We start from the raw sequence: 57,671 nt of genomic DNA, 5'->3' as shown, positions 1-57,671 counted from the left end.
AGATGACCGGTGGCCGGTTCACGACAACGCCAGGTGGTTCACCCGCGAAACGCTCGATTTCGACCAGCACGTGCTGCCCCGTGCACCCTTGGGACAGTTGTGACGACGGGACGTCCGCGGTGAGCACGTTGGGGTTGCCGTGCACGCACAGGGATCCCGCCGGATCGAACCACGCGCCGGTCGGCAGCTGTGCCACGCCAGGGCGAAGATCCATGCAGAGCACGGCTCCAGCCAGACAAGCGCCCCGGTCGTTGAATATCCGGACGACGTCTCCGTCGTTGATCCCGCGCGGGCCCGCGTCGTCGGGATGCAGGCGCACGGCCTCGCGGCCGGCGACCTTCGCCGCCTGGCTGACCGCACCGCCGTCGAGCTGACCGTGCAGCCGGGTGTGGGGCTGATTCGCGATGAGAACCAACGGGAAGCGAGCCGCCCGCTCGCCGCCGGACCATTCCACCGGTTCCAGCCAGGCCGGATGACCAGGGCAGTCGTCGTAGCCGAACGAAGCCACTGTCTCGGAGACGATCTCGATCCGGCCGCTCGGGGTTGCGAGCCGGTTGGCTACGGGGTCGGCCCGGAATTCGGCCCAGAGCGTCCGGTCGGTCTCCGTGTTCGGCAACCGGAAGCCGCCCTCCTCCCAGAAATCCTCGAAGGACGGTACGAAGATTCCCTTGCCAGCCAGGCGCTGTCGCCAGGTGCCGTAGAGGTGCTCGAGCCACTCGCGTGCCGTGCGGCCCTCGGTGAACCGCTCCTCGATCCCCAACCGGGCAGCCAGTCCGGCGAGGATCGCGTAGTCGTCCCGGGCCTGTCCCCGGGGTTCGGCGATCCGGTGCATCGCGACGAGGTGGGTGTCACGGCGGCCGGATCCGAAGTCTTCACGCTCCAGTGCTGTGGTGGTGGGCAGAACGATGTCGGCGTGCCGCGCGGTGGCGGTCCAGAAGGGTTCGTGCACGACGACGGTGTCGGGCCGGGCGAACGCTTCTCGCAGGCGGTTCAGGTCCTGGTGGTGGTGGAAGGGGTTGCCACCGGCCCAGTACACGAGGCGGATGTCCGGATAGGTGCGTTCCGCACCGTCGTACTGGTAGCGGGTGCCGGGATTGAGGAGCATGTCCGCGATCCGGGCCACCGGGATGAACTGCTTGACCGGGTTGATCCCCTGGGGCAGGTAGGGCACCTGGAAGTTCGGACCGATGTCGCCGCTGTCTCCCATGGAGCCATACCCATGGCCGAAGCCGCCCCCGGGTAGCCCTATCTGACCGAGCATGGCGGCGAGGGCGATGGCTGCCCACACGGGTTGCTCACCGTGCTCGATGCGCTGGAGGCTCCAGGTGACAGTGATGAAGGTGCGGTGGGCGGCCATGCGTCGGGCGAGGTCGACGATATCCGCGGCCGATATGCCGGTCAGGGCACTGGCCCAGTCGGCGTCCTTGACGGTTCCGTCGTCGGCGCCGAAGAGGTAGCGCTCGAACGCGTCGTAACCGGTGCAATAACGGTCGAGGAAGTGGCGGTCGTGCAAACCTTCTGCGGCGAGGGTATGCGCGAGCGCGAGCATGAGTGCGGTGTCCGTCGCGGGGCGGACGGGGTACCACTGCGCGGCCAGCCGTTGCGGGAGATCAGCGCGGAGTGGGCTGATCAGGGCGACCTCGACGTCCCGGTCGGCGAGCTGGGCGAGGAACCCGGGGGTGTGGTGCCGGGTGACTCCGCCGGGAGTGACGAAGACGTTCTTCTCGGGGACTCCGCCGAACGCCACGAGGAGTTCGGTGTTCGCCACGATCGTCGGCCAGCTCGAACCATTGCGCAGGACATCGTTGGCGGTGCCGACGATGTGTGGCAGCACCACCGAGCTGGTGCCGTTGCTGTAGGTGTTGCGAGAGGAGGTGAAACCACCGAAGACGTTGAGGAACCGGTGCAACTGGCTCTGGGCGTGGTGAAAGCGGCCGGCGCTCGCCCAGCCGTAGGAGCCGCCGTAGATCGCCTCGTTCCCGTGGTCGGCCCGGACCCGTCGGAGCTCGGCCGAGAGCAGATCGAGGGCCTCGTCCCAGCTGACCTCGACGAAGTCCTCGTGACCGCGTTTCGGATCCGGACCCGGCCCGCGCTCCAACCACCCCCGCCGGATCGCGGGCGCAGCGACCCGGTTGGGGTCCGTCAAAGCGCTCGGCAGGTTGCCGAGTAAGGGTGACGGCGCCGGGTCTTCGGGGTGCGCGGCGACCTGGAGGCGCCCGTTCTCGTCGAGTCCGGCTGAGAAGGCTCCCCAGTGCGAGGTGCTCGGCCGCAAGCGCATATGTCTACAACTACCAGGAACGAAGGTGCGCGAAAGTGTGATGGCAAGTGGACATGGCACGCCACGCGCTGCCCGGGCTGGACTTCGTGCGTGAGGCGGCCAACCCGGGCTGCACGTGATCGCTTCGCTACGGGTTCGGGCCGGTCACCGCGGGGCGGTCGGGCTGGTTCGACCACTGCGACCACGAACCGGGGTACAGGGCGGCGTCGATGCCGGCGATGGCGAGAGCCGCGATTTCGTGAGCTGCAGTCACACCGGAGCCGCAATACACCCCGACCGGGCCTTCGGCTGCGCCCAGCTCGCGGAAGCGGGCGGCGAGCTGCTCGGGCGAGTGGAACCGGCCCTCGGCAGTGAGGTTTTCGCCCGTCGGCGCACTGACGGCACCGGGAACGTGGCCGGCGCGCGGGTCGATCGGCTCCTGCTCGCCCCGGTAGCGCTCACCGGCCCGAGCGTCGAACAGCGTGCCCTTGCCGGGCAGCGCGGCTGCCTCGTCAATGGTGAGGACAGGCAAGTGACCCGGCTTGAGGACGATGTCGCCCGGCTCGGGGTTCCGGCCGAAACCGGTTTCCAGAGGCCTGTCGCCCCAAGCGGCAAGTCCGCCGTCGAGGAGCCGGACGTCCGCGACCCCCGCCCAGCGGAGCAGCCACCAGGCGCGAGCGGCGGCCAGATTTCCGCTGTTGTCGTAGGCGACGACGGACGAGCCCTCGCGGATACCCCAGCGGCGGGCGGCGGACTGGAGAGCGTCGAGGTCCGGCAGGGGGTGACGTCCCTCGGCGGGGGACGGCGGTGCGGCCAGTTCGGTGTCGAGGTCCACGTACACCGCGCCCGGCAGATGACCGTCGAGGTAGTGGCGGTGCCCGTTCGGGTCGCCCAGTGCCCAGCGCACGTCCAGCAGGACGGGTGGGGCGGACGAGTCGAGCTGCCGCTGGAGTTCGTCGGCGCTGATCAGGACCGGCGGCCGGGGCAGGTCGAGTTCCAACGGGTCGGCCGAGCCTGGCGCTTCGCCACGGGAGGCGGCCAGCGCGAGGCGGCGCTGCACCGCGGTGTTGAACGGCGTCGGAACGCCGTGCAACCGTCCGAGCAGGACGATCTCACCGTTGAGGTAATCGCCTTCGACGGATCCGGCGCCTCGGGCAAGACTCTGCCGGGTCGAGCTTCCGGCTCGCGGACGTCCAGGGATCTCGGCCGGGTTCGCGGCGGAGGTGTCTATTTCGGACGCTTCGCGTAGATCGACCGGTTCGATCCCCGCCGCGGCCAGCACTCGACGTCCCTCGGCTCGCAGGTCCCGGTTCAACGACGCCGTGCGTTCGTCGTGTCCGAAGAGCGCGTCGACGGCGTTGCCCAGGTTGGCGAGGAGCTTGCCCGTCTTCCAGCGCAGCAGGTCGGGCACGATCTGGACACCGAAGCCGGCCGTGCGCAGGTCAGACGCGATCGTGCTGAGGCGCGGGTCGTCACCGGACGGGAACTGTCCCAGCCACAGGACGCCCGGGAGCTCGGCGCCCTGTGCGCTGACCTCGCCCGGGTCGATGTAGGACGCCGGCATCCACAGCGACGCGCCGAACACGGTGGCGAAACGGCGCAGCGCCGCGCGCTCGTTCTCGAGGCCGTTCTGCAGCATCACAACCGGCAGCTCGGCGGCGAGGCCGGAGCCGGCCGGGCGCCACGACCACTCCTGGAGGACCGCCTCGGTGTCCTGGGTCTTGGTGGCCACGACGAGGACGTCCGACGAGGCGAGTTCGACCTCCTCGGCGTTCCCGGCGACGGGCAGCCGCACGAGCTGCTCGCCGCTGGGCCGGAAGTATCGGAGCCCCTGCTCGCGGATCTTGGCGCCGTGCTCGCCGCGCGCGATGAGCACGACCGGCAGCCCGGCGAGTTGCAGCTGAGCGGCGACGGTCGAGCCGACCGCGCCCGCTCCGATGATGACGTAGCGCATGGGGCCATCGTGCCTGAGCGGAAGGCTAGTGGTCTCGGTGCTTCCGAGGGTTGGGACTCGCGCCGATCGCGTACCGACAGGCGTGGGCGCGAGACGTGAGCCGCGGGGCGCGGGGACGGGGCGCCAGGCGTGATGTGGCGGGTGCGAGGCGCTGGACGCGGGTACCGGGCGCCAGGCGCGAGGCGTGAGGGCCGAGGCGCCGCACGCCACGCATGAGGCACGAGGCGACAGGCACCAGGGCGCGAGACCCGAGGCGCTGGGCGCCAGGGCGTGAGGACCCCGCGCGCCAGGTGGGAGGTACCGGCACTAGATGCGAGGCACGAGGAACCGGTGCGAGGCGTGAGGACCAAGGCGCCGCGCACGGGTGCAAGCCCCTAGGAGCCGGGAGCCAGGGGGCGAGGACCGAGAAGCTAGGCACCAGGGCGCGAGACCCGAGGCCCCGGGCACCCGGCACGAGGCACGCGCCGGGCGCGAGACCCGCGAGCTGGGCACCAAGCATGAGGAACGCGGCGCCGGACACGAGACGTCGAACGGGGCGGAGCGGAGCGGGACGCGGCGGGACGCGGCGGGACGCGGCGGGGCGAGACGGAGCGAGGCGAGGCGAGGCGGAACGGAACAAGGCGGAACGAAGCGAGGCGGGGAGTGCTGGGCACGAGGCCTGAGGGCGACGCGCAAACGCTGGCCCCCTGCCGGGGAGGCGCAGGCCCAGCCGCGGACTCACTCACCCAGAGAAGCGCGGGCCCCACTCATCCGTGTGAACTTCGTCCTTCAAACCTGGTGCAACAAGATCGTGACCTGCGGCGCTCAACCACCACACCGCCGATCACGTCTATCCCCTCGTAGACACCAAAGCGAAAAGCTGGGGGATCGAGTGACCGTCAAGAAGATGGTGCTGGCCGCGGCGGCTGTTGCCGCCGCACTGGTGCTCACGGCCTGTGGGAACGCCGCCGAGCAGGCTGCGGACGTGCAGCAGGTCGCCGCGACCACCCCTGCCCCCACCACGAGCGCGCTGCCCGCGACCACCACTCCGGCCGCACCCGCGCCGGCCACCAGCAGCTCCACCCCTGCGCCGTCGACCAGCTCGAAGACCTCCACCTCGAAGAAGACCACCAGCACGACGACCAAGGCGAAGGCCGCCCCCGCCGGGGTGCCCTGCTCTGCCACCGTCGACGCGTGCGTGGACCTCTCGGCGAAGAAGGCGTGGCTCCTCCGCGATGGCCAGGTCGTCTACGGCCCGGTCCAGATCATGCCCGGCTCGGCCGGCAACCCGACCCCCGTCGGCACCTTCCGCGTCTCCGGGAAGGTCAAGGACTACCACAGCCGCGAGTTCGACGCCCCCATGCCGAACTCGGTCTTCTTCAAGCCCGGCATCGCCTTCCACCAGGGCAGCCTCAGCAAGTACTCGCACGGCTGCATCCACCTGTCACCCAGCGCGTCGCAGAAGTTCTTCGGCACCCTGGCGTCCGGGGACACCGTGCAGGTCGTCCGCTAGGACGCCACCTGCACGATCTCCCGCAGCTCGGCCAGCAGCTCGCCGCGGCTTCCGGCGCCCAGGCGCTGGCGCATCCGCGCCATGTGGTGCTCGACCGTCTTCGCCGAGATGAACAGGCGATCACCGATCTGCTTGTACGTGAGCCCGGCGACCACGAGCTCCGCGACCTGCCGCTCCCGCTCGCTCAGGCGCACCCCGCCCGTGTGCTCCACCGCCTCCCGGCCCGGCCGGCCCTGGAGCACACGGGCACAATCCAGCAGGGTCACCATCGCCTTCCGGTCGGACGTCCGGATCGCCGCCTGCCCGGCCAGCCGCGCGCCATCCCAGCACAGGCCCACCCCGTGCAGGTCACGCGCCGCCGTCTCGACTGCCACGGCGTCGACCTCGCCGCCCAGCACCTCCAGCCAGCACTGCGCCGCGCGGGCGATCGTCGCGAAGTACGGGCCCGCCGACGCGGCCTCCGACAACGCCGCGGCGTGCGCGGCGGCCTCCTCCGGCTGCTCCGCGATCACCGCCGCGTGCAGGCCGCTCCAGTGCAACGCGCTCGCCCACAACGGCGGATTCCCCAGCCCGGCCAGCAACTCCCGCGCCTGCCTCAGGTGGGGCGCCAGCCGGTCCCGCTCCCCCAGCCGCGCAGCCGCCACCTCGAACTCCCCAAACGGCAGGAACGTGAACAGGTCGACCGGGTGCCGGACCACCGCCTCGCGCGCCTGGATCCAGATCCGCCGCAACCCGGCCAGATCGCTCGACCGGCGCGCCAGCCCGACCCGCAACCCCACCGCGAACAACCAATCCCGCGGCGACAACTGCTCCCCCGCCGACCGCAACTGCGCGGTCGCGCCCTCCTCGTCGCCACGCAGCATCGCGATCCACGCCAGCAGCAACCGGTGCCGCGGCACCAGCACCCCCGACGACACCGCCCGCTCCAGCAACGGCTCCGCGATCGCCGCCTCACCCGAGTGCAACGCCACCAGTGCGCCCAGCGCCGCCGGGCTGTCCGGCAGCAGCACCCGGTCCGACACCGGCTCCAGCATCTCAGCCGAACGGATCAAAGTGGACAGTGCCACCGTCGGCTGGTCCGTCACCGACTCCAGGACACCACGAGCCGCCGACGACACCGCGCCCGCGAGCAGCGTCGGCGGACCGTCCACAGCGGACTTGCCGAGCAGCTTCTCCGCCTCCGCCAGCCGCCCGGAGCCGGTCAGGCCGATCACCGCGAAGCAGCGCGCCACGGCCGTGTCGGACCACTGGAACAGCTCCGCGCTGCGCGCCAGCTGGCCCCGGTGCGCCAGCGCCGCGCCCGCGACCTGCGCCCCCTCGGCCCGGTCCACCGCGTCGTCCGCGGCGATCACCTGGTCGGCCAGCTGCAGGGCCGTGTCGAAGTCCCCGGTCCGCGCGACCGCCTCCGCCCATCGGGTGCCCACCGCCGCCGTCGGCCGCCCGGCCCGCACCGCCGCCTCGTACAACCGCGCGGCCAGCGCCGGATCGCCGGCCGCCTCGCCGGCGGCCACCTCGAACGCCGTCGCGACGTCCGCCCCGGTGACGCCCGTCCCGATCAGCGGCCGGACCAGGCTCAGCACCGGCCCGCTGCGGTCGAGCTGCCGCCGGATCAGCCGCAGCCGCAACGCGATCCGCCGGTCCGCGGGCACCAGCTCACGCAGGGCGCGCGCGGCGACCGGCAGCAACCGGCCGTCCGGCCCGAGGTACCCGGTCGCGCGCACCGCTTCGACCGTCGAGGCGGGCAGCTTCAACGCGGCGAGCAGGTCCGGATCGGCCCCGGCCTCGACCGCGAGCAGGTAGCACAGCGAATCCTCACCGGCCTGGTCCAGCTCGTGCCGGAACGCCGCGACCAGCTCACCGTCGCCACCGGCCAGCAGGCGCACGAAGCCCGGCACGCCGCCGGTCTGCGCCAGCACCGTGTCGACCGCCAGCGGCCGCCCGGCCCTCGCCAGGAACGTCTCCGTGCGCAGCCGGTCGAACGGCCGCAGCACGAGCTGCCCGGTCAGACGGCCGAGCACCTGGTTCAGCGCGGACGGCCGCGGGTGCGGGCGGGCCGCGATGACCAGACCGGCCGACTCGTCGTCGAGCTGACGGGCCACTTCGGACAGTTCGGCGTCGGTGAGCAGGTGGGCGTCGTCGACCAGCCGCACGCCGGGGGCGCCGGCGAGGTGGTCGAGCACGGCGGTTTTGCCGTAACCGCCAGGGGCCATGATCGCGAGGCGGACCGGCGCGAGCTGACCGGATTTGATCGCCGCGCAGACCCGCTCGGTGGGTTCGTCCAGCAGGATCACTCGTCGTCCTCGCTTCGGGAGCCGCCGCGGCGGGAGGGCGCGAACCGGCGTCGGGGCGGTTCGAGCGGGGTCAGTACGACGGGCGGCCGCGGCGGAACGGGTTCGTCGTCGTACACGTCTTCGGGTTCCAGGTCGGGGAAGCCGGTCACCTTGGGCACGAGCGCGGTCGACTCGACCGCCGCGCCTTCCACGAGCCGCGCGACCAGCGCCGCCCCGCGTGCGACCGCGGACGCCGGCTCGGGCTCGGCGACCACCCGGCCGCCGGTCAGCCCGGTGACCAGCTCGGTGAGCAGCGGGACCGCCGCCGTGCCGCCGACCAGCAGCACGACGCTCAGCCGCTCGTACCGGCGCAGCGGTTCCAGCGTCGCGAGCAGGCTCGGCCGCGCCAGCCGGTCGAACTCCGCGCGCGTCACCCGTACGGGCCCGATCTCGGTCTCGGGCAGCGCCGACAGCCGCTCCTTCGCCTCCGCGCACACCAGCCGCAACGCCGACGGCGCCACGTCGCCGCAGCGCTCGCGGACGTGCTCGAACAGCAGGTCGTCGAGCGTCTTCCCGGCCGTCGGCTCGGCCGGTTCGGCGTGCGTGACCAGCTCGAACGTCGTGGATCCGCGGCGCAGCACGGCGAAATCGGCGTGCTCGCCGCCGATCCGGCACACCCCGACGAGCGTCTGCGGGTCGATCCGCTCACGCGCGAGGTGCCCCTCCGCTGCGGCGACCGGCGTCGGCAACAGCATCGCGGGCGGCAATCCGGCCGCGGCCAGCGCGTCCAGCAGCAGCTTGCGCCGGTAGGTGCCCCAGGACGGCGGGTGGGTGATCGCGATGCGCTCGGCAGCCTCGCCCTCGTCGGCGGCGACCTGGTCGACGACCCACCCCGCGACCGCGGCCGTGAGCGCCTCGGCCGTGTACAGCTCGTCACCGAGGAGGAACGGAACGTCGTCACCGACCCGGCGCAGGAAACCACGCGCCACCCGATCGGGTTCCACGACCGACCGCCGCACCGCCTCCCCGCCCACCGACACCGTCGCGTCCGGGGCGACGTGCACGACCGACTCGACGGCGGGCACGACCACCGGCTCCGACCAGTGTTCGCCCACGTCCCGGCACACGGCAGCGGCGATGCCGGTGCTGCCGATGTCGATGCCGAGAACGTGACGCATAGGGGTTGAATCCTCACTCACGGGGTCGCCCCTTCGTACCAAAGTCGCCCGTTGGGGTCACATCCCCTAATCCCCTAACCGCTTGCCCCGGCGACCCCGTCGAAGGTTGCGGACCGATCCCCGATGCCGTGGTAACGGAACGGTCACTAACTTCAGCCGAGGCGTCCTGCGGTGCACCCTGGACGCCTTGTCCGTTTTCACCCCCCCGAGATCCGCGGAGATATTCCTTGTCTCTCCCCGCCCAGAACCTGCACGAATTCGTGCTCACCCTGCTGAACGACGAGGCTGCCCGGTCGGCGTTCGCCGCCGACCCGACCAGCGCGCTCGCCGCCGCCGGCTTGAGCGACGTCACGCCGCAGGACATCCAGGAAGTCGCCCCGCTGGTCGCCGACTACGCGCCCGCGCCGCTGGCCGACGCCCTGTCCGCGCTGCCGCTGGACGCCGACGTGACCGACCTGCAGGGCGCCATCGCCCAGCTGCAGGCCGTCGCGGACGCGGCCGACGCGCTGCCGGTCGCGGCCCCCGAGCTGCCCCTGGACGTCCCGGCCCGCGCCGACCTGCCCGTCGACGCCCCGGCCCTGCCGGTCGACACCTCCGCGCTGCCGCTCGGCGAGGAGCTGCTGGGCGGCCCGACCGCCCAGGTGCTGCCCGAGCTGGGCGACCTGCCGGTTGAGCTGCCCGGGCTGGGCGACCTGCCGCTGGACGTCCCCGCCGTCGACAGCCTCCCGCTCGACGTCCCGGCCCGCCAGGACCTGCCGGTCAACGCGCTGCCGGTGGACCAGCTGCCGCTGGACGCGCTGCCCACGGACAGCCTGCCCACCGGCGCGCTGCCGGTGGAGCTGCCCGAGCTGGGTGACATCCCGGTCGAGCTCCCCGCGCTGAGCGACCTGCCGCTCCAGCCGCCCGCGGTCGACGGCCTCCCGCTGGACGCCCGCAACGACCTGCCGACCGAGGCGCTCACCGGCGCGGCCCCCGAGCTGGGCGAGCTGCCGGTGGGGCTGCCCGAGGTCGAGGGCCTGCAGGGCTCGCTGCCCGGGCTCCCGGTCCAGCTGCCCGCCCTGGGTGAGCTGCCCTCCCTGCCGACCGTGGGCGCCGAGCGCGCCGACGTGCCGAGCGAGCTGACCGCCCTGCCGGTCGACGGGAGCGGCCTGCCCCTCGACACGAACGCGCTGCCCCTCGACGCCGGCTCCCTGCCGGTGGGTGCCGAGGACGTCGCCGCCCTCGGCGAGGCCGTCGGCCTGACCGAGCTGCCGGAGACCGGCGACCTGCCCGTCGACCTCGACACGCTGGGCTCGCTGCCGGTGGCCGCGCCGTCGCTGGGCGACGAGCCGTTCACCGCTCCCGACCTCGACATCCCGGCGGTCGGCCGCGTCGACACCGCCAGCGCGGGTTCCGAGGACGGCTACGCCACCACCGTGTCCTACGAGGGCGAGCTGGCCGAGGGCGCCGCCGCGGCCGCCGCCGCCCAGGAGGGCGCCGGTGTCGCCGGCACCGCGGGCACCCCGGCGGGCGCCTTCATCGGCAGCGCCGCGGGCAGCACCGAGGGCTTCACCGGCGGCTTCGCCGTCGAGAACAACGAGGGTGAACTGCAGGGCGGCCTGACCGCCGGTGAGGACGCCGTCCTCGCGGGCGGCCGCACCGACTCGGCCCTCGGCACCTACACCCTCGGTGTGGACGGCACCCCCGCCGACCTGCCCGCCGACGTCCCGAGCTTCGACCAGGCGGGCGACCTCGCCGGCTCGCTCGACTCGGACGTCCTCGGCCGCGCCGAGCCGGCCGCCGGCACGATCGCCGACTACATCTCGATCGGTGGTGACCTGGTCGGTGGCGGCGTCGCGCAGAACTCGGCCACCCTCGGCGAGTACCTGACGCTGGGTGGCGCGCAGACCGGTGACCTGGTCGCCAACGCCGGTGCCCAGGCAGGCACCGCGATCTCCGACGGTGGCCACCAGGCCGCGGACCTCGCCTCCGACCTGCCCGCCGCCCCCGGCGTGCCGACCGTGCTGCCCGCCGCCGTCCCGGCCGAGATCCCGGCCGAGGCGCCCGGCGACCTGCCGGTCCACTTCGGCGCCGAGCTGCCGCAGGGCCTGCCGCACCTGCCGGTCGCGAACCCGCTGCCGGAGGTCACCGGCAACGTCGAGCACGCGCTGACCACGGACCCGGTCAAGGAGGTCGTCTCCGTGACCGACAGCCCGCTGGTCGACACGCTCGGCCCGGTCAACCACGCGCCGCTGCCCGAGGCCGCCGACCTCGACAACCTGCACGGCGACCTGCCCCTGGGGCACTGACCGGTAGCCGCAACGGCGCGGCTACCACTCACCGATGAAGCGGCGGGGTTCGTCTCAGAACGGACCCCGCCGCTTCACGTTTTGGTCACGACACGGCACACTCCTCCGCGTGCTCGCACCACCCTGGCTCGACGTACTGGACGACACCGCCCACGTCTGCGCCACCCAACGGCGCCCGGACCTGGCCGATCGCATCCGCAGACGCAGAGCCCAGCTGCTCGACGAGAAGTTGCGGGTGGTCGTGATCGGCGAGACCGGCCAGGGCAAGAGCCAGCTGGTGAACGCGCTGGTCAACGCGCCGGTGTGCGCGGTCGGCGAGGACGCCACGACCACGGTCCCGGCCGTCGTGACGCACGCCGAGAAGCCGACAGCGGCCGTCGTCACGGCCGGTCCGCGGGCCATCGAAGGCCCGGCGCGGCAGCCGGTGCCGGTGGAGGCGGTGACCGGCCAGGCGAATCGGGAAGCGGTCGCTGTGAGCGGTCCACCGGTCGTCCGGGCCGAGGTGGGCCTGCCCCGCGCGCTGCTGGCCGGCGGGCTGGCGCTGGTCGACACGCCGCCGCGAGCGGCGATCGAGACGGTCGACTCGGCGGACGCCGTGCTGATGGCCACCGACGCGACGAGCGAGCTGTCGGCGTCGGAGATCCAGCTGCTCGAGCAGGTCGTCCGGCTGTGCCCGACGGTGCTCGTGGTGCTCACCAAGATCGACCTGGTGCCCGGTTGGCGGACGGTCGCGCAGCGCAACCGCAACCGGCTGGACCAGCGCGGGCTGATGGCGTCGCTGATCCCGGTTTCCGCCGCGCTGCGGCTGGCCGCGGCCCGCACCGGCGACCAGGCCCTGAACGCCGAGTCCGGGTTCGGCGAGCTGGTCAAGTGCCTGCACCAGGACCTGCCCGGCCAGGCGGACCTGCTGGCCCGGCGCTCGGTCGCCGCCCTGAGCACGACCACCGTCGAGGCGCTGCAGAACGAACTGACCGACGAGTTCGCCGCGACGCAGCAGCCGGACAACGGCGACGCGGTCGCGCGGTGGCACGCCGCCGGGCGGCGGCTGGAGAAGCTGCAACGGGACGCGAACCGCTGGCAGACGCTGCTGTCCGACGAGGTGTCCGACCTGATCTCGGACGTCGAGTTCGACCTGCGTGACCGGACGCGCAAGATCCTGGTCGAGGTCGACGAGTACTTCGAAACCGCCGACCCGGCGAAGACGTGGCCCGAGTTCGAGGAGTGGCTGCGGGAGAACCTGACCACGGTCGCGGAGACGAACTCGGAGTGGCTGCTCGACCGGTTCGAGTGGATCGCCCGCAAGATCGCGCGGCAGGTCGCGCCGCACCGCGAGGACGCGCTGCCCGACTCGCTGCCGCGCGAGGTGCCCGGTGACGCGGTCGGCGACCTGCGGATGCCGCGGGTCGAGCGGTTCAGCGTGGGGCAGAAGCTGTTCGTCGGGATGCGCGGGTCCTACAGCGGTCTGCTGATGTTCGGCCTCGCGACCACGATCGCGGGCCTGCCGCTGATCAACCCGATTTCGCTCGGCGCGGGTGCGGCCTTCGGCGCGAAGAGCGTCTTCGAGGAGCGCGGCAACCGGCTCAAGCGGCGCCAGCACGCCGCGAAGACCGCCGCGCACCGGTACGTCGACGACTTCTTCCTGCGCTACGGCAAGCACAGCAAGGACACCGCGCGGCAGATCCACCGCGCGCTGCGCGACCGGCTGAACGGCGTCGCCGACGAGCTGCGCGGCGAGATCACCGCGACCGCGAAGACGTTCAAGCAGGCCATCGACGACGACACGACCCGCCGCACGGTCCGGGCGAACGAGATCCGCCGGATGATGGAGGAGCTGAACGTGCTGCGCCGCCGCGCCCAGGCCCTGGCCACCCCGGCGCAGCTGCCCGCCCAGCGGGGGATCACCGCGTGAGCCTGGCCGCGAGGACGCACGCGGTCCTGCAGGAGGCCCTCGACGTCTACCAGGACAGCCCGCGGGCGACGAGCTGGCTGCAGCGCCAGCTCACCCGGTTCGACGACCCGCTGCGGCTGGCGGTGGTCGGGCCGCGTGGATCGGGCCGGTCGACGCTGCTCGCCGCGCTGGCCGGGGAGCAGCCGCAGGGCGAGATGACCTGGTTCCGCACCTCGCCGGGGCGGTCGCAGGACGAGCTGATGCTGATGGACACGCCGGCGATCGACGGCGGCGCGGCGCCCAGCACGATCGAGGGAATCTGCATGGACGCCGACGCGGTCCTCTACCTCGTGCGGCGCCCGTCCGGAGCCGATCTGTCCTTTCTGCACACGCTGCAGGACCACCCGGTCGCACGAGCGGCGGCCGTCAACGCGCTGATCGTGTTGTCGCGGGCGGACGAACTCGGCGGCGGCCGGGTGGACGCCGTGATCTCGGCCCGGCAGGTCGCGCGCCGGTACCGGGTCGCGCCGGAGGTCGCCGGGCTGTGCCAGGACGTCGTGCCGGTGGCCGGCTTGCCCGCGCTGGCGGCGCGCACGTTGACCGAGCCGGAGTTCGCGGTACTGCGCACGCTCGCCACCGTGCCGCGGGAGGAGCTGGAGCCGCGGCTGCTGTCGGCGGACCGGTTCGCGGCCGCGGAGTTCCCGGCGCCGGTGGCCGCGTCCGACCGCGCCGCGCTGCTCGCGCGGTTCGGGATCTTCGGCGTGCGGCTGGCGATGACGTTGATCCGCCGTGGCGCGGACACGTTGCCTGCGCTGGCCGGTCAGCTCGTGCCGCGCAGCGGCCTGGCCGACCTGCGTGAGGCGATCGACGGGTACTTCGTGGCGCGGCGGGACGTGCTCAAGGCGCGGTCGGCGTTGATCGGGCTGGAAGTGGTGCTGCGCATAGAACCGCGCCCCGCCACGGCCGGGCTGGCCGCCGAACTGGAGCGGTTGCTGGCGGGCGCCCACGATTTCCGGGAGCTGCGGCTGGTGGCCGCGCTGCAAACCGGACGGACGTCTTTTTCGGCGGAGCTGAAAGCGGAAGCCCTGCGATTGCTCGGCGCCGGCGGAACTTCACGAGCCGCGCGGCTCGGGCCGGACCAGGTGTTGCCCGCGGTGCGCCGGTGGCGGGACCAGGCGGAGAACCCGGAGCTGAGCGCCGGGGAGCGTCGCGCCGCGGCAGTCGTGTTGCGCAGCTGCGAAGCGATGGCGAACGGGACGATCTGAGGCCGTTCGTCACGAGGCTGTGGGCTCGCCTGGTTGACGAGCCCGGCCGGTTCAGTCGTCGTTGGAGTCGGCGGGCTTGAGGTAGGCGGTTCCGCCGGTGGGCATGCGGCGGAAGAAATCCACTCGCGTGATCGGCTGACCGTAAGGCTGACGGCCGAGGCCCGGATTCGGGGAAACAACCCCACTTTCCGGTCGAGGGGCCATTGTTTCGCCGGGCCGGTTTTCGTGTCTCCGGCGAGGGTCCCACTGGACTGACATCAGTTTCCTTCCGACGCAAATGTTCCGTCCGAAGAGGACAGTACTCCTCCGCGCGGAGCGGCACGAACCAAGGTCGCTTCCACCAGCGCGCCGAGCACGGTCGCACGTTCGGCACCGATTTCCGACAGGGACTTCCCCGCCGGGGCCTGGCTAAGCTCGACGGCAAGATCAGCCGCTTCCCCGTCGAGCCAATGCAATTCCGGTGGGTCGCCGGGACGGCCGGCGAGCACCCGGCCGGTGGCCTCCATCCGGGCGAGCCGCAGCAGCGGATCCAGCGCGTAGTGGCCGGACAGCACCGGACGGGTGACCGGAGACAGTTGTCCGGGTCCAGTCTCATCACACATCAAGGTGCGCAGGAGCCACCTGGCGTCGAATTCCAGCGCGTCGTCCTCGCCGAGCAGCCAGCGGCCGATTTCGGTGGCGCGCTCACGAGCGCGGGACAGCAGGGAATCCGGGCCGAGCCGGGACATTTCCCCTTGCCGCTCCACGTCCTGGGCGAACTGGGCGAGGCAGGTGTAGGCGTGGAACGCGGCGAGGACCTGCTCCACCGGCCACGCGGCCGACGACCAGGAGGGCCGGAAGACCCGGCCCTCCGCCGCATCGGCGCCGAGGAAGTTCCGCGTGATGGCGAAGTCGAACAGCTTGACGTGCGCGCCCTCGTGGATGATCGCCTCGGCGACCTCGTAGGGCGACGACGGCCGGTCGATCAGGACCAGCCCGGGGAAGAGCCGCGACGACGCGGAGATCAGGCCGCCGGAGGTCGCCGGATCGAGGACCACCAGCAGGCCGACGTGCGCGAGCAGGTCGTCGGCCAGCGCCGGGCTGACCTCGCGGACCTTGCGCAGACCGGCCGCGACCGTGGCCAGTGCCTCGTCGTCGCCGGTCAGCAGCCGCGGCGGGCGGCGACCGGGCAGGCTTTGCGTCTGGATCACCCGCATCGCCTCGGCGAGGCGGTCGTTCGCATCAGCGCCGGTGGCCACCCGGATCGAGACCGGGCCGGCGGGCAGTTCGGTCGTGATCGGACCGAGGTCGTCGTCGGCGTCCACGTAGGGCAGACGACCGGCCAGAGCCTCCCCGATCCGGAAGCGGAACAGGGGGTTGTCGAGTTGGGCGTCCGGAACCGGCTCGTGGCCGGGAGCCAGCAGATCGAGCCCCAGCCGGTACAGCGCGCGGCGCTCCTCGATCACCGCGTGGGCGGGCGCCAGCGCCGCGTGCACGGTGGTGGCATCCGGCCAGGCAGGTCTGGAGTACATCCGAGCGCCGGCTTCTTCCGCTAGGAGGGAACAGCCATGGACCGCGCGAGAGTACAACCAGGCGGTCTGGCCCCCACACACCGGGGGCGGCTGTCAGACAACAGACGGAGCCACCCCCTTGTCGTCCGCGCTTACGCGCCTGTTCCGAGGAACGACACGAGCTGCGCGAACCCCAGCACAGCCAGAACGAAACCCGCCGTCAGGGTCATCACGATGACAGTCCGCCATCCGATGATGGTCACCCCGAGAGCTACCAAGAAAATCACAGCGAACAGAGATTCCGAGTTCACAGCGAACACCTCCTCACTGGCCAGGTGGCGGCGCGGCTGGTGGCCTGCCCGCTCACCTTCGACGGCAGTTGTATGATCGCCGCGCTGTCGGTTGTCTGTCAAGTGACGACGCTTGACAGACAACTTGCGTCTGGCATCAGTTTGGCCTTATGGTCTTCGGAAGCTCGGGAACCCAAGAGCTCGCGAGAGGTTGACGATGGATGACGAGAGCTGGGCTCTCTCACCGAACACGCGCAAGCCGCTGCCCGAACTGATCGAGGACAAGATCAGGTCGCTGATCCGCAGCGGCAAGTTCAAGGCGGGCGACCGGCTGCCCACCGAACCGGAACTGGCGCAGCGGATGGCGGTGGCCCGCAGCTCGCTGCGCACCGCGCTGCAGCGGCTCCAGCTCCAGGGCGTGGTCGAGGTCATGCGGGGCCGTGGCTGGTACGTCCGGTCAACCGACGTATCCGAGCACGACGAGCCGCTGGTGTTCGACCGGCGCGTCAGCGACGCGGACCTGATGGAGGTCCGGATCGCGCTGGAGGCGACCGCGGCGAGCCTGGCCGCGACCCGCGCGACGCAGGGCGAGCTGGACGACATCGCGAAGCTGGCGAAGCTGCACCAGTCCGCGTCCATCGACGACAAGGACGAACTGCTGCAGACCGACGAGGACTTCCACTCGGCGGTGGTGCGGGCCAGCCACAACGAACTGCTGGACCAGCTGTACCGGTCGCTGGTACCGCAGCTCCGGGGTTACCGCCGCAACAGCTACGGCAGCTCCGAGGTGCACGTCCGCTCGGCGAACGACCACAACCAGGTCACGTGGTTCCTCAAGCGCCGCGACGAGGGCGGCGCCCGCGCGGCGATGGCCACGCACCTGCTCGGCCTGTACAGCGATCTGGTCGCGCAGACCGGCACCCCGCCCGGCGAGCGGGCCACGCTCACGACGTACGCGCTGGAGGACGAGCCACGCTGGCACCGGGAGTGAATTAAGCCTATCGGCCGCTTTCGCCGTCACGGCCTCTCCGTCGATCATGGTTACTTCGAACCGGGCGGAGAGGCTGTGACAGCTGGGGAGAAACAGCGGCCTGGTGCTGATACGCGCCCGAAACCACGCCCGCCCGTCCTTCGTCTCGCGTTCGTCCTGGTCCTCGCCGGCGTCGCCGCGCTGCTCACGGTCGTGTCCTGGCATGCGGCGCCCGGGTGGCCGACGGCCCTGCACGACGTCTTGGAGGCGGTGTTCCCGCTGATCGTCGTGGCGGGCGCGGCGATCGGCGGGTACGAGCTGTTCGTGCACCCGTGGCTGGTGACCGAGATGGCGCGGATCTCCGGCCCGCGGATCGTCGAGGCGCTGCTCCCCCAGCAGGTCATGGAGACCTTCCTGCACTCGATCTACGGCGACAACGAGGCCAACCGCGACGTCGTCACGGGCGTGCTGGGCGGCGAGGGGCTGCGCCCGCTCGGCGGGGACCTGACGATCAGCACCCACACCGGCGTGACGTTCGAGCTGAGCGCGGTGGACCATGAGATCTACCACCTGACGACCGCGGTGACCTACAGCTTCAAGAAGAACGTGCACGTCGACCGGTTCATCATCTTCGCGACGTGCAACGCGCTGCTGCGGGACTCCATCAGCGCCGGCTGCCAGCTGCCGCTGTTCGAGCTGTGGTTCGTGCCGGACAGCTCGCTGTTCGAAAGTTCGGTGGACGACATGCTGCCGTCCGTACGACTGCGGATCGAGTACCTCGACGGCGAGGGCAGGCACCACGTGGCGTCGTCGAGCAAGCTGGAACTGCGCGAGGTGAAGTACCAGCAGTGGGCCGACTACCTGACGTTCTTCCGCACCAACATGGGCCCGCTCCCCCGCCAGAACACCCTCGACCACCTCGCCGACCTGCGCATCTTCGAGTGCGACCTGTCCGACATCGCCGGCGACGACCACACGGTGGCCGCGATCGAGCGCCTGTCGATGCGGGCGACCGCACTGCAACGCATCGACGACGGCTACTGCTACTGGCAGGCGCCGTACCCGTGCTACGTCGAGCGGATCTCCATGTCCGCCAAGGAGCTGGACATCGAGGGCGGGGACGCGTTCGAATTCCGGGTGGTGCCGTTCACGTTCCGCTCGAACACGGCGTCGGCGCGGTGGCTGAAGCCGGAGGAGCTGAGCGATCTGGACGTGCGGTCCTGGCTGCTGCCCGGGCACGGAGTGGCGCTGCTCTGGCGACCGGCGAAATGAGACCAGGGCGCATGCCGCGGCACCGGTCGAACATGCCCGCCGCGGCAAACGCCCTGGTCACAGACGCGGAAGCGGAGGGATTTGAACCCCCGGTCGGTTGCCCGACGCTCGCTTTCAAGGCGAGTGCATTCGGCCGCTCTGCCACGCTTCCCTTGGGCTCAGGGTAGCGGCTCAGCTGCCCAGGCCTTCGAGGTGTTCGTCGACCCGGGAGAAGACCCTGGCGAGCACCGACTGCTCCTCCGGGGTCATCAAATCGATCAGGTGGGCCCGCACGCCCTCCACGTGCGTTGGCGCCGCCTCCTTCAGCAGCGCCTCGCCGCCGGGGGTCAGTTCCGCCACCACGCCCCGCTTGTCTTCCGGGTCCGGGGCGCGGCGCGCCAGGCCAGCGACCTCCATGCGGGCTATCTGGTGCGACAGCCGGCTCTTCGTGGACCCCATCGTGGTCGCCAGCTCGGACATCCGCATCCGCCGATCCGGCGCCATCTCCAGGCACACCAGCACCTCGTAGTCGGTCAGGGACACGTCGTGCGCGGCGGCCAGCTCCCGGTGCAACCGCTGGCGGAGCCGCAGCGTGGCGACGATGTACGCGCGCCACGCCGACATCTCCGGCTCGCTCAGCCAGCGGACTTCACCCATGCCCGGAACATTAGCGCCGGACCGCGATTACCAACCAACGAGGGACGGCGCGCCGGTTGAGGATTCGCGCGCACAGGCGCATGCTTGGGGACAACGGTGGATCGGTCACCGGACCGGGGACGCACTACCCGGGTGTGGCCCGTCGGGCCGTCCACCGGGAGAGGGTCAGGTGGTTCAATGACGAGAAGTTCCTCGCGGTTGACTACCGGATGCAGCTGTGGACCCACAGCCGGGATGCGGTGAACCCAGTCCGGCTGTGACTGTGAGCAGCACGGGTTTCCATCTCGATGCGCCTCGACCATCGCTTGCGCACAACGGCGAACTCGAGCCTGCTTCAGTGCGGTCTCCGTGTCCGCACAGCAGAGTTCCTCGCCGGCCCGCGACGTGGTCAGCCGCTGATTACAATTGACAACCTCGGTAATCCTGGGTGCGGACTCGCGAGTCCGCACCCAGGCTTTTGTGAGGGAGTACGCGGTGAGGTTTGACGAAGGCGCCGGGCTGGACACGTCCGAGGTCGACGACCTCCGCGGCGGCGGTGGGGGCATCGGGAGCCGGGTGGCGCTCGGCGGCGGCGGGCTCGGCATCGTCGGCGTGATCATCTACTTCGTGCTCTCCCAGATCGGCGGGGTCAGCCCGAGCGGCGCGGGCAGCCTCGGCGAACTCGGCGCCGGTCAGCAGGTCAGCAACGGCTCGCTGGCGCAGGAGTGCCGCACCGGCGCGGACGCCAACGCCAACCACGACTGCGCGATCGTCGCCATCGTCAACTCCATCCAGGACTACTGGAGCGACCAGTTCGCCCGCTCCGGCCGCACCTACCGCACCGCGCAGACGAACTTCTTCAGCGGCGGCGTGCGCACCGGCTGCGGCAGCGCCACCTCCGACGTCGGGCCGTTCTACTGCCCCGCCGACTCCGAGGTCTACATCGACCTGTCCTTCTACCAGGAGCTGCGCACCCGCTTCGGCGCGGAGGGCGGCACGTTCGCCGAGGCATACGTGCTCGCGCACGAGTACGGCCACCACGTGCAGAACCTGCTCGGCACGTCCCGGCGCGTCGGCAACGAGACGGGGCCGACCTCGGGTTCCGTGCGGCTCGAACTGCAGGCCGACTGCTACGCCGGCGTGTGGGCCAACCACGCGACGACCACGCCGTCGTCGACCGGGCGGCCGCTGATCACCGAGGTCACCCAGGACGACATCGACCGCGCACTGGACACCGCGTCCCGCATCGGCGACGACTACATCCAGTCCAACCTCGGCGGCGGCCACGTCGACGAGTCCCAGTACACGCACGGCACGTCCGCCCAGCGGGAACGGTGGTTCACCACCGGCTTCCAGACCGGGAACCCCGCCCGGTGCGACACCTTCGGGACCAACAACCTGGGCTAACGCGCCACGGCCGCTGCGCTCCGCCCAGCGAACGGCCGGGCGGAGCGCACTCGTCAGGCCGCGGCCAGCGCCCTCGCCTGAGCGGCGGGAGCGCGATGCGGCTTCACCGCCGCCTTGCCGGGCGCGACCCCGTTGACCGACTCCGTGCTCAGCGCGAACGTGCCCAGCGTCCAGGCGATCGCGTCCGCGTTGCGGTCCAGCGCCACCCGGTCGACGTTGCCGAGGTTGTCGCACGCCTGGTGGTAGCACGGGTCGAACGCGACGCCGGCCTGGCCGCCCCACTTCGCGGCCTGCTCCGGGGTTTTCGCGTCCTCCGCGCCCGTGAACAGCCCGCCCGCGGGGATGCCCACCGCGATGAACTCGCCGTAGTCCGAGCGGCCGTCGAAGTCCGTGCCCTCCGTCGGCACACCGCGCGCGTTCAGGTACCCGGTCAGCTCGGCCTCGATCTGCGCCGAGCCGTACGGGCCGGGGCCCGCGCCCTCCCCGTCGGAATCGTCGCCGTCGTAAGCGAAGTACGCCGCGTTCGGCGAGCCGATCATGTCGAAGTTCAGGTACAGCGCGATGTCCAGCTGCTGCTCGAAACTCAGCGAATCCACGTAGTGCGTCGAGCCGACCAGGCCGAACTCCTCGGCGCTCCACCACGCGAACCGCACCGCGTTCTCCACCTTCGGCTTTCCGCCCAGCTGCAACGCGATCTCCAGCAGCGCCGCCGAACCCGTGCCGTTGTCGTTGATGCCCGGGCCCTCCGGCACGCTGTCCAGGTGCGCGCCTGCCATCACGACGTTGTCCTTGCGGCCGGTCTTCGTTTCGGCGATCACGTTGAAGGACGTGCGCGGCTCCTGGAACTCACGCAGGTCCAGCGTGACCGTGGCGCCGTTCTGGCCGGACAGCGCCTGCCCGTCGGCCTGCGAGATGCCGCCCGTCGGGATCCGCGCGGCCGCCGGGTCGCCCAGGGTGCCGTTGAGCGGGCCGGCCTCGTTGTTGTAGATGATCGCCGCGACCGCGCCCGCATCCGCGGCGGCCGCCTGCTTCTGCGCGAACGTGCACCCGCCGCGCGAGACCAGGACGATGCGGCCGGCCACTCCGGTGTAGTCCGTGACCTCGCAACCGGGCGTGGCGTCGACCAGCACCACGGCCAGCGGGGCGGTGATCCCGCCCGCCGGCGTGGACGCCGTGTACGTCATGACGGTGATCGGCACGTCGGCGCCGCCGACCGTCAGCTTCTCCTCGATCGTCTCGGTGAAGATGAACGGGAACTCCTGCCGCGTCACCGAATACCCGGCGGCTTCGAGCTTGCCCGCTATGTACTCGGCGGAGGCGGCGTGCCCGTCGGTGCCTGCGGCACGGTTGCCGTCGTTGCGGTCGGCGATGCGCTGCAACGCGATCAGGTGCCGGTTGATGGAGCCCACATCGGTCTTCTTGACGAGCTGGCCGGGTAACTGGGTGGGGGCTGCGATCGCGGCCGGGGTGACGGCCGTCGCGAGCGCGGCGGTCAGCACCAGGGCGGCAAAGGATCTCTTTGGCCGAAGTGACATGGGCAGTCACTTTTGTCCCGATTCGCGTGGAGGTCAATCGTGCATTCGGCGTACCCCGGCAATAGGGTCGGGCACATGCATGCGATCAAGCTCCGTGAACCCGGCGGCCCGGACAACCTGGAGTGGGTCGAGGTTCCCGACCCGCGGCCGGGCCCCGGCGAGGTCCTGCTCGACGTCGCGGCGAGCGCGGTGAACCGGGCCGATCTGCTGCAGCGCCAGGGCAACTACCCGCCGCCGCCCGGGGCGAGCGACATCCTCGGGCTCGAGTGCTCGGGCACGGTCGCCGAGCTCGGCGAGGGCGTCGAGGGCTGGCAGGTCGGCGACGAGGTGTGCGCGCTGCTGGCCGGCGGCGGTTACGCCGAACGCGTCGTCGTGCCCGCCGGGCAGCTGCTGCCCGTGCCCGGCGAGGTCGACCTCATCACCAGCGCCGGCCTGCCCGAGGTCGCCTGCACCGTGTGGTCGAACGTGGTGATGCACGCGAACCTGGCCGAGGGCCAGGTGCTGCTCGTGCACGGCGGCGCCGGCGGCATCGGCACGCACGCGATCCAGGTCGGCAAGGCCCTCGGCGCGACGGTCGCGGTCACCGCCGGCTCGGCCGACCGGCTGGACCGCTGCCGCCAGCTCGGCGCCGACATCGCGATCAACTACAAGGAGCAGGACTTCGTCGAGGTCCTCCGCGACGAGACCGGCGGCGCCGACGTCATCCTCGACAACATGGGCGCGAAGTACCTGGACCGCAACGTCAGCGCGCTGAAGACGAACGGCCGCCTGGTGATCATCGGGATGCAGGGCGGCGTCAAGGGCGAGCTGAACATCGGCAAGCTGATGGCCAAGCGCGCCAGCGTCGCCGGGACCACCCTGCGGGCGCGGCCGGTCGACGACAAGGCCCGGATTGTCGCGGACGTGCGGGAACGGCTGTGGCCGCTGGTCGCGGAGGGCGCGGTTCGGCCGGTGATCGGTCAGGTCGTGCCGATGTCCGAGGCGGGCAAGGCGCACCAGGCCCTGGAGGAGGGCGGCGTGTTCGGCAAGGTGCTGCTCTCGGTCCGCGGTTAACGCAGTTCTTCCAGCACCCGCACCAGCTGGTTGACCTCGAAGACGTTGGAGTAGTGGGCGAGCGCTATCCGCACCGCGCCGCCCACCTCTCCGACGCCGAGCGCGGCGAACACGCCGCTGGTGCCGAGGTCGGCGAACGCGCACAGGCCCTGCGAGGCCAGGTACTCCGCGATCTCCGGCGCCTTCTTGCCGGTGACGGTGAACGCCAGCGCCGGGATGCGGCGCATCGCATCGCCGATGACCATGACGTGCCGCAGCGCACGCAGCTCGGTGCTGAGCTGGGCGAGCAGCCCGGCGTGGTACGACTTCGCCGAGCCGAGCGAGGTCACCAGCCGCTCGCGGCGGGAGCCGGTGGCCGCGTCGTCCAGGCCGGCGAGGTAGTCGATCGACGCGACGAGCCCGGCGAGCAGCGGGTACGCGTGCGGGCCCAGCTCCAGCCGGGCGGGGCCGCGGGCGCCGGGGTCGAGCGACGCGGACGGGAGCCGTTCCAGCAGGTCGGGGTCGCGGAAGACGAGGGCGCCGACAGCCGGGCCGCCCCAGGCCTGCGCGGACACCACGAGCACGTCCGCGCCCAGCGCGTTCATGTCGAGCGGCAGGAACGGCGCCGCCGCCGTGGCGTCGACGACCACCAGCGCGCCGACGCGCTTGGCGAACTCGGCGATCGTGGGCACGTCGGGCCGCGTGCCGACGGCGCCCGACGCGGCGGTGACGGCCACCGCCTTCGTGCGGGCGTTGACCAGGTTCTCGTACTGCCAGGCGGGCAGCTCGCAGTTCTCGATGTCGATCTCGGCCCAGCGCACGACCGCGCCGACGCGTTTCGCGCCGTGCGTCCACGGCGCGATGTTGGTCTGCTCGTCGAGGCGCGAGACCACCACCTCGTCGCCCAGCGTCCAGCGCTCGGACAGGGCGTCGACGAGCCGGCGCAACAGCACCGCCGCGCTCGAACCGAGCACGACACCAGCCGGATCGGCACCGACGAGATCGGCCACCGCCCGCCTGGCCGCGGTCACGATGCTCTCCGCACGCTGGGACGCCGGGAACGCGCCGCCCGGGCCGGAGACCGGGGCACGCATCGCCGTCGACACGGCCGAGGCCACCTGTTCGGGTACCAGCATTCCGGCAGGGCCGTCGAAGTGGATCCAGCCGTCACCCAGCGCGGGGAACAACCCACGAATTCGAGCGACGTCGAACGCCATGGACAACACCGTACGGACGAGTAGTTTCGCAGTGCGTCCGGGGTTGGGCTGTCGGCGACCGCGGACCTCCGCGAACGCTAGGCTCGAACCCAGCGCGTCGACGAACCAGCCAGGATGGAGCAATGACAGAGCCAAAGTTTTCCGAGTCGCCCTCGCCCGACGAGCAGCCCCACCGCGTGGTCGTGGTGGGCCCGGACGGTTCGCCGGTGGGCACGGCCCGGATCCCGCGGGAGGACGACGAGCACCAGGAGTCGGTCGGTGACCTAGTCGAAGAGCCGGCGAAGGTCATGCGGATCGGCACCATGATCAAGCAGCTGCTGGAGGAGGTGCGGGCCGCGCCGCTGGACGACGCGAGCCGTGACCGGCTGCGTGAGATCCACCAGACCTCGATCAAAGAGCTGGAGCAGGCGCTCGCGCCGGAGCTGCAGAGCGAGCTGGAGCGGCTGGTGAAGCCGTTCACCGACGACACCACGCCGTCCGACGCCGAGCTGCGGATCGCGCAGGCCCAGCTGGTCGGCTGGCTGGAGGGCCTGTTCCACGGCATCCAGACGGCGCTGTTCGCGCAGCAGATGGCGGCGCGGGTGCAGCTGGAGCAGATGCGCCGCGGGCTGCCAGCCGGGCGCGGCGGCCAGGAGGGCCAGGCGCCGGGGATCAGCGGGACCGGTCAGTACCTGTGAGGTCCGGCGCGCGAATGCAGAACTCGCGCGCCGGAACGCAGAACTCGCGGCGCTGAACGTGGAACTCGCCGTTAGTTGTCGGCGCGTGGGCAGACCACGACGTCGTCGTTGACGATCGCTTGTGTGCAGTCGAACCGGCCCTCGACCAGGCCGGCGGCGTCGATCCAGAGCGGCTGGACGACGACGTACCGGACGGACGGGTCGGACAGGCAGGCGAGGTTCTCCGCGTAGCTCGCCGTGTCCCGCACCGACGGTAGGTCCATGCCCCGCCGCAGGTGGGCCGGCGACGGGTAGCGGCACGGCGTCGGGTTGCGCGTGAAGTAGGCGATGTCGCCGAACGCGAGGTAGGTCACCGGGGTGTCCGCGCCGATGCGGTCGCGGACGGCCAGCATCTCCTCGGTGAACTTGTGCTCGATGTCGACGCGGCCGGCGTTGGTGTAGTCGGCGTGCACGCCGTCGAACGAGTACGGCGTGGTCGGCAGGATGGGCACCGTCAGGGCGAGCACCCCGACCAGCACCGGCACCGACAGCACCTGCCGTCCGCCGCGGCCGGGTTCGAACGCGCAGGCCAGCGTGGCCGCGACGACCAGGCCGGCGAGCAGCCCGTACGCGAGCGCGCCGTGGCCGGAGCGCCACGCGTAGGACGCGCCCAGGCACACACGTGCGGCGAACAGCACCACGACCGTCGCCCCGACCAGCGCCCACGGCGGGCGCCCGTGCACGAGCGTCCAGCGCGCGACGGCGAGCGCCCACAGCCCCGCGGCCAGCGGGACCCAGGCGGCCAGGTGGTACTGGAACCACTGGCCCTGCACCACCGCCGCACCCAGCACGAGCGCCAGCGCGAGCACCGTCAGCACCGGCCAGGCCCAGCGTCGCCGGGACACGCGCACCAGCACCACCAGGCTCGCCGGCAGCACCGCGACCAGCGGCACGAGCATGGCCTCGTTGGCCATGAACCGCGCGATCGAGCCGAGGTCGCGGGCCATCCCGTCGTTGAGCAGCCACGCCTCCCGCAGCCACCGCCACTCCCGCGGCGCGAGCAGGCTCAACCCGAACAGCGCGAGCCCGGACACCACGGCGGTGATCCCGGCGAGCGCCGTACGCCGCCGGTCCAGCACGGCGATCACGCCGAGCGCGATCAACGCCACCGGCAGGGTGGCGTACCCGACCAGCACCGCCAGCGCCAGCAGCAGCCCGGCGAGCAGGCTCGACGTCCGCAGCGCGGCCCCGATCGCGGCGGTACCCGACACGGCCGCGACCCACTCGGGCTGCAGGAAGTCCCAGTTCGGGGCCAGCGCCAGAGCCAGCCCGACGGCCGCGGCCACCGCCGACGCCTCCCCGGACGGCAGCCGCTGACGCAGCCCGGCGCGCAACCACCACGCCGCGCCCGCCGTGAGGGCCAGGGCGACCAGCCGGACCAGGCCCTCGCCGACGCCGACCGAACCGACGTCGAAGACGCTCAGCCCCTCGGCCAGCCAGCGGTAGGCCAGCGGCCGGTGCACGAACGTGCCGGTGGCGCCGAACGGGCTGACGTCCAGACCGCCCAGCACGTACCGGACGTCGTGGCCGAGCCCGATCCACGCGGCCGTCAACGCGACCGGCAACGCCGCGACCGCCGCCCACACCCAGCCGCGGATCGGAGTGCGGCGCCGCGGCGCCTCGACAGTGGTCATTCAGCCGCCCTTCCCCACGCCGGCCGTTCCGGTGCGCACCCCCGCCTGGTCAACGCGGTCCGCGGCGGCGAGCGACCGGATCACGGGCGTGAGCGTACGCGCCGATCCGCGCACGCTCCCGTCATGCACGGTGGCACAGCGTGATTTCGCCCGACGATCAGCCAAATCGGGCGTCTCCGCCCTGCCCGGAGTGCGCGTGTCCCGCTCGCTACGCTAGGTCCCGTGCAAGCCACCAGCACGGTCGATCAGACCAGCGAAGATCTCGCCCGCGCGGCTGAGCTTCCGCCCTTGTCGGACAGTCGCACCTTCGGGCGCGCGTTCGGCGACATCAAGGAAGGACTCCGCCAGCGCGAACTGTGGAGCCACCTCGGCTGGCAGGACATCAAGCAGCGCTACCGCCGGTCGGTGATCGGCCCGTTCTGGATCACCATCAGCCAGGGCGTGATCGCGCTCGGCCTGGGGCTGCTGTACTCGCAGCTGTTCAACATGCACATCCAGACGTTCCTGCCCTACATCAGCGCGGGGTTCATCGTCTGGGCCTTCATCAGCGGCTGCCTCACCGAGGGCATGGAGACGTTCATCGCGAACGAGGGTCTGATCAAGCAGATCCGCGCGCCGTTGACCGTTTACGCGCTGCGCACGGTGTGGCGGCAGACGCTGATGTTCGCGCACAACCTGATCGTCATCGTGGTCGTGGTCGGCGTCTTCTTCGGCAGCCTGAACGACGACTACGCGCTGTCGCAGAGCGGGATGTGCACGCCGGACAACATCTGCCACCCCGGGCTGGGCTGGTACACGCTCTCCGCGATCCCGGCGTTTCTGCTGCTCGCGTTCAACGGCGTCTGGGTGACGCTGCTGCTGGGCATCATCTCGACGCGGTACCGGGACATCCCGCAGGTGATCAACTCGCTGATCCAGCTGCTGTTCTACCTGACCCCGATCGTCTGGCCGATCGACCAGCTCAAGTCCGGTCAGCGCGGTGGCGCTGCCAGCTGGGCGGAGCCGATCATCCACCTGAACCCCATCTACCACTTCGTCCAGATCCTGCGCGCGCCGCTGATCGGCCAGGCCGTCAGCATCTGGAGCTGGGTCGCCGTGGGTGGCATCACGGTCGTGGGCTGGCTGCTCGCGCTCGTCGCCATGCGCAACTACCGGGCCCGCGTCTCCTACTGGGTGTGAGAACAGACCATGGTCAGCATTGATGTGCAGAACGCGTACGTCGACTTCCCGATCTTCGACGCCAAGACGCGGTCGCTGAAGAAGAAGGTCCTCGGCAAAGTCGGCGGCAAGATCGGCACCGAGTCGAAGGTGCCGATCATCGAGGCGCTGCAGGACATCACCCTGTCGCTGCGCGAAGGTGACCGGGTCGGGCTGGTCGGCCACAACGGGGCGGGCAAGTCGACCCTGCTGCGGCTGCTGTCCGGCATCTACGAGCCCACCCGCGGCCTGGCCCGCGTGCAGGGCAAGGTCGCGCCGGTGTTCGACCTCGGCGTCGGCATGGACCCGGAGATCTCCGGCTACGAGAACATCATGATCCGCGGCCTGTTCCTCGGCATGACGCGCAAGCAGATGGAGAAGCGGGTCGACGACATCGCGGAGTTCACCGAGCTCGGCGACTACCTGCAGATGCCGCTGCGCACCTACTCGACCGGTATGCGGGTGCGGCTCGCACTGGGCGTGGTCACGACGATCGACCCGGAGATCCTGATCCTCGACGAGGGCATCGGCGCGGTCGACGCGGCGTTCCTCAACAAGGCGCGGGACCGGCTCGTGGATCTGGTGAACCGCTCCGGCATGTTGGTCTTCGCCTCGCACGCCGACGACCTACTCTTGGAGCTGTGCACGACGGCCATCTGGATGGACGAGGGCCGGATGAAGATGCGGGGCGGCCTGCGCGAGGTGCTCACCGCGTACAAGGGCCGGGACCCGTTCGAGAACATCAGCGCGGAAGCCGCGCAGCGGATCGACGCCGCGCCGGCGGTACAGGGCGGGGAGTGACATGAGCGGTCCGGAGCAGGCTCCGATGCGACCGGGCGGTGTGGCGGCGGTGGTCGTCACGCGGCACCGCCGTGAGCTGCTCGCGGACTCGCTGAAGATCATCGCCGCACAGACCCGGCCGGTGGACCACCTGGTGGTCGTGGACAACGGTCCAGACCAGCCCGCGCGGGACGTCGTCGAGTCGTTCCCCGGGCGGTACACGTACCTGCCGTCACACCACAACCTGGGCGGCGCGGGCGGGTTCGCGCTCGGGATCCTGCACGCGCTCGCGCTGGGCGCGGAGTGGGTGTGGCTGGCCGACGACGACGGCCGCCCGGCCGACGAGACGGTGCTGGCGGTGCTGCTGGAGGAGGCCGAGAAGCGCGGTCTGGCCGAGATCTCGCCGATGGTCACCAACATCAACGCGCCGGACAAGCTGGCGTTCCCGCTGCGCCGGGGCCTGACCTGGAAGCGGTCCTCGGCGGAGCTGGGCACCGACTTCCTGCCCGGCATCGCGTCGCTGTTCAACGGCGCGTTGTTCCGGTCGTCCACCCTGGACGTGGTCGGCGTGCCGGACCTGCGGCTGTTCGTGCGCGGCGACGAGGTCGAGGTGCACCGGCGGCTGGTCCGTTCCGGACTGCCGTTCGGCACGTCGCTGCGGGTGTCCTACCTGCACCCGGACGGCTCGGACGAGTTCAAGCCGATGCTCGGCGGGCGGTTCCACGCGCAGGACCCGGAGAACGAGGTCAAGCGCTACTACACCTACCGCAACCGCGGCTACCTGCTGTCCCAGCCCGGGATGCGCAAGATCGGTGCGCTGGAGATCCTGCGGTTCGGCCTGTACTTCGTGGGCGTGAAACGGGACCCGGGCGCGTTCGTGCAGTGGCTCAAGCTGGTGCGGCAGGGGCAGCGGGAACGCTTCTTCCGCTACTGACGAGAACGCGGCCGGCGGGAATAGCACGGCGGCTCACCGCCTTGTGCTGGACATGAGTGATCCCTCCGGGGGGAGAGCCCGGCGGAGGCCCGATCATCGTGATCACGACCGCCGGCACCAAGACCGGCAAAATCCGCAAGTCGCCGATCATGCGGATCGAGAAGGACGGGAAGTACCTCGCGGTCGCGTCCAACGGCGGCGGCCGCGCGAATCCGGGCTGGGTCAGCAACATCCGCGCGCATCCGGTGGTGGAGCTGCAGGACGGCCCGGTCAAGAAACCCTGTGTCGCCCGCGAGCTAGACGGCGAGGAGCGGCGCGAGTGGTGGGAGTACGGCGTCGCGGTCTGGCCGACGTATCTGGAGTGGCAGCGGAAGACCGACCGCCGGATCCCGCTCTTGTTGCTGGAGCCGCTGGACTGAAGCGGCTTCCGACCTGCCAGACGTGAAAAAGGCCCCGGGCACCTCGAGTGCCCGGGGCCTTTCGCGTGGAACGATCAGATCGGCAGTTTGCGGAAGATCGGCCGCGGCACGTGCCGCAGCACCGACATGACCGCGCGGAACGCGCCGGGCGCCCACACCAGGTCCTTGCCCTTGCGCGCCGCGTCGACGGCGATTTCGGCGACCTGCTCGGCCGTCTGCTCCAGCGGCGCCTTGCCGAGGCCCTCGGTCATCTTCGTCTTGACCTGGCCCGGCCGCACGACCGTGACCTTGACGCCGAACGGCGCCAGCGCCTCGCCGAGGCCGAGGTAGAACCCGTCGAAGCCGGCCTTGGTCGAGCCGTACACGAAGTTCGACCGCCGCACGCGCTCACCGGCCACAGAGGACAGCGCGATCACCGAACCGTGGCCCTGCTTCTTGAGCTTGTCCGCCAGCGCCACGCCGACCGACACCGCCGCGGTGTAGTTCACCGTGGCCAGCTCGACCGCGGTGGCGTGGTTCTGCCACGCCTCCTCGTTGTCGCCGAGCAGGCCGAACGCCACCACGGCCACGTCGATGTCACCCTGCGCGAACGCCTGGTCCAGCACCGCGGGGTGGGACGCGGTGTCCTTCGCGTCGAAGTCCACTTCGGACACCGAGGCGCCTGCCGCGCGCAGCTTCTCCGCGGCCAGCTTGCGGCGCTCGGACGCCCGTGCCGCCAGCACGACGCGCAGCTCGGGCGCGTCCGCGAGGTACTTCTGCGCGATGGCCAGCGCGATGTCCGACGTGCCGCCGAGCAGCAGCAGCGACTGGGGGTTGCCAACAGCGTCGATCACAGTTCAAGCCTCCGGCTCATGTCGGACGCGAACACGCCCTCGGGGTCGACCGACTGGCGGATCTTGCGCCACTCCTCCAGCCGGGGGTACATCTTCGCGAAGGTCTCCGGCGTGGTGCGCGAGTCCTTCGCGGTGTACAGCCGCCCACCGGCGGCCAGGACGTCTTCGTCGAGTTCGGTGCAGAAGCGGCCGAGGCCGTCCTTGATCGGGAAGTCCACCGACAGCATCCAACCCGGCGACGGCCAGGACAGCGGCGCGCGGTTGCCTTCGCCCATCCGCTTGAACACGTTCAGGAACGAGTAGTGGCCCGACGTCGCGATCTTGCGGCACAGGTCCTTCAACGCGTCCTCGCGACCGAACGGCACGGAGAACTGGTACTGCAGGAAACCCTTGGAACCGTATGCGCGGTTCCACTCGCTGAGCATGTCCAGCGGGTGGTAGAACTGCGTCAGGTTCTGGATCTTGCCGCGTGCGCCCTTCTTCGGCACCGTGCGCTGCCAGATGTTGTTCAGCATCCCGAACGTCAGCTTGTTGCCGAGGCCGTTGGGGAACACGTCGGGCAGCGTCATCAGCTGCGGCGCGTCGAACTTCAGCGGATCGGCCTGCAGCTTCGGCGGCAGCTGGTCCAGCTTGGCCAGCGAGCCGCGGGAGAACGTGGCCCGGCCGAGGCGGCTGTCGGAGTTGATGAGGTCCGGCACCGACATCGAGTAGTCGTAGTTCAGGTCGGACCCGTTGCTGAACAGCTCCAGGGTCTCGTCCAGGCTCGACGTGCGGTCCGCGTCCACGATGAAGTAGGCGCTCTCGGTCTTCTTCATGCGGATCTTCGCGCGCACGATGATGCCGGTCAGGCCGATGCCCGCGACCGTCGCCCAGAACAGCTCCGACTCGGGGCCCTCCGGGGTCAGCGTGCGGATCTGGCCGTCCGCCGTCACCAGGTCCATCGACAGCACGTGGTTGCCGAAGCTGCCCGCGCTGTGGTGGTTCTTGCCGTGGATGTCGTTGGCGATCGCGCCACCGATGGTCACCTGGCGCGTTCCGGGCAGCACCGGGACCCACAGACCGTAGGGCAGCGCGGCCTTCATCAGCTGGTCGAGGCTCACCCCGGCGTCCAGGTCGACCTCTCCGGTGTCCGGGTTGATCGAGTGGATCGTGTTCAGGGCGGTCATGTCGATGACGAGACCACCGGCGTTCTGCGCCGGGTCCCCGTAGGAGCGGCCGAGCCCACGGGCGATCACGCCGCGCTCGCCGGCCTGCGCCACCGCGCGGGCGATCGTCTCCACGTCCGGCGTGGTCAGCACGTCTGCGACGGTCGGGGCGGTGCGACCCCACCCGGTGAGTGTCCGCCGCTCGGTATGCGGTGTCGTGTTCACCCGGACCAGGGTAACCATCCCCGGGGGGCGGCTTTGACCGAGGCGCTTCTACACTTTTCCAGTCCTGGAAATCGCACGCTGGCGAGGTAGTGCAGTGGTGTCTACGGAACCGCAGGAGCAGGCAGTGACGGCGAAGGCGAGCCCGGGCCTGCTCGGCCAGTTGGTGCGATTCGCGCTGATCGGCGGATTTTGCGCGTTGCTCGATCTCGGTACCTACACGGTGTTACGAGCGATCGGACTTGATTACGCTCCGTGGGACACGGTGGCGCGTGCGATCAGTTTCATCGTCGGCACCACGACCGCCTTTTTCCTTAACCGGAAGTTCACGTTCTCCGGTGGCCGCAAAGACGGCAAGGGTCAGATCGGCGGCTTCGTCCTGCTGTACGGCGTCACTTTCTTCGTGGCCGTCGGCGTGAACGCGCTGATGTTGCACGTGCTCGGCGAGTTCGCGTTCAAGCCGACCGTCGCGTGGGTGATCTCGCAGGGCACGGCGACCGCCATCAACTTCGTGATGCTCAAGTGGGTTGTCTTCCGCGAACAAGGTGTGACCGATGTTTCGCCGGAGTCCGGCTCGTGATTCGTTCACAGGTGACCCGTGTAACTTGGCTGGCGCTAATCGGATTCCCCTGGAGGACTGAGAACTGATGGCCGGCAAGACTGCCGCGGGAAAGCCTGCCCCCGCGAAGGCGAAGACCAACGGAGCCCAGGCGAAAGAGGACCAGACCACGTTCGCCGAACACGTTCCCCACGGCCGCCTGACCGCGCAGCGCGGGCTGTACGCCGGGCCGTCGCCCATCGTTTCCAAGGACCTCTACTCCGAGGTGCTCGAGGGTGTCGTGAACCGCGGCCGTGACGGCGCGACGCTGGAGCCGTCGGCGCGCGTGTCCGGCAACACCTACTTCGGCCGGTTCCCGGCCAGCTACTGGCAGCGCTGGACGAAGGTGCGCCAGGTCCGGGTCGAGGCCGTCGTGAGCGGGGCCGGCCAGCTCGCGGTGCGCGCGTCCGACTTCGAAGGCGAGCCGCGCACGATCGAAGCGCGCGAGGTCGAGGGCGCCGACGGCGTGGTGGTGGCGTTCGACATCAAGATCGACAAGTTCTACGACGGCGGCGCGCTGTGGCTGGACCTGGAGACCCAGGCCGGGCAGCGGCTGACCGTGGAGCGGGTGCGGTGGACCGTCGAGCCGCCGGAGAAGATCCGGCCGACCGCGGTGACCATCTGCACGATGAACCGCGCCGACGACTGCCTGAAGAACCTGCAGGCGCTGGCCGGTGACCTCCAGTCGCTGGACACCCTGGACGCCATCTACGTCGCCGACCAGGGCACCGACCGGGTCGACTCGCGCGACGGGTTCGCGCAGGTCGCGGCAGACCTCGGCGACAAGCTGAAGTACATCACCCAGCCGAACCTGGGTGGTGCGGGCGGTTTCACCCGCGGCCTGTACGAGGTGGCCGGGCACACCGAGACCGAGCACGCGAACGTCCTGTTCATGGACGACGACGTGCTGCTCGAGCCGGACCTGGTCGTGCGGATGACGGCGTTTTCGAACATGGCCGCGAACCCGGTCATCGTCGGTGGGCAGATGCTGAACCTGCTGCACCCGCACCAGCTGCACGTGGGTGCCGAGTACGCGCGGCTGGAGACGCTGGAGCCGGGGGTGCCGGTCGAGCACAGCCTGCACACGGCCGACCTGCTGGGTGTCGACGAGGAGACCGGCGAGCCGAACCGCCAGGAGAAGCGGCTCGACGCCGGCTACAACGGCTGGTGGTCGTGCCTGATCCCGTACGAGGTGGTCAAGGCCATCGGATACCCGATGCCGTTCTTCTTCCAGTGGGACGACGCCGAGTACAGCTACCGGGCGCGGGCGCACGGCTTCCCGACGGTCACGCTGCCCGGCGCGGGTGTCTGGCACGCCGACTTCCACTGGAAGGACTGGGACGAGTGGCACCGGTACTTCAACCTGCGCAACTCGATCATCACCGCGGCGCTGCACAGTGACTTCAACCTGAACGTGGTATGCCGGACGCTGATGGCCCAGGTGGTCCGGTACCTGCTCGGGATGCAGTACGGGTTGACGCACACGCTGATCAAGGCGGTCGAGGACTTCCTGGAGGGCCCGTCGATCCTGGAGGACGGCGGTGTCGCCGCGATGCAGGAAATTCGAGCCATCCGGGCCCAGTACCCGGAGACGAAGCGCCACGACGCGACCGAGGTGCCCGGGATCGCGTCCAACGACATCGGGATCATCAACGCCGCGCCGCGTCCCGCGCTGCAGCGGCTGATCCTGGTGAAGCGGGTGTTCGACCGGCTGCGCGGCCGGTCCCGCTTCGCGCTGGGCGCCGTGCCGAATGACGAGGCCCACTGGTGGCACGTGGCGCTCTTCGACACGGCCGTGGTGACCGACGCGTCCCAGGAGGGCGTGCGGGTGCGCAAGTACGACCGGGAACGCATGTTCGAACTGGGCAAGCGCGCGCTGAAGACCCTGAACCGGCTGCGCAAGGAGGGGCACGCGGTGCAGGCGCAGTACAAGCGGGCCCTGCCGCAGCTCACGAGCCGCGAGAACTGGAAGCGGTTGTACCGGCTCTGAGGTTGTTGTGGGTTTTGGCCGGCCCTGCTGCTGTGCGGCAGGGCCGGTTTTGTTTGGCGGGGTGTTTGTGGGTGGGGTTGGTGGTGGGGCGGGGTTGGCTCGTGGCGGCACGGTTGGGCTTCTCGCGGCGCGGCTGGTCCTCAGGTGCGTGGCTGGCCCTCAGGTGCGTGGCTGGCCTCTCTCAGGTGCGTGGCTGGACTTCTCGGGGGACGGGCACGGTTGTGCCCCTCGCGGACGCGGTGGGCCCCTCGCGGACGCGGTTGGGCCTCTCGCGGGCACATCGCTGGCCCGCTCACGCGGGCACGACCGGCTCCCCGGGCGCCCACGTCAGCCTCACTCATGCCGGCGAACGGCCTCTGAAGCACCGCCAGTGGGCCACTCGTGCCGACGACTGAACCCTCTCGCGCGACCACCGCTGCGCCTCTCGGGGGTGCACGAGCGGTCCCTTCGTGGTACCGCCGCTGGGCCACCCGTGCTGGCACGAACGGCCACCTCGTGCGGTCCTGACTGGCCCACTCGTGCCTCTACCGCTGGGCCGCTCGTGCGGACAGCGCCAACGGCCCACTCCTGGGGCCACCGTTGGTCCGTTCGTGCAGGCACCGCTGGTCCCTGGTCCACTCGTGCCGGCACCGCTGGTCCACTCGTGCGGCCACGACCGGTCCTTTCGTGGCGCCAAACGCCCCTCTGGGCCCCCTCGTGCAGGCACCGCCGGTCCACTCGTGCAGGCCACCACTGGTCCACCCGTGCGGCCACGACCGGTCCTCCCGTGGCGCCAAACGCCCCTCTGGGCCCCCCTCGTGCAGGCACCGCCGGGCCAGCCGTGCGGGGTCGCTCGTGCAGGCGGCGGGCCGCCATTGGGCCACTCGTGCCGTCACCGCTGGCCGCTCGTGCAGGGGCGGCCGGCGCCCACGTGGCACCGCCGCTGGGCCACCCATGCAGGCGTGGCTTAGCGCCCCTGCTGCGCCACGTGGGCGGGTCAACGCAGGCCGAAGACCCTGTTCTTCCGCTGCAGGTCGTCGATGTACGCGACGGCCACGCGGCTGAAGTTCACGCTCACCTTCGCTCCCTCTTTGGTCTTCACGGTCTGCACCGAGCCGTGCTCGAGCAGCAGGTGCAGCTCCTTCTCCAGCTCTTCGACGTCCTCCGGCGGCAGCGCGAACAGCAGCGGCTCGCCGCCGGTGGCCAGGTGCAGGACCAGTGCGGGCCTCTCGTCAGTCATACGTCCAGCACACCAGCCGCCGATCTTGTCCGGCAACCAAGTTCGCGCACAGCAGAGGCCGGGGGCGCAGCAGAGGCCGATCACACGGCGCAGGAGGCGCCAGGCGCTCCGGGCAGCCAGCCAGCCGGGCGGCCGGACAGCGTGGCCTACTGGCTCAGCCAGTAGCCGTACGAGGTGTAGTCCGGGTACGGGTTCAACAGCGGGCGCGGCTGCCGGATCTCGACCTCCACCGAAGGTGCCGTCACGAGTTCGGCCGACACCGTGAAGCTGTACGTGGACCACGTGCCCTGCTGGGAATCGCGCGTCCACACGCCCGCCTCCACGCCGTTGACCAGCACCCGCATGTCGAAGACCGTGCCGTGCATCGCCGTACGGGATGTCAGCGTCAGGGGGCGGCCGGGCACCAGGTTGTGCGCCATGAACTTCTCCCCGCCGACGATGGGCCGCGCGCTGTCGATCACGTCGCCCACCCGGCCCAGCGACGTCCACGGCTGCGTGCCGACCTGGGCCAGCACCGGCTCGTACCCGTGCTCCCCCTCGCTGCGCAGGTCACCCACGTTCACGTAGTCCCGCAGCTCACCGGGCACCGCCTGCTCGTCACCACTCCCCGCCAGTGACCAGTCGGCCTCGTACACGTTCAGCCGCCGGAACGGGACGATCAACCGGCCACCCAGATCCGGCTGCGCCTGCACCTCGAAACTCATCTCCGACGGCGTCCGCAACACCCCGACGTCCTTCAGCGGCTCCATCGACGGCCCCGGCCACGGGTCGTACACCGCGAAGTACCCCGGCCGCTCCGCCGCGGGCAGGTGCTTCAGCGCCTCGTACAACGAACCCGTGCCGTTGTTCGCCGGCGCCGCGAAACCGTTGGTGCCCAAGCCGATCAGGTCCAGCACCCGGTGCCCGCCGAAGTACGCGACCGCGCCGACGTCCTTCACCGCCACCACCGAACCCGGCGGCAGGTTCCCCCGCACCCACTGCGCCACCGACACGTCCGTGTCCCGAATGGCCGCCGTCGCCCGGCCGAACCGCACCGACCAGCTCGGCAGCGTCGCCAGCGACAACACCAGCACCACCACCAGCGCGCCGTGCAGCGAGATCCGCCGCGCCCGCTCCCGCGTCGCGATCCGGCTCAGCCCGTACACGCCGATCACCACGAACAGGATGAACACCGGCATGAACGGCTGCACGTACCGCAGCTCGTGCACCAGCGCGGTGTTCAAAGTGGACACCGAAACCAGGATCAGCAACAACCCGGCCGCCAGCGCGTACAGCATCGGCCGCCATGTCGGCCGCGTCAGGAACACGTAGACCATCCCCGCCGCGAACACCAGCAACGCGCCCGGGAACGCGTAGTCCTGCCCGTCGAAACCCAGGAAGATGCTCACGAACGCCCGCGCGTTCGCCATCGTGCGGTCCGCGAACTCGCTCAGCCAGAACACCGGCCGGTCGTGCAGGAACGACTTCGACTGGATGCCGTTCGCCGACACCGTTCCCGTCGCGATCTTGTAGAACAGCAGCTGGGCCACACCGACCGCGATCGGAAGCAGTGTCCACAGTGCTCGCAGCACCGTCCGCCGCGCACGGGTCATGCGCCGGTGCGCCCACACCGTCCACAACGCCGCGAACGCGAGCGTCACCGCCAGGATCAGGCCCTCGGTCCGCACCAGCGCCAGCACACCGCCCAGGACCGGCGTCCACCGGAACCGCGCCCACGGCTGCTCGGTCACGAACGCCAGCAGCATCGCGACCACCAGCAGCATGACCAGGCCGACCTCCATGCCACTGGCCGAACCCCACGCCAGCGGCCCGCTCAACGCGACCAGGACACCCGACCACACACCGACCGAACGCGACACCAGCTTCGTGCCCAGCACCGTGACCAGCCCGCTCGCCAGCGCGAAGCACAGGATGCCGAACCCCATCGCGAAGACCAGGAAGAACGTGCCGTGGAACCCCACCAGGTACGCCGCACCCAGCACCAGCGCGTACAACAGGCTGCTCGCCCCGGCGCTGATCTCGTCGCCGGTGTTGAACTGAAAGAAGCGCCCCAGTCCCAGCTGCCGCCCGTACTGCAGGTGGATGTAGACGTCGTCGAGCGGCGCGATCAGCTTGCCCTGGTTCCACGCCATGCCGCTGGCCACGAACACCACGCCGACGAGCGCGGCCAGCGCCCCGGTGAGCCAGAACGCCGGATTTCCCGGCAGCGCGCGGCGCGGCCGGCGAGCGGTGCGGTCGACCTCGTCTGATGCGTCCAGAACCTGTGTCACTTCACGCACACGCCCGAGCCTGGTTCCGTGGTTGCCTCATCGGGCCAGGCTATCCCTCGACTCACGCCACTGGTCGAACAGCAGGTCCCGGTGGACCTCGTGGTAGCGCGCGAGATCGAAGATGTGCACTGTCTTGGACCAGCGGCCGTCCGCATCCTGGCGGAACCCGTCGGCCTCGGCGCGCTCGAAATCGCTGCCCAGGTAGCGCACCCCGACCGAACCGTCCAAAGTGATCCCCGCTACCTCGCACGACGAACCGAGGTACTCCGCGCGCGTGCTCACCTCGGCGACCCGGCCGCCTTCGGTCTCCAGCACACCGGACCGCGGGCGGCCGCTGACCACCGCGGCCTGACCGTTGGGCCAGCCGCCGTGCGGCGTGATGCCCTCGACCGGCCGCGCGAACCGCGCCGCGCGCCACCGCGTGAACAACAGGTCGTTCTGCCGTTCCGCGTAGTCACGCAGATCCCGCATGTCGACGGTCTTGTAGTACTCGTAGGAGTTCTCCTGGACGAAACCGTTGATGGTGGCCCACTCGTGGTCCCATTCGGCTTCCAGCACGCGTGCGGTGCCGTTGTCGTACGCCGCGTCGACCATCACGCGGTGGTCCCGGTAGGCGGCGTAGACCTGCACCGAGAAAACGCGTTCACACATCTCCACCGGAACCGGGCCAGCGAGTTCCTGGCGCGGGAACGGCGCGGGTCGCGCGTCCCGCACCTGCGGGAAGTGCACGTAGTTGTCGCCCACCGCATACGAAACCCGGTGCGCGACGCCGTCCACGACGGCGATCGTGCCGGTGCGGTACAGGGGGTAGGTCACGCCGGTGCCCCCTCTGCGTTTCCGATCAACGAGTGTTGTGCGAAGCAGTTTACGAGAAACTCACACATTCAGCTAATCGGTGGTGCCGACGAGTCCACGATCACCGTGAACGGACCGACGTCGCGCCGCTCGAACTCCGGTGCCGAGAACAGTTCCGGCGCGAATTCGACCTCGTCGACCCGGATCGGCACGGCACGCGGGAAGGTGTCGGACACGACCGGCGCCAGCAGTTTCCCGTCGTCGGCGCGCCGCAGCACGAAGACGTTGGGCGCCTCGTGCGGGTTCGACCGCAGCCGCGCGAGGAGGTCGGCCGAGTCCCGGGCGGTCGCCCAGGACCGGATCTCGTCGTTGCGCTGCGTGTAGCCGGCCAGCGGGTTCGCGTAGTGCGGCGTGGTCTGCTGGAAACCCCAGTACGGCTCGAACGACAGCAGCCGGTCGTGCGCCGAGAACACGATGTTGCCGGTCGGCGGCCGCCCGGTCAGCTCGGCGATCGTGCTGATCAGCTCCGGTGTCCAGTACCCGTCCTGCTCCGGGTCGTGCCCGAAGCTCGCGGTCCAGCCGTCCGGGTAGTAGTCGGACTCGGCGGTGTCCACCGAGTCCTTCATGGTCGTGCCCACGATCGTCTGGGACACCGACACCGCGCCGAGCACGGCCAGCGCGAACGCGACCGTCCGCACCGGGCGGACCCGGCCGATCAGCCGCGGCAGCACCCGCACCAGCTCGACGAGCGCGAACACGCCGGCCACCGCGAGCACCACATCGACGGTCACGATGAACCGGAACGACAGCAGCGTGGTACGGACCAACAGCGCGAGGTTCGACAACGCGAACCAGGCGTAGGACAGTGCGGTCAGCACCAGCATCACCAGCGCGACCGGGTCGCGGCGGGCGCGCAGCACCAGCCACACCAGCCCGGCCAGGCACAGCACGCCGAACGCGTTCGCCGAGGTGAACGGCATCGGGAAGTAGGCGCTGATCTCGGGCAGGAAGTGCGCGGCGACGTTCGGCTTGCCCAGCCCGCCCGCCAGGATGAACGGGCCCCACGTGATCAGGGCCAGTGCCGCGGTGACCACGCCGATGACCACCAAGCGCAACAGCAACCGCCGCACCACGGGCCACGGCTGCTGCCCGGCGCGGACGTCCAGCGCGAGCGCGACCAGCGCCAGCACCACCACGGCAGCCACGCCGTACGCGACGTGCAGCGTGTAGGTGACCGCGGAGAAGCCCAGGTAGATGCCGATCAGCAGCAGCGTCCAGGCCGGCACCCGCTCACGCGAGCGCAGCGCGTGCCAGGCCAGCAGCATGACCGGCGGCAGCCAAGCGGTGGTCGGCCACGCGTACGGCTCCTCGGGCGCGAGAGCGACGAACCCAGCCAGCACCGTGGCGACCGAGGCCAGCAGCGCCATCCGGCGCCGCACGACCAGGCTCCACAACACGAACGCGACCACCCCGGACACCGCGGCCCAGGTGATCGAGTACGGCTTGTAGGCGGCCCAGCCCTCCAGGCCGAGCAGGTTCGCGAACCGGCCGCCCAGCCAGAACCAGCCACCCGGGTAGTAGGCGGCCAGCCCGTGGTAGTTCACGTCGCCCAGCCCGGCCGTCTCGGTCAGGCGTTCCAGGTACTGCAGGCGGAACGTGTTGTCCACGCTGGAGCCGCCGAGGAAGAACCGGGTGCCCTGCAGCGGGATCGCCAGCAGCAGGGTGGACAGCGCGGTCAGCGCCGCCCAGCTGCCGCCGAGGCGCACCCACAACGGCCAGCGCGCCGCGCCGCTGTAGGCCAGCGACCCGAACAACACGACGACGATCACCGCGACGGCCAGGTTGACCAGCGCGTCCGGCACGTACGTGCCCGGGTCCACGCCCAGCTTGTTCGAGCCGAACTGCAGGACCAGGCTGAACACGACCGCCGCGACCGTGCCCAGCACGAGCTCGGCCAGCGTGCGGCCGGGTCCGAGGCGGGTCAGCGCGGGGCGCGGAGCGGGTTCGGTCGACGTGCCGCCGCCGGGCCGGGCCAAGGTGGTCGTCACAGGTAGAAGGTGATCCCGAGGGTGGCGACCCACAGCACGCCGAGGACCTGCAGGATCCGGTCCTTGAGCACGATCTCGTCGGGCGCGCCCGCGGTGCCGCCGTCCACGTCGACCGCGTAGCGCAGCACGGCGATCACGAAGGGCACCATCGAGATGACCGGCCACACCGACTGGTCGGCGCCCTCACGCAGCTCGAACGCCCACAGCGAGTACGACATGATCAGGATCGCCGCCGCGGTCGCCCACACGAAGCGCAGGTAGCTGGCCGAGTACTTCTTCAGCGACGAGCGGATCTTCGCCCCGGTGCGCTCGAAGAGCATGATCTCGGCGTAGCGCTTGCCCGCCACCATGAACAGCGAACCGAACGCCGTGACCAGCAGGAACCACTGCGACAGCGCGATGCCGGCGGCGACACCACCCGCGATCGAGCGCATCAGGAAGCCGGACCCGACGATCGCCAGGTCGATCACCGGCTGGTGCTTGAGGCCGAAGCAGTAGCCCAGCTGGACCGCCTCGTAGACGCCCAGCACGATGGCCAGTTCCGGGCTCGCAAGGAACGACAGCCCCAGGCCGACGCCGAAGAACAGCACCGCGGCCGCGTACGCGACCGGCACCGGCACGATCCCGGCCGCGATCGGCCGGTTCCGCTTGGTCGGGTGCGCCTTGTCGGCCTCCACGTCGACCGCGTCGTTGATCAGGTACACCGACGACGCGACCAGGCTGAACGCCACGAACGCGATGACCGCGTCGAGCAGCACCGAACCGTTGGTGATCTGGGCCGCGGTGAACGGCGCGACGAAGACCAGGACGTTCTTCGCCCACTGCTTCGGCCGTGCGGTCTTGGCGACGCCGAGGACCATGCCCACCGGGCCGCGCTTGGCCGCCGGAGCCGGTTCGGTCGCCGTCTCGGCAGGCTCCGCCGACTGCGCGGTCTTCGCCTCGGCCGTTTCGCTGGTTTCGTCCACGATCTCGGCTTCCGCGGCGTTGTTCACTGATTTGGTCACGGGTGGTTCCCTACCCCTTTTTGCGGATTTTCCTGCGCAGCAGACCTCCGACCACACCGCCGAGCGCGGCGCCGGCGAGCACATCGGTCGGGTAGTGCACCCCCAACACGAGCCGGGACGCCAACATCGGCGGGACGAGCGCGGGAACCAGGTTACGCCCGGTCAATCCCGAGTACAGCACCGCCGCCGCCGTAGTGGACGTGGCGTGCGAGGACGGGAAGCTCAGCCGGCTCGGCGTGCCGACCAGGACCTCGACGCTCGGGTCCTGCGGGCGGGGCCGCCGGACCACCCGTTTCACGGCGATCGACGCGCCGTGCGCGCCGACCACGCCCGCGGCCGCGACCAGCCAGTCCTTGCGGCGCTTGCGGTCGACCGCGGCGCCGACGAGACCGGCGGCGAACCACCCGATCGCGTGCTCACCGAAGTGGGACAGGCCGCGGGCGGCCTTCACGGTGGCCGGGCGCTTCAGTGCGCCCTGGACCTTGGAGAGCACCTCGATCTCAGCGGCGCGCTCCGGCTTCTTCTCAAGCATCGATGCTCCCGTCCAGGGGGGCGCCCTCGGTCAGGTGCGGGGCGATCTTGTTGTCGAAGACCGACAGCGCCGAACCGATGGCCATGTGCATGTCCAGGTACTTGTAGGTGCCGAGGCGGCCGCCGAAGAGCACGTTGCGCTCGCGCGCCTCGGCCTTCGCCAGCTCTCGGTACCGCTCAAGCTTCGCCCGGTCGTCCGGGGTGTTGATCGGGTAGTACGGCTCGTCGTCGTCGTTCGCGAAGCGCGAGTACTCGCGGACGATGACCGTCTTGTCCTTCGGGTAGTCCCGCTCCGGGTGGAAGTGGCGGAACTCGTGGATCCGGGTGAACGGGACGTCCTCGTCGTTGTAGTTCATGACGGAGGTGCCCTGGTAGTCGCCGGTCGGGACGACTTCCTGCTCGAAGTCGAGCGTGCGCCAGCCCAAGCGGCCCTCGGAGTAGCCGAAGTAGAGGTCCAGCGGGCCGGTGTAAACGGTCGGCGTGCCTGCCGGGATGCGGTCGCGGACGTCGAAGTAGTCGGTGTTCAGGCGGACCTCGATGAGCTCGTGGTCGGCCATCCGCTCCAGCCAGGCCGTGTAGCCGTCGACCGGCAGGCCCTCGTAGGTGTCGTTGAAGTACCGGTTGTCGAAGGTGTAGCGCACCGGCAGGCGGGTGATGTTGCCCGCGGGCAGCTCCTTGGGATCGGTCTGCCACTGCTTCGCGGTGTAGCCGCGGAAGAACGCCTCGTACAGCGGGCGGCCGATGAGCGAAATGGCCTTCTCTTCGAAGTTCTGCGCGTCCGCGGTGTTGATCTCGCTGGCCTGCTCGGCGATCAGCGCGCGGGCCTCGTCCGGCGTGTGCGACTTGCCGAAGAACTGGTTGATCAGCGCCAGGTTCATCGGCAGCGGGTAGACCTGCCCCTTGTACTTGCCGAACACGCGGTGCTGGTAGTTCGTGAACTCGGTGAACTGGTTGACGTAGTCCCAGACCCGCTTGTTCGACGTGTGGAACAGGTGCGCGCCGTAGCGGTGCACCTCGATGCCGGTCTCCGGCTCGGCCTCGGAGTAGGCGTTGCCCCCCAGGTGGGAACGCCGTTCCAGCACGAGCACGCGCTTGCCGAGCTGGCTGGCCGCGCGCTCGGCGACCGTCAGCCCGAAGAAGCCGGAGCCGACGACGATCAGGTCGTACCCGGCGAATTCGGCGTCGGTGACGTCAGTGTTGCTCGTGTGCTCGCTCACGGGAAGCGAGGGTACCGACGCTACCGAGGGCAATCGCACCCACATTCACTATTGCGCTTCACGCAGGCCCGGCAGCACGTCTGCCACCACTTCTTCGAGCACGGCCTCACGGCCGGCGTACGGGCCGGACGAACGCGGCCAGTGCACGACCACGTCGGTGAAGCCGAGCTCCGCGGCGCGACCGGCCGCGTCAGTGAACGCCTGGGCGCTGACCAGGGAAAACACCGGAGAGGAGTCGAGGCTGAGGTACCGGTGGACCTCTTCGCCCGGACGGCCGTTCTCGGCCAGCACCTGGTCGAAGCGCCGGGACAGCTCGGCGACGCCCTGCCACCACTCGTCGAGCGTTTCCGCCTGCGGTCCGGTGGTCACCCAGCCGCCACCATATGTTGCGGCAACTTTCATCGCGCGCGGCCCGTTGGCGGCGATCAGGAACGGAATTCGCGGCCGCTGCACGCAACCGGGCAGATTGCGGGCGCCGCGGGCCGTGTAATACGTGCCCTCGTAGTCGAAACCGTCGGTGATAAGCAGGCCGTCCAGCGCCTCGACGAACTCGGCGAACCGGTCCGACCGCCGGCGCGGGGTGAGCTCCTCGCCGCCCAGCACGCCCGCGTCGTAACCGAGGCCGCCCGCGCCGACGCCCAGGATGAGGCGGCCGTCGGCCACGTCGTCGAGGGTGATCAGCTCGCGCGTGAACGGCACCGGGTGGCGGAAGTTGGGCGAGGCGACGAACGTGCCGAGCCGGATGGTGGAGGTCACCATTGCCGCGGCGGTCAGCGTGGGCACCGCGGCGAACCACGGGCCGTCGACCAGCGTTCTCCAGCCGAGGTGGTCGTAGGTCCAGGCGTGGTCGAAGCCGTACTCCTCGGCGGCCCGCCACTTCGGCTCGGCCGCCCACCACCTGTCCTCGGGGAGAATCACGATGCCAACGCGCACCGGCCCACGCTATCGGTCAGCACCGACAATCTGTCGGCCCGCACCCCAAGGGACAATGGGGGTGTGGAGAAACCCCTGCTGATCGCGTCGGATGTGGACGGCACCCTGCTCGACCCCATGGAACGGATGTCCCCCCGCACCGCCGCCGTGCTGCGGCGCGCCACCGACGCGGGGATCCCGGTCGTGCTCGCCACGGGCCGCCCGCCGCGCTGGATCCCGTCCGTCGCGCAGGCCGGGGGCCTGACCGGTTACGCGGTGTGCGCGAACGGCGCCGTGCTGTACGACATCGGCGCGGACGAGGTGGTCGGGGTGCACGGCGCGCTGGAGCCGATGATGCTCAACGACGCCGTGCACGAGCTGACGAAGGCGCTGCCCGGCGCCGGGTTCGCCGCTGAACGGGTCGGCCGCCGCGCGCTCGACCCCGACGTCGAGCACCTGGTGGTCGAGCACGGCTACCACAACCCGTGGGGCGACGGCGAGGGCGTGCCGGTGTCCCGGGCCGAGATCGTCGGACGGCCTGCGGTGAAACTGCTGGTCAGCCACCCGGACATGACGTCGGACGAGATGGCGCGGGCGGCGCGCGCGGTGCTCGACGAGTCCGTGGACATCACGTTCTCCGCGAGCGGCGGGCTGATCGAGATCGCGGCGCACGGCATCACGAAGGCCACCGGGCTGGCCGAGGTGGCCGAGCGGTTCGGCGTGCCGGTCGAACGGATCATCGCGTTCGGCGACATGCCCAACGATCTGGAGATGCTCAAGTGGGCCGGGCACGGTGTGGCGATGGCCAACGCCCACCCCGACGTGCTGGCGATCGCGGACGAGGTGACGAGCCCGAACAGCGAGGACGGCGTCGCGCAGGTGCTCGAACGCTGGTTCTAGGGGCAGGGCACGTACGTCAGCCGCTGGTCGGCGGCGAGCTGGGACAACAGGCGGGACTCGCTGTCGGCGCGCAGGTACAGCGTCAGCCAGCCCAGTCCGGTGCGCTGGAAGGTGGCGACCTCGTAGCGCTGCGCGTACTTGTCCGCGATCCCGCAGTCCTGCGCCGGTGAGTACCAGGCCAGCGGCGCGGCGAGCACCGGCAGGCCGAAGAGCGCGACCGGCGCGTACTCGTCTTCGGGGGCGGGCCCGGTGACGCCGGTGATCATCATCCGAGGGCCTGCGCGGTAGGCCAGCGCGGCGTTGCCGAACGTGTCGATGTTCGAGCCGGACGGCAGGCGGTCACGCAGCCAGTGACCGATCTCCGTGGTCTGCGCCATCCGCTGGCGGTCGACGTGCACGACATGCTGGGCGGCGAACGCGGCCGGCACGCTGACCGCGCACAGCACGAGCGCGACCACGGCCACGACACGCCGCTCGGCCAGCCGCCGCCGGGGCCGCGGCGACGGGCGGCCGCCGTGGGCGCTCGTCCTGCCGCACACGACGGCCGCGCCCACCGCGGCCAGTGCGCACAGCAGGAAACCGTACGGCAGGTGGGACGACGCAGGCCAGCCGCTCCGGGCGTGCCCGTAGTAGGTCGCCTCCCAGGCCCACCACGGCACGAGGAACACCAGCGCGCCCAGCAGGTAGCCGGCGGGACCCCACCAGCTCGACCGGCGCCGCACCGCCGCCGTCAGCAGCCACACCTCGCCGAGCAGCGCGAACACCACGCCGTCGGAGCGGGTCATCACGGCCAGCGCGGCGAGCACGCCGGCGACCAGCGGGTGGCCGGTGACCAGGGCCAGGCACCCGGCCAGCACCAGCAGGACGAACAGCGGTGTCTCGGTGCCGGCCAGCCCGTGCGCGGCGAGCAGGCTCGCGCCCGCGGTGAGCAGCGCCGCGACGATCCCGGCGTTGTTCGTGACCCGCTTAGCCAGCAGGTACGCCACGACGACGCAGCCGAGCGCGCACGCGATGCCCAGCATGACCGCACCGGCAACGACGTCCGCGCCGAACAACGCCCGCGGCAGCGTGACCAGCACCAGCCACAGGAAGTTCGGCAGGCCCTGGGTGCGCTCGCCGATCGTGTAGACGGCGCCGTACCCCTCGGCCATGTTGCGGGCGTAGCGGAACGTGACGAACGCGTCGTCCGGCACTGTGGCCACGACGAGCTGCAGGACCAGGGCGAACACCAGAGCGAGGAACAGGATCCAGCCCCGGCGAGCACGCTCCGTCGCGACGCGCGGCCATGCCGCGGTCACCACCCCCGCCAGCGCCAGCCACACGGCGACCAGGGCACCAGGCACCTCTCACCCTCCGTGACGCCGCTCCACCCTTGCCGTAGGTATCGCTCCCGGGGCCGGATTGTTTCGTCGCTGAGACATTTCGGGGGAATGGGCGCGGCCCGGGCGGGGTGAGGTGGGCGGCGGGGGGTGCCTGCTCGGGCTGGGGTCACGTGGGTGGGGGCGGGCCGCCGCTGTGGTGACGACGGGTGGCCCGCTCGCGAGGCGAGCGCCTGCCCGGCCGATGCCGCGCCGGTCGGGGGACCCTCGGCGGGCGAGCCGCAGCGGCGGGGCCAGGCGCCGGGAGCCGGCGGGCGCGCCGATGCAGGGTGCGGCCCGCCCACGCGGATCAGGCCAGGCCGGCCGAAGCGGCACCGGCGCGCGGGGCCGGGGTAGGACCCGAGGCGGGCGAGCCGCAGCGGCGGGGCCAGGCGCCGGGAGCCGGTGGGCGCCCCGGTGCCTGGCCTGGCCCGCCCACGCGGATGGGGCCAGGCACCAGGAGGCGGGGCGAGCGGGCGCCCCTGTACAGGGCACGGCCCACCCACGCGGACCGGGCCAGGCCGGCCGAAGCCGCACCGGCGCGCGGGCCGGGGTAGGACCCGAGGCGGGCGAGCCGCAGCCACGATGGTGGGGCCAAGTGCCGCGGCCGGGCTGGCCGCGCGCCGGTGCAGGTCAGCCCCCGCTCGCGCCGATCGGCCCTGCTCGGCGGGCAAATCCCGCCGCAGCGGTGGGGCCGCGTGGCGCGCCCGATCCTCGCGCCCCGCGCGGCTCAGACCTGGTCTTCCAGCGCCTGGTAGTCGATCTTGCCGCTGGCCAGCAGCGGGATCGTGTCGATCGGGCGGACGTCGAAGCCCGATGCGTGCAGGTGCAGCCGGTCGGAGAGCGCGTGTGACGCCGACTTGCAGGTGTCGGCCTCGGCGCCCTCCGCGAAGAGCACCACCTTGTCGTCGGCCGCGACGGCGGCCACGATGTCGATCCCCAGGCCCGTCGCGCGCGTCGCGGCCTCCAGGTCGTCCAGGCTGATCCGGTTGCCGAAGACCTTGCCGATCCGCTTGAGCCGCCCGGTGACGAACAGGAAACCCTCCTCGTCGAGGTACCCGAGGTCGCCGGTGGGCAGCACGCCGCCGCATTCGTCGCCCAGCGCCAGCTCCTCCGCCGTCGAGGCGTAGCCCATCATCACGTTCGGCCCGCGGTAGACGATCTCACCGGTGATCTTGGGGTGCGTGGTGTCGCCGCCGTCCGGGCGGCGGATCGCGAACTGCCCGCCGGGCAGCGCGGGCCCCACCGAGCCGATCTTCTCCGCCAGCCGCTCCGACGGCATGATCGCCATGCGCGGAGCCGCCTCGGTCTGGCCGTACATCACGAACATCCGCCCGCCCGCCGACCGCATCAACTTGTCGAACTCGGCGATCAGCTCCGGCCGCATCCGGCCGCCGGCCTGGGTGAGCGTGTGCACACCGGGGTTCGCGGCCGGGTCGAACCGCAACCGCCGCAACATCTCGTAGTGGTAGGGCACCCCGGCGACCGACGTGCAGTCGTGCGCGGCGACCGTGTCCCAGAACCCGCGCCCGAGGATGCCCTCCCGCTCGACCACCACCGTCGCGCCGCTGACCAGGTGCGAGTTGAGCACCGACAGGCCGTACGCGTAGTGCAGCGGCAGTGTGGTCGGCGCGACCTCGCGCTCGTCGATGCCCAGCACGTCGGCGATCGCGTGCGCGTTGGTGAGGATCGCCTTGCGGGACAACCGCACCAGCTTCGGGTTGCCGGTCGAGCCGCTGGTCGGCAGCAACACGGCGAGGTCGCCGTGCGGGCGCACCCCGTCCGGGTCGAGGCGCAGCCACTTCCCCCCGGCGGCCCGGTACCCGGGCGGCGGCTCGGCAGCGGGCGCGTCGAGCACGGCCGACGGGCGGAACCGCTCGATCAGGCGGGCCAGCACCGGGACGTCGAGCGCCGGGTCGAACAGCGCCACCGCGCGCCCGGCCTGCACCGCCGCGACGTAGGTGAGCACCCCGCTCAGGTCGACGCCGGTGCGGGCGAACAACACGCCGTCCGGCAGGGCCGCGAGTTCGTCGGCCCGCCGTTCGACCTCGATGATCAGCGCCGGACCGTCGAGGACGGCGCCGGTTTCGGCGTCGACGAGCCGGGCGCCGGGAGCCAGCAGGGTCACCGGACCACGCCTTCCGGTCGGGCCGGACCTGCACCGGTCGGGTGGATGCGGTTTACCACGCGGGATCCATTCGTACAGTCTTACGGACGCCTGAGCCGAACACAGTAAAGGAAGCGCCGAGCCGATGATCCCCGTCACCGCGGTCGACGTCCGCGATGCCGAATCCCCGTGGTGGAGGTGCTGCGGTCGGGAACGCTCACGCAGGGCCCGGTGGTCGCCCGCTTCGAGGACGCCTTCGCCCGCGCCGCCGGCACCGCGCACGCGGTCGCCGTGAGCAGCGGGACCGCCGCCGTCACCACCGCACTGGAGGCGCTCGGGCTGGGCCCCGGTGACGAAGTGATCACGTCGCCGTTCACCTCCGCCGCGACGCTCGCCGCGATCCTCCGGACCGGCGCGACCGTCCGGTTCGCCGACATCACCCGCGACGACTTCGCGGTCGACCCGGACGCGGTCGCGTCCGAGATCACGCCGGAGACCCGCGTGGTCCTCCCGGTCCACCCCCACGGCCAGACCGCCGACATGGGCAAGCTCGCCCCGCTCGCCGAGGAACACGGGCTGCACCTGGTGGAGGACGCGGCCCAGGCGCTCGGTGCGACCTTCGCCGGGCGGGCGGCCGGGTCGTTCGGCGTCGGCTGCTTCTCGTTGTCCGCCAACAAGATCGTGACCACCGGCGAGGGCGGCGTGGTCACCACGGACGACGCCGCGCTGGCCGATCGCCTGCGCCTGCTGCACGACCACCGCATGTCCGAACTGCACGCCGCCGTCGGCATCCCGAAGCTGGACCGGCTGGACGAGCTGCTCGCGGCGCGGCGGCGCAACGCGCGGCAGCTGTCCGTCGGCCTGGCCGGCACGCCCGGGCTCACGGTGCCCGCCGAGCTGCCCGGCCGCGAGCACGCGTGGCACCGGTACAGCGTGCTGATCGGCCCGCACGCGATGCTCGCCCGCGACGAACTGGTCGCCGAACTGGCCGAGCGCGGGGTCGAAACCGAGGTGCACCACCCGAAGCTGGTGTTCGACCACGACCGCTTCCGCGAGCACCCGCAGATCCCGGCGGTGTCCCGGCGGGACTTCCCGGTCGCGTTGAAGGTCACCGAGGAGGTCCTGTCGCTGCCGGTGCATCCCGCGCTCTCCGAGGCGGACGTGGACACCGTCGTGCGCGAGGTGCGCGAGGCGCTCGGCGCGTGACGCCCGCTGTCCGATGTGGACGGCCACGGCGTGGCGCGGGGTTTTCTCAGGCAGTTCTTGGGTACCACCGATTAGCATGGGGGTTGCTCTGTAATGCGGACAGGGCCCCTGGGATCCAGCGGGCGGGCGGAACGCCCGCTGGATCCCCTTCGCCTCCCGCACCGGGAGGAGTCTATTCGTCCGTTCGGCGCAAAATCCAGGTCCGGCCGAGCTGGATTCCGACGAGTGCGATGAGCAGCGCGGCGAGGATCGCCGGGCTCTCCCACGGCAGCGGATCGTCCGCGGGCAGCGCCTCGACCGTCGCTGCCGCGCGGGATCGTCCCAGCGCCACCGTGTCGAACTGCGCCTGCGGGACCGTGCTCTGCACGTCGTAGTGCGACCCGGGCGCGGGGGCCGCGGCGGGCGTGCCGGCCGGGCCGTCGCCCTGGTACGGCGACGGCTCGGGCGGTGCCCCTCCCCCGGCCGGGCCGCCCGCGGGCAGCGAGAACTCCGGCGGGGCGAGCGTGGGCGGTGGTGGCGTTGTTGGCGGTGGAGGCAACGGCGGCGGGTCCGCGCGCGGCGCTTCGGCCGGCACCGCGGTGATGCGGCAGGTGCCGGCCAGCAGGCCGTGCACCGGGCCGACGAGCACGTCGAGCACCGGGCCGACCACCGAGATGCCGGTGAGCCGCGCGAGCACCGCGTCCGCGATGACGTCCCCGGCGATCCCGGCCGGACCGGCCGCGGGCAGCACGATCGGCGTGGTCGCGCGCCACGCCGTCTCGAACGCGGGCACCAGGACGTTCAGCGGGTCCAGCGGCGCCAGCACAGACACCACCGGGTCGAGCACGGCGAGCGGGCTCAGCGCGAGCTCGTCGCCTTCGGTGGCGGTGGCGACGCAGCTGTCCAGGACCCGCGTCTCGGCCCACGCGGCGGGTGCGGCCAGCAGGCCGACCGCCAGCGCGCCGGCCACGATCGCGGCGCGGGCCCTCACGGCCGGATCACCGAGGAACAGGAGACGGAGGTCCAGCCGTCCGCGGCCTCCGCCGTGTGCACGACGACGCCGTCCACGGACACGGTGCAGCCGACCGGGCTGGCCGCCGTCACCTGGGCCACGCCGAGCGCGGGGCCGACTTCGAGGTCGAGTTCCAGACGCCACGGCAGGGGCACGTCGCGCAGCGTCTCGGTGCGGTTGACGCCGTCGGTGACGTACCGGATCTCCGGCGCGGAACCGGAACCGGTGACCTCGTAGACGACCCGGTGCGCGCTGCGCGGCAGCTCGAAGGACGTGCGGCTGAGCGGCTGGCCGGTGCTCAGCGCCTGCAGCGCCGTGGCCGCGCCGACTGGCACGACGGCGGCGCCGATCAGCCACGGCAGCCACCACGTCCGCCGGGCGATCCGCGTGGCCGTGTCCCTCATCGTGCTCGCCTTCTTGGACGCTTCTCAGGTTCGATCCGGACTGATGTGGAAACCTGGGGAGCGTCATCCTGGCACGCGCGTCGGCAGGCTGACCAGGCTCGCCGATCGGCCCGGGAAGCATTTCCGGAAATACGCGTTCACGTCCGGGAAACATTTCCGCCGGGCACATTCGCGCAGGCTGCGGGCACGTTCCCCGCGGCGGGGACCGAACGGGCACGCGGACCCGAACCGGACCGGCCCGCCGCCACTCCGGCCCTGGTGAGACAAATACCTACCAGTCCACTCGCGACCGCCGCTGGGCGCGGGACGACCGGGTGGCACCCATATGCCTCACCCGCGCAGGGCCATCACTTTCCCGGAAAAATTTCCGGCACCTCTTGTGATCGGCACTTAACGATGAGGCCATCCGGCCGACACACCCGGCGTCGTAATGTCCGTTGTGCCCGTGATCCTTCCGCCATCACGGGCATCGAATTGCAGAAAGGGAGACGATGCGCGCACCGCATTTGCCGCGCACGTGGTGCCCGTGGCCACCCGCAGGGGCACGACCATGACGACACGTGACGCCCGCAGCCTGTCCCCCGACGCACTGGAGGCCCTGCGCCGCCGTGCGGTGGCCGCCGTCGAGGCCGGGGTGTCCCGGTCGGAGGTGGCGCGCCTGTTCGGCGTGTCCCGCAAGACCGTCGGCGCCTGGGTGCTCGCCTACCGGCGCGAGGGCGAGGACGCCTTCCGCCCCAAGACCCGCGGCCGCCGCCCCGGTGAGCAGCTCGCGCTCTCGCCGGCGCAACAGGCGTGGACCATCAAGACGATCATCAGCGGGACGCCCGACCAGTACGGTCTCCGGCCCCGGCTGTGGAGCCGCCCTGCCGTGGTGGAACTCGTCAACCGCGAGTTCCGGATCCTGCTGAGCCCGGCGACCGTCGGGCACTACCTGGTGCGGTGGGGCCTGATCGACGAGCCGTACCTGCAGGAGATGATGCGCAGCCGCGTCACCGCGACGGTGCCAAGGCCGCGCGGCGCCCCGGCGACCGCCGAGGAGTGGATCCCGGAGGCGGAGGTGCTGTGGGTGGCGTGGACGCGGCCGCACGCGCCCGCCGACCGCCGCGCGGTGTCGCGGCAGAACCTGATGTCTGGGTTCCGCAACTACTTCGGCGACGTCAACGTGCTGATCGCGATGTCCAACCGGGGCGTGGTGCACTTCCGCGCCGGGCTCGGCCCGTTCGACACCCCGCACGCGGAGGACTTCCTGCACCGGTTGATGCGCCAGCTGGGGCGGCCGCTGAACGTCGTGGTGTGCCGGTGGCCGCTGCAGCAGTACGAGATGCTGCAGGCCTGGCCGCGGCGGCACTCGGGGCGCATCTCGGTGCGTTTCAGCCTCTGACCGGCTCGTCCACTGTGGACATCAGGATCAGGCCGAGCGCGGGCAGCGCGATCAGCGGCGCGAGGTGGTCGGCCGCCCCTCCATTTTGGGGACAACGCCGCGAACCCGGAGTCGTTGAACGCGTGGATCACCTCCCGCACATACCCCTCGCTCGCGGCGAACATCACCGCGATCTCCCCCGCGGACCGGCCTTGGGTCGAGGCCAGCACGATCCCGGACCGCCGCAGCCGCACCCGATCCCGGGCCGACCTCGTGATCTTGACCAGCCGCTGGGCCTCCTCCGGCTCCAGCGACCGCACGAACACCTCCGGCTGACGCGCCATGCCTCACCTCCAACGGGCAGGCTCGCCGTCACCGGCCGGGATGTCCACACGACACGGTTACCACCTCAACGTTCCTTGACGAGGCACTAGTTCTGTTTTCCAAGCGGCGGAGCCGCGTCACCGCCTGAGCAACCGGCACCGCCGCGGGTTCTGAGGTGGTTCCTGGCGATCCCGCAGCCAGGGGCCGCCTCAGGTTCCGCTGCCCGCACCGCCATGCAAGCCGCGCCCGAAAATGTCCTAATCCAGGCAGAATTCGTTGCCCTCGATGTCTTGCATGACGATGCAGGACTCGTTGAACTCGTCGGCTTCCAGCACCTGCACGCAGGTCGCCCCGAGGGCTTCCAGCCGTTCGCGCTCGGCCTGGAGCGTGGCGAGCCGCTCGGCGCCGGCGAGTCCGGTGCCGACCCGGACGTCGAGGTGCACCCGGTTCTTGACGACCTTGCCCTCCGGCACCCGCTGGAAGAACAGCCGCGGCCCGGCGCCCGTCGGGTCGGCGCAGGCGAACGCGGCTCCCCGCTGCTCCGGCGGCAGCGAGCGGTCGTAGTCCGCCCACGAGTCGAACCCCTCCGGCGGCGGTGGCACGACGTACCCGAGCACCTCGCACCAAAACCGGGCGACGCGCTCGGGTTCCGCGCAGTCGAAGGTGATCTGGACCTGCCTGACCGAACCCATCGGACCACCATAGCCAGCCGCTACGAGGCCCGCGGCACCGGCTTCTTCCGGCCCTGCCGCGCGGAAATCGCCGCGTCCACCGCCAGGAACACCAGCAGGCTCGCCCCGAACACCGGGAGCACCCACGTGAGCGCGACGATCACGAGGAACCCCAGCGCCGCCATCGGCAGCGACAGCTGCTTCCAGGCCGCCGTCGGCAGGGCCTTCCACTTGCCCTGGTACGGGCTGCGCACCCACCACATCCGGTAGCCGAGTCCGATCAGGACCAGCAGTCCGGTCACCAGCACCGTCAGCACGATCTGGTTGGCCAGCCCGAACAGCGTCCCGGTGTGGAACTCCGCCGCGACCGACGTCAGCTTCGCCAGGAACGAGTAGTCGTCCCAGCCGATGTGCTCGGTCACCTCGCCGGTGAACGGGTCGATGCTGATGTTGTCGCGCTGCAGGGGGATCCCGGCCGCGCGCTCCATCACGGTGTAGACCGCCCCCGCCCGCGACGGCGCCGTCACCAGCAGTTCCCCGTGCAGCCCCTGGGACTTGGCGATCTCCAGCACCCGGTCGACGCCGATCGGTTCGACGCCCTCCGGCACGACGACCGGCGCGGCCGCCAGCGTGGGCGCGCGCAGGCGCATCGGGTCGTTCTCCTGGCTGTCGCGGCCGCCGGTGAACTGCGAGATGAGCAGTCCGCTGATCGCGATCACCACCAGGCCCGCCGACAGCCACAACCCGAGCGGACCGTGCAGCCCGCGCAGCCGCAGCCAGCCGCCCTTCGCCTTGCGGGGCGGGACGAACAGCTCACGGGTGCGCCTGCGCCGCCGCGACTGCGCGAGCCACAGCACCAGTCCACCGAGGACGATCACCGGCAGCCAGCTCGCGCACAGTTCCGCGTACCACCGCCCAGGCTCGCCGAGGTGCAGGTTGCTGTGCAGGTCCCGCAACCACGTGTTGGCAGGCATCCGGTTGCCTGCGGTGGTCAGCTCGCCGTTGATGTAGCCGGTGTACGGGTCGACGAACACGGTGCGCGCCTGCCCGTCGTCGCCGCCGGGCAGCCCGGGCACGGACAGCACCACGCGGGTGGTGCGGTCCGGCGCCGGTGACGTGATCACCTGCCGCAGCGCGGCTTCCGGGTGCGCGGTCATCGCCGCGCGGACCTGTTCCGACGCCGGTTTCGGCGTCGCGCCGACCGCGTTGACGTACAGCTGCGAGTGGTACAGGTTGTCGTGGATCTGTGGGCTGAACACGTACACCAGCCCGGTCAGGCTCAGCACCACGAGGAACGGCGAGACGACGATGCCCGCCATGAAGTGGACCCGGCGGGCGATCACCCGCAGGCCGGTCATCCCGCGCGCGGGCTGCTTCTTCCGCTTTCCCGGCGGGCGGGTCTCGGTCGTCGTGCTCATCGGACCTCGATGACGCCGTAGATGACTTCCTGCTGCCCGTCCGGCGTCCGCGCGGTCAGGGCGAGCTCCCACGGCCCGGCCGACGGCACGGACACCGAACCGACCAGGTGCCCCGCCTCTGCGGCCGCGAACGGCACCGGGACCGTTGCGCCGGACGGCGGGGCGAGTTCGGCGGTGATCGCGGTGCCCGGTTTGGCGTCGAGGACCGTGACGTGCACCTGGTTGTCCCCCACCCGCGCCGGGACGACCGCGAGGTCGAGCGCGCCGGTGGACAACGCGAGCCGCACCAGCGGGGCCTGCGGCGCGGGCGCGGGACCGGCGGGAACCACGGACAACGCCGTGCTCACGCCGACGAGCGTGACCGCGAGCCCGGTCTGCACCAGCGACAGCCGTCCGGCCAGTGCGAGCAGGCCCAGCACCAGCACGAGCACCGCGAACCCGGCCCACAGCCAGCCGGCGAGGCTCCCGAGGTGCTGCCACACCTGCGCGCTCGCGGTCACCGCGAGCAGCCCGGCGCACATCACGACCAGTGCCTTCGGCCGCTTCGCCGCACCGGGGAACCGTCGCAGCACCACCAGCACGCCGGCGAGCACGGCCAGCGCGGTGAGGTGCACGACGCCGGCCACGACCGAGCCGGGCCCGGTGAAGCTCCACGTCGCCATGACCGCGGCGGTGCAGGCGAGCACGGTGCCGCCACGCAGCCGCGGCTCCCGCGCCGACTCCGCAGGCGTCATGGTAAGGAACTGCGCGATCCCGATGCCGGCCACCGCGACGACGAGCAGCCGCGCGAGGTACGCGTGACCGGTCGCGGACTCCAGCACCCCGGAGAGGAGGCGGCCGTCGAGGATGGCGGTCAGCGGCAGCTTCGCCGTGTACGGCCCGAAGGTCAGCAGCGACAGCACGGTCCCGCCGAGCAGCCCGCCCCACGCCCAGGCCGCCATGCGACGGACCACAGTGGACTCCGCGCCGTCGGGCCACACCACGGCGACGAACAGGACCACCCCGGCGAGCAGGGCGAGTGCGGCGAACGCGAGGAACTGCGCGACGCCGTACACGACCGTCACCACCACACCGGGCCGGGCGTCCAGCGCGGGCGACGCCTGCACGGGGCTGCGTGAGGCGAGGTCGAAGGTGAACGTCCCGGTGGCCGCGTCCTGCCCGGTCACCGGCACGCTCCAGGCGATGGTGTAGGTGCCCGCGTACTTCTGCTTCGGCACCGGCACGGAGAGCGTGTTGTCGCGGCCGTCGGCGTGCACCGGACGGCCCGGGTCGACGGGGCGCTTGTACGGGTCGGTCATCCGGATCGTCGAGAGGCCGGCGGGCACCGGCCGGTCGAAGGTCAGGACGATGTCGTCGGGCCGGGTGACCTGGCCGTTGCCGGGCGCCGACGACACCAGCACGGGCGCCTCCGGCGACACCGGCGAGGACAGCGTCAGCAACGAGGTCCAGCAGGCGGCGATGAGCAGCAGGAACGGAAGCAGTCGTGCCGCGCGGCGGTTCCGGGTGACGGCGGGCGGTCTGTCCAGCGTCGTCATCCGTTGCTCACCTTCTCCGGCTCGGGCTTCGGCTCGGGATCCGGCGCGCGGCGGTGCAGCAGGTGGGTGCGGAGCCCGACCAGGGCCACCACCAGGAACGCGAGCCCGAGGACGCCCCACAGAAAGGCGAACGGGGTGATGCCGCCGCTGTTCGCCTGTTCCTCGGCCTGCTGCTCGGCGGCCGCGACGGCCTGGTCGGCCCGGTTCGCTTCGATCACCGCGGGCGGCGGGGCGCCCTGGGCGGCGCTGGGGCTGACGACGATCACCGGCGCGTTGCCTGCCGCGGCGGAGAACCGGTCGGTGGCGCCGCTGGTGTAGCCCTGGACGGTGTCGAGCACCAGGTCGCCCTGCTCGGGCAGCGGGCCGAGGGTGACGAGGAACTGCTCGAACTGGCCGGGGCCGACCTCGCCGCCCTCCAGCACGATCGAGCCGACGACCTGGTTCATCATGCGGTCACCGGACTGCTGCGGCGGGTCGAGCGGGCGCGGGTTGATCTTGGCGGTCCAGCCGCGG

The 57,671-nt window shown here is 71.3% G+C and carries 45 protein-coding genes, 1 tRNA gene and 2 pseudogenes (2 of these 48 only partly in view); 18 read left to right on the top strand and 30 right to left on the bottom strand.

What is annotated here, in order from left to right:
• On the bottom strand, positions 1–2,278 hold the 5' portion of the coding sequence (locus AMETH_RS01355) for a molybdopterin-dependent oxidoreductase (RefSeq protein WP_017986229.1). It extends 20 nt beyond the left edge of the window; the window shows 2,278 of its 2,298 coding nt (coding positions 1–2,278); its start codon is at positions 2,276–2,278; its stop codon lies beyond the left edge, outside the window.
• A gap of 127 nt (positions 2,279–2,405) precedes the next feature.
• Positions 2,406–4,211 carry a rhodanese-like domain-containing protein gene (locus tag AMETH_RS41960; RefSeq protein ID WP_017986228.1) on the bottom strand — a complete coding sequence of 602 codons (1,806 nt, stop codon included), beginning with the start codon at positions 4,209–4,211 and terminating at the stop codon, positions 2,406–2,408.
• 871 nt (positions 4,212–5,082) lie between these two features.
• On the opposite strand from AMETH_RS41960, the gene AMETH_RS39550 reads away from it, so the two are divergent.
• A complete protein-coding gene (locus AMETH_RS39550; RefSeq protein WP_017986227.1) occupies positions 5,083–5,703 on the top strand; it encodes a L,D-transpeptidase in 621 nt (206 codons plus the stop codon).
• On the opposite strand, the gene AMETH_RS01340 is transcribed toward AMETH_RS39550, so the two are convergent.
• Both AMETH_RS01340 and AMETH_RS01335 read right to left on the bottom strand, forming a co-directional pair.
• Entirely contained in the window at positions 5,700–7,994 is a 2,295-nt protein-coding gene (locus AMETH_RS01340; RefSeq protein WP_017986226.1) for a helix-turn-helix transcriptional regulator, read from the bottom strand. The genes AMETH_RS39550 and AMETH_RS01340 overlap by 4 nt on opposite strands.
• Positions 7,991–9,151, bottom strand: a complete 1,161-nt coding sequence (locus AMETH_RS01335) for an Hsp70 family protein (RefSeq protein WP_017986225.1) — start codon at positions 9,149–9,151, stop codon at positions 7,991–7,993. The genes AMETH_RS01340 and AMETH_RS01335 overlap by 4 nt, the downstream gene beginning before the upstream one ends.
• Before the next feature lie 227 nt (positions 9,152–9,378).
• Between AMETH_RS01335 and AMETH_RS01330 the strand changes: the two genes are divergently transcribed.
• The 3 genes from AMETH_RS01330 (at position 9,379) to AMETH_RS01320 (ending at position 14,592) form a co-directional block, all read left to right on the top strand.
• The gene (locus AMETH_RS01330; protein WP_017986224.1) at positions 9,379–11,439 is read left to right on the top strand and encodes an IniB N-terminal domain-containing protein; all 2,061 of its coding nucleotides are present in this window, start codon (positions 9,379–9,381) and stop codon (positions 11,437–11,439) included.
• Between the two features lie 109 nt (positions 11,440–11,548).
• Positions 11,549–13,348: a dynamin family protein gene (locus AMETH_RS01325; RefSeq protein WP_017986223.1), complete on the top strand. Its 1,800-nt coding sequence runs from the start codon at positions 11,549–11,551 to the stop codon at positions 13,346–13,348.
• Positions 13,345–14,592 carry a P-loop NTPase family protein gene (locus AMETH_RS01320; RefSeq protein WP_017986222.1) on the top strand — a complete coding sequence of 416 codons (1,248 nt, stop codon included), beginning with the start codon at positions 13,345–13,347 and terminating at the stop codon, positions 14,590–14,592. Before AMETH_RS01325 ends, AMETH_RS01320 begins: the two co-directional genes overlap by 4 nt.
• Positions 14,593–14,849: 257 nt before the next feature.
• On the opposite strand, the gene AMETH_RS01315 is transcribed toward AMETH_RS01320, so the two are convergent.
• Both AMETH_RS01315 and AMETH_RS37650 read right to left on the bottom strand, forming a co-directional pair.
• Entirely contained in the window at positions 14,850–16,103 is a 1,254-nt protein-coding gene (locus tag AMETH_RS01315; protein ID WP_223843028.1) for an aKG-HExxH-type peptide beta-hydroxylase, read from the bottom strand.
• Between the two features lie 131 nt (positions 16,104–16,234).
• Positions 16,235–16,495, bottom strand: coding sequence for a hypothetical protein (locus AMETH_RS37650; RefSeq protein ID WP_156131588.1), 261 nt, complete (start codon positions 16,493–16,495; stop codon positions 16,235–16,237).
• Positions 16,496–16,589: 94 nt separating this feature from the next.
• On the opposite strand from AMETH_RS37650, the gene AMETH_RS01310 reads away from it, so the two are divergent.
• Complete coding sequence (locus AMETH_RS01310) at positions 16,590–17,363, top strand: FadR/GntR family transcriptional regulator (RefSeq protein ID WP_017986219.1); 774 nt, start codon at positions 16,590–16,592, stop codon at positions 17,361–17,363.
• A 75-nt stretch (positions 17,364–17,438) separates the two neighbouring features.
• Complete coding sequence (locus tag AMETH_RS01305; RefSeq protein WP_223843027.1) at positions 17,439–18,614, top strand: hypothetical protein; 1,176 nt, start codon at positions 17,439–17,441, stop codon at positions 18,612–18,614.
• Between the two features lie 66 nt (positions 18,615–18,680).
• Here the strand turns inward: AMETH_RS01305 and AMETH_RS01300 are convergent.
• Together AMETH_RS01300 and AMETH_RS01295 are read right to left on the bottom strand one after the other, a co-directional pair.
• A tRNA-Ser gene (locus AMETH_RS01300) sits at positions 18,681–18,765 on the bottom strand.
• A 20-nt stretch (positions 18,766–18,785) separates the two neighbouring features.
• A complete protein-coding gene (locus AMETH_RS01295; RefSeq protein ID WP_017986217.1) occupies positions 18,786–19,250 on the bottom strand; it encodes a MarR family winged helix-turn-helix transcriptional regulator in 465 nt (154 codons plus the stop codon).
• A 474-nt stretch (positions 19,251–19,724) separates the two neighbouring features.
• Between AMETH_RS01295 and ypfJ the strand changes: the two genes are divergently transcribed.
• Positions 19,725–20,636 carry a KPN_02809 family neutral zinc metallopeptidase gene (ypfJ, locus tag AMETH_RS01290; RefSeq protein ID WP_017986215.1) on the top strand — a complete coding sequence of 304 codons (912 nt, stop codon included), beginning with the start codon at positions 19,725–19,727 and terminating at the stop codon, positions 20,634–20,636.
• Positions 20,637–20,689: 53 nt separating this feature from the next.
• Here ypfJ and AMETH_RS01285 read toward each other — a convergent pair whose 3' ends face one another.
• Entirely contained in the window at positions 20,690–22,171 is a 1,482-nt protein-coding gene (locus tag AMETH_RS01285) for a M28 family metallopeptidase (RefSeq protein ID WP_038531797.1), read from the bottom strand.
• A gap of 75 nt (positions 22,172–22,246) precedes the next feature.
• Between AMETH_RS01285 and AMETH_RS01280 the strand changes: the two genes are divergently transcribed.
• Positions 22,247–23,224, top strand: coding sequence for an NAD(P)H-quinone oxidoreductase (locus AMETH_RS01280; protein ID WP_017986213.1), 978 nt, complete (start codon positions 22,247–22,249; stop codon positions 23,222–23,224).
• Here AMETH_RS01280 and AMETH_RS01275 read toward each other — a convergent pair.
• Positions 23,221–24,420, bottom strand: coding sequence for a cysteine desulfurase-like protein (locus tag AMETH_RS01275; RefSeq protein WP_026153700.1), 1,200 nt, complete (start codon positions 24,418–24,420; stop codon positions 23,221–23,223). The genes AMETH_RS01280 and AMETH_RS01275 overlap by 4 nt on opposite strands.
• Positions 24,421–24,542: 122 nt before the next feature.
• Between AMETH_RS01275 and AMETH_RS01270 the strand changes: the two genes are divergently transcribed.
• Entirely contained in the window at positions 24,543–25,097 is a 555-nt protein-coding gene (locus AMETH_RS01270) for a bacterial proteasome activator family protein (RefSeq protein WP_026153699.1), read from the top strand.
• A gap of 71 nt (positions 25,098–25,168) precedes the next feature.
• Here the strand turns inward: AMETH_RS01270 and AMETH_RS01265 are convergent, their stop codons facing one another.
• Positions 25,169–26,770: a hypothetical protein gene (locus tag AMETH_RS01265; protein ID WP_017986210.1), complete on the bottom strand. Its 1,602-nt coding sequence runs from the start codon at positions 26,768–26,770 to the stop codon at positions 25,169–25,171.
• A 222-nt stretch (positions 26,771–26,992) separates the two neighbouring features.
• Between AMETH_RS01265 and wzm the strand changes: the two genes are divergently transcribed.
• Genes wzm through AMETH_RS01245 form a run of 4 tightly spaced genes read left to right on the top strand, consistent with a single transcriptional unit; the run spans position 26,993 to position 30,100 of the window.
• Positions 26,993–27,949 (top strand): galactan export ABC transporter permease subunit Wzm/RfbD, encoded by a 957-nt coding sequence (gene wzm / locus AMETH_RS01260; protein ID WP_017986209.1) that lies wholly within the window; start codon positions 26,993–26,995, stop codon positions 27,947–27,949.
• Between the two features lie 9 nt (positions 27,950–27,958).
• Positions 27,959–28,768 carry a galactan export ABC transporter ATP-binding subunit Wzt/RfbE gene (gene wzt, locus AMETH_RS01255; protein WP_017986208.1) on the top strand — a complete coding sequence of 270 codons (810 nt, stop codon included), beginning with the start codon at positions 27,959–27,961 and terminating at the stop codon, positions 28,766–28,768.
• Positions 28,769–28,793: 25 nt separating this feature from the next.
• Positions 28,794–29,681, top strand: coding sequence for a galactofuranosyltransferase GlfT1 (glfT1, locus tag AMETH_RS01250; protein WP_017986207.1), 888 nt, complete (start codon positions 28,794–28,796; stop codon positions 29,679–29,681).
• 56 nt (positions 29,682–29,737) lie between these two features.
• Positions 29,738–30,100 carry a nitroreductase/quinone reductase family protein gene (locus AMETH_RS01245; protein ID WP_038531795.1) on the top strand — a complete coding sequence of 121 codons (363 nt, stop codon included), beginning with the start codon at positions 29,738–29,740 and terminating at the stop codon, positions 30,098–30,100.
• 74 nt (positions 30,101–30,174) lie between these two features.
• Here the strand turns inward: AMETH_RS01245 and AMETH_RS01240 are convergent, their stop codons facing one another.
• Positions 30,175–30,933 (bottom strand): decaprenylphospho-beta-D-erythro-pentofuranosid-2-ulose 2-reductase, encoded by a 759-nt coding sequence (locus tag AMETH_RS01240; RefSeq protein WP_017986205.1) that lies wholly within the window; start codon positions 30,931–30,933, stop codon positions 30,175–30,177.
• The gene (locus tag AMETH_RS01235; protein ID WP_051079482.1) at positions 30,930–32,321 is read right to left on the bottom strand and encodes a decaprenylphosphoryl-beta-D-ribose oxidase; all 1,392 of its coding nucleotides are present in this window, start codon (positions 32,319–32,321) and stop codon (positions 30,930–30,932) included. The genes AMETH_RS01240 and AMETH_RS01235 overlap by 4 nt, the downstream gene beginning before the upstream one ends.
• A 76-nt stretch (positions 32,322–32,397) precedes the next feature.
• Here AMETH_RS01235 and AMETH_RS01230 point away from each other — a divergent pair, with 76 nt between their 5' ends.
• The gene (locus tag AMETH_RS01230) at positions 32,398–32,880 is read left to right on the top strand and encodes a GtrA family protein (protein WP_026153696.1); all 483 of its coding nucleotides are present in this window, start codon (positions 32,398–32,400) and stop codon (positions 32,878–32,880) included.
• A gap of 67 nt (positions 32,881–32,947) precedes the next feature.
• Positions 32,948–34,888 carry a glycosyltransferase gene (locus tag AMETH_RS01225; protein ID WP_017986202.1) on the top strand — a complete coding sequence of 647 codons (1,941 nt, stop codon included), beginning with the start codon at positions 32,948–32,950 and terminating at the stop codon, positions 34,886–34,888.
• Between the two features lie 976 nt (positions 34,889–35,864).
• On the opposite strand, the gene AMETH_RS01220 is transcribed toward AMETH_RS01225, so the two are convergent.
• The 8 genes from AMETH_RS01220 to AMETH_RS01185 form a co-directional block, all read right to left on the bottom strand.
• Positions 35,865–36,107 (bottom strand): hypothetical protein, encoded by a 243-nt coding sequence (locus AMETH_RS01220; RefSeq protein WP_017986201.1) that lies wholly within the window; start codon positions 36,105–36,107, stop codon positions 35,865–35,867.
• A gap of 146 nt (positions 36,108–36,253) precedes the next feature.
• Complete coding sequence (locus tag AMETH_RS01215) at positions 36,254–38,386, bottom strand: hypothetical protein (RefSeq protein ID WP_223843026.1); 2,133 nt, start codon at positions 38,384–38,386, stop codon at positions 36,254–36,256.
• A 27-nt stretch (positions 38,387–38,413) separates the two neighbouring features.
• Entirely contained in the window at positions 38,414–39,193 is a 780-nt protein-coding gene (locus tag AMETH_RS01210; protein ID WP_017986199.1) for a hypothetical protein, read from the bottom strand.
• A 68-nt stretch (positions 39,194–39,261) separates the two neighbouring features.
• Complete coding sequence (locus AMETH_RS01205; RefSeq protein ID WP_017986198.1) at positions 39,262–41,220, bottom strand: arabinofuranosyltransferase; 1,959 nt, start codon at positions 41,218–41,220, stop codon at positions 39,262–39,264.
• Positions 41,217–42,185 carry a decaprenyl-phosphate phosphoribosyltransferase gene (locus AMETH_RS01200; RefSeq protein WP_026153695.1) on the bottom strand — a complete coding sequence of 323 codons (969 nt, stop codon included), beginning with the start codon at positions 42,183–42,185 and terminating at the stop codon, positions 41,217–41,219. The genes AMETH_RS01205 and AMETH_RS01200 overlap by 4 nt, the downstream gene beginning before the upstream one ends.
• Before the next feature lie 49 nt (positions 42,186–42,234).
• Complete coding sequence (locus AMETH_RS01195) at positions 42,235–42,756, bottom strand: phosphatase PAP2 family protein (RefSeq protein ID WP_017986196.1); 522 nt, start codon at positions 42,754–42,756, stop codon at positions 42,235–42,237.
• Positions 42,749–44,017 (bottom strand): UDP-galactopyranose mutase, encoded by a 1,269-nt coding sequence (gene glf / locus AMETH_RS01190; protein ID WP_051079481.1) that lies wholly within the window; start codon positions 44,015–44,017, stop codon positions 42,749–42,751. The genes AMETH_RS01195 and glf overlap by 8 nt, the downstream gene beginning before the upstream one ends.
• A 3-nt stretch (positions 44,018–44,020) precedes the next feature.
• Complete coding sequence (locus AMETH_RS01185) at positions 44,021–44,905, bottom strand: LLM class flavin-dependent oxidoreductase (RefSeq protein WP_017986194.1); 885 nt, start codon at positions 44,903–44,905, stop codon at positions 44,021–44,023.
• Between the two features lie 63 nt (positions 44,906–44,968).
• Between AMETH_RS01185 and AMETH_RS01180 the strand changes: the two genes are divergently transcribed.
• Entirely contained in the window at positions 44,969–45,784 is an 816-nt protein-coding gene (locus AMETH_RS01180; protein ID WP_017986193.1) for an HAD family hydrolase, read from the top strand.
• Here AMETH_RS01180 and AMETH_RS01175 read toward each other — a convergent pair.
• Together AMETH_RS01175 and AMETH_RS01170 are read right to left on the bottom strand one after the other, a co-directional pair.
• Positions 45,781–47,127 carry an ArnT family glycosyltransferase gene (locus tag AMETH_RS01175; RefSeq protein WP_038531792.1) on the bottom strand — a complete coding sequence of 449 codons (1,347 nt, stop codon included), beginning with the start codon at positions 47,125–47,127 and terminating at the stop codon, positions 45,781–45,783. The genes AMETH_RS01180 and AMETH_RS01175 overlap by 4 nt on opposite strands.
• 745 nt (positions 47,128–47,872) lie before the next feature.
• Positions 47,873–49,270 (bottom strand): AMP-binding protein, encoded by a 1,398-nt coding sequence (locus tag AMETH_RS01170; protein ID WP_017986191.1) that lies wholly within the window; start codon positions 49,268–49,270, stop codon positions 47,873–47,875.
• A 124-nt stretch (positions 49,271–49,394) separates the two neighbouring features.
• Between AMETH_RS01170 and AMETH_RS01165 the strand changes: the two are divergent.
• A pseudogene (locus AMETH_RS01165) lies at positions 49,395–50,455 on the top strand (DegT/DnrJ/EryC1/StrS family aminotransferase).
• A gap of 172 nt (positions 50,456–50,627) precedes the next feature.
• Here AMETH_RS01165 and AMETH_RS01160 read toward each other — a convergent pair.
• The gene (locus AMETH_RS01160; RefSeq protein ID WP_017986189.1) at positions 50,628–51,425 is read right to left on the bottom strand and encodes a hypothetical protein; all 798 of its coding nucleotides are present in this window, start codon (positions 51,423–51,425) and stop codon (positions 50,628–50,630) included.
• On the bottom strand, positions 51,422–51,850 hold the full coding sequence (locus AMETH_RS01155) for an MmpS family transport accessory protein (protein WP_017986188.1): 429 nt from the start codon (positions 51,848–51,850) through the stop codon (positions 51,422–51,424). The genes AMETH_RS01160 and AMETH_RS01155 overlap by 4 nt, the downstream gene beginning before the upstream one ends.
• A 550-nt stretch (positions 51,851–52,400) precedes the next feature.
• Between AMETH_RS01155 and AMETH_RS01150 the strand changes: the two genes are divergently transcribed.
• The gene (locus AMETH_RS01150; protein WP_038532637.1) at positions 52,401–53,231 is read left to right on the top strand and encodes a helix-turn-helix domain-containing protein; all 831 of its coding nucleotides are present in this window, start codon (positions 52,401–52,403) and stop codon (positions 53,229–53,231) included.
• Between the two features lie 107 nt (positions 53,232–53,338).
• Here the strand turns inward: AMETH_RS01150 and AMETH_RS42865 are convergent.
• The 5 genes and pseudogenes from AMETH_RS42865 to AMETH_RS01125 all read right to left on the bottom strand — a co-directional run.
• Positions 53,339–53,395 (bottom strand): annotated as a pseudogene (locus tag AMETH_RS42865) (hypothetical protein); the annotation flags it as partial.
• Between the two features lie 396 nt (positions 53,396–53,791).
• Positions 53,792–54,226, bottom strand: a complete 435-nt coding sequence (locus AMETH_RS01140; RefSeq protein WP_017986185.1) for a VOC family protein — start codon at positions 54,224–54,226, stop codon at positions 53,792–53,794.
• 20 nt (positions 54,227–54,246) lie between these two features.
• Complete coding sequence (locus AMETH_RS01135; RefSeq protein WP_017986184.1) at positions 54,247–55,623, bottom strand: PepSY-associated TM helix domain-containing protein; 1,377 nt, start codon at positions 55,621–55,623, stop codon at positions 54,247–54,249.
• Complete coding sequence (locus tag AMETH_RS01130; RefSeq protein WP_017986183.1) at positions 55,620–57,158, bottom strand: copper resistance CopC family protein; 1,539 nt, start codon at positions 57,156–57,158, stop codon at positions 55,620–55,622. The genes AMETH_RS01135 and AMETH_RS01130 overlap by 4 nt, the downstream gene beginning before the upstream one ends.
• Positions 57,155–57,671, bottom strand: partial view of a DUF1775 domain-containing protein gene (locus tag AMETH_RS01125; RefSeq protein ID WP_017986182.1) — the 3' portion only. The gene runs 245 nt beyond the window's last position; the window shows 517 of its 762 coding nt (coding positions 246–762); the start codon falls outside the window, past its right edge; the stop codon is at positions 57,155–57,157. Before AMETH_RS01125 ends, AMETH_RS01130 begins: the two co-directional genes overlap by 4 nt.

The sequence above is a fragment of the Amycolatopsis methanolica 239 genome (assembly GCF_000739085.1).
Lineage (GTDB): Bacteria > Actinomycetota > Actinomycetes > Mycobacteriales > Pseudonocardiaceae > Amycolatopsis_E > Amycolatopsis_E methanolica.
This window is presented reverse-complemented; position numbering and strand designations above follow the sequence as displayed.

Coding starts and splice junctions, on each gene's coding strand:
- AMETH_RS41960 (WP_017986228.1), bottom strand. CDS start 4,211: ATGCGCTACGTCATCATCGGAGCGGGCGCGGTCGGCTCGACCGTCGCC.
- AMETH_RS01130 (WP_017986183.1), bottom strand. CDS start 57,158: ATGACGACGCTGGACAGACCGCCCGCCGTCACCCGGAACCGCCGCGCG.
- AMETH_RS01270 (WP_026153699.1), top strand. CDS start 24,543: ATGACAGAGCCAAAGTTTTCCGAGTCGCCCTCGCCCGACGAGCAGCCC.
- AMETH_RS01310 (WP_017986219.1), top strand. CDS start 16,590: ATGGATGACGAGAGCTGGGCTCTCTCACCGAACACGCGCAAGCCGCTG.
- AMETH_RS01135 (WP_017986184.1), bottom strand. CDS start 55,623: ATGAGCACGACGACCGAGACCCGCCCGCCGGGAAAGCGGAAGAAGCAG.
- glfT1 (WP_017986207.1), top strand. CDS start 28,794: ATGCGACCGGGCGGTGTGGCGGCGGTGGTCGTCACGCGGCACCGCCGT.
- AMETH_RS01335 (WP_017986225.1), bottom strand. CDS start 9,151: ATGCGTCACGTTCTCGGCATCGACATCGGCAGCACCGGCATCGCCGCT.
- AMETH_RS01150 (WP_038532637.1), top strand. CDS start 52,401: ATGACGACACGTGACGCCCGCAGCCTGTCCCCCGACGCACTGGAGGCC.
- AMETH_RS01280 (WP_017986213.1), top strand. CDS start 22,247: ATGCATGCGATCAAGCTCCGTGAACCCGGCGGCCCGGACAACCTGGAG.
- AMETH_RS01155 (WP_017986188.1), bottom strand. CDS start 51,850: ATGAGGGACACGGCCACGCGGATCGCCCGGCGGACGTGGTGGCTGCCG.
- AMETH_RS01275 (WP_026153700.1), bottom strand. CDS start 24,420: ATGGCGTTCGACGTCGCTCGAATTCGTGGGTTGTTCCCCGCGCTGGGT.
- AMETH_RS01315 (WP_223843028.1), bottom strand. CDS start 16,103: ATGTACTCCAGACCTGCCTGGCCGGATGCCACCACCGTGCACGCGGCG.
- AMETH_RS01140 (WP_017986185.1), bottom strand. CDS start 54,226: ATGGGTTCGGTCAGGCAGGTCCAGATCACCTTCGACTGCGCGGAACCC.
- AMETH_RS01220 (WP_017986201.1), bottom strand. CDS start 36,107: ATGACTGACGAGAGGCCCGCACTGGTCCTGCACCTGGCCACCGGCGGC.
- glf (WP_051079481.1), bottom strand. CDS start 44,017: ATGTGGGTGCGATTGCCCTCGGTAGCGTCGGTACCCTCGCTTCCCGTG.
- AMETH_RS01235 (WP_051079482.1), bottom strand. CDS start 32,321: ATGGTTACCCTGGTCCGGGTGAACACGACACCGCATACCGAGCGGCGG.
- AMETH_RS01225 (WP_017986202.1), top strand. CDS start 32,948: ATGGCCGGCAAGACTGCCGCGGGAAAGCCTGCCCCCGCGAAGGCGAAG.
- AMETH_RS01295 (WP_017986217.1), bottom strand. CDS start 19,250: ATGGGTGAAGTCCGCTGGCTGAGCGAGCCGGAGATGTCGGCGTGGCGC.
- AMETH_RS01265 (WP_017986210.1), bottom strand. CDS start 26,770: ATGACCACTGTCGAGGCGCCGCGGCGCCGCACTCCGATCCGCGGCTGG.
- AMETH_RS01195 (WP_017986196.1), bottom strand. CDS start 42,756: ATGCTTGAGAAGAAGCCGGAGCGCGCCGCTGAGATCGAGGTGCTCTCC.
- AMETH_RS01285 (WP_038531797.1), bottom strand. CDS start 22,171: ATGTCACTTCGGCCAAAGAGATCCTTTGCCGCCCTGGTGCTGACCGCC.
- wzt (WP_017986208.1), top strand. CDS start 27,959: ATGGTCAGCATTGATGTGCAGAACGCGTACGTCGACTTCCCGATCTTC.